The organism is Kocuria sp. GQ42 (assembly GCF_059758435.1).
This window is the reverse complement of sequence record NZ_JCAXEN010000009.1, coordinates 1-56,766: the sequence shown is the minus strand read 5'-3', so window position 1 is coordinate 56,766 and position 56,766 is coordinate 1. Positions and strand designations below refer to the sequence as shown.

Genomic DNA, 56,766 nt, shown 5'->3' with positions numbered 1-56,766 from the left:
GGTGCTGCGGTGCTTCTCCGCGGCCGAACCCACGCTCGGGGTGACCGAGATCGCGGCGCGCGTGGGCCTGCACAAGAGCACCGTCTCCCGGCTCCTGACCACCCTGGAGCGGGAGGACGTGGTGGAGCGGGACCCGCAGACGCGGCGCTACCGCCTGGGCCTCGGCCTGATCTCCGTGGCCGGCCCGCTGCTCGCGGAACTGGACGAGCGGCGGGTGGCGTACCCCGTGCTGCTCGAGCTCACCGAGCAGACCCAGGAGACCAGCGCGCTGCTGGTCTGGAACGGCGACCAGGCCGTGTGCGTGGAGCAGATCCCCAGCCCGCGGCAGATCAAGCACACCACCCCGCTGGGCACCCGGTACGACACGGCCCTGAGCGCCTCGGTGCAGATCTTCCTCGCCGAGCAGCCGCCGGAGCGGGTCCGGGCGCTGCTGCTGTCCGGGATCGTCGAGCTGCCCGATCCCACCGAGGCGGGCATCGAGCTCTACCTGGAGTCCCTGCGGCAGGTCGCCGAGGACGGGGTGGCCCTCAACTACGGCAAGACCTCCGTGGAGGAGGTCGGGGTCGCCGCCGCCGTCCGCGACCACCGGGACCAGCTGGTCGCGGCCGTCATGGTCGCCGCGCCCCGCTACCGGGTCACGCCGGAGCAGGCCGAGCTGCTCGCGGCCGCCGCCGTGGCGGCGGCCCGGGAGGTGTCCCAGCGGCTCGGCGCGGCACCGGCGGCCCGCCGGACCGGGCGGGCGTCCCTGGACGTGCGCTGACCGGGGCGCTCCTCACGCCTCGTCGGCCACGGCCCGCCCGATGGTCTCCCGCAGGATCTCGCTGGTGCCCCCGAAGATCGTCAGCAGCCGGGACGCGAGATAGGCCTGCGCCACCGGGTAGTCGAGGATGTACCCGTAGCCGCCGTGCAGCTGGAGGCACCGGTCCGTCACGGACCGCGCCCGCTCGCCGGCCCAGTACTTGGCCTTGGACGCCCCCACCACGTCGAGGGTCCCCGCGTTGAACGCGTGCACCGCCCGCTGCACGTAGGCCTCGACGACCTCCACCTCGACCGTCAGCTCCGCGAGCTCGAACCGGGTGTGCTGGAAGTCCAGCACCCGGGAGCCGAAGGCCGTGCGCTCGCCGGTGTACCGGAGGGTGTCCGCCAGGGTCGAGCGGGCGACGGCGCTCGCGGCCACGGCGACCGCCAGCCGCCCCTGCGGCAGCACCTGCTGGATCTGCCGCAGCCCGCCGCCCTCGGCGCCGACGAGGTTCGCCGCCGGGACCCGGACGTCCTCGAAGAACAGCTCGGCGGTGTCCGAGGCCCTGACCCCCATCTTGTCGAGCTGCTTGCCGGTCTCGTAGCCGGGGGAGTCCGCCTTGTGCACCAGGAACAGGCTGAGACCGTCCTCCCCGGCGCGCCCGGTCCCCCCGTCCGTGCGCGCCAGGACGAGGGCGGCGTCCCCGCTGATCCCGTTGCCGATGAACGTCTTCTGACCGGTGAGCACCCACTCCTCGCCGTCGCGCACGGCCCGGGTGCGCACCCCGCGCAGGTCGGAGCCCGCGCCCGGCTCGGTCCAGGCCACGGAGGTGACGAGCTCTCCCGTGAGCATGCGCGGCAGCCACCGTCGCTTCTGCTCGTCGGTGCCGTGGGCGAGCAGGTGGGGCAGCACCCAGTCGTCGTGCAGGTGCAGGGCCAGGGCCACGCCGAGGGCGCCCTGCCGGACCAGCTCCTCGTCGAGCACGGCGCGGAACCGGTAGTCCGTCAGGCCCATGCCGCCGAACTCCTCTGGCACGGCGAGGCCGAGCAGGCCCGCCCCGCCGGCGGCCGTCCACAGGCTGCGGGGCATCATGTGCTGGGCGTCCCACGCGGCGTAGTGCGGGGCCACCTCGCGGGTCGTGAACTCGCGGGCCACCTCGCGGAACTCCTGGTGCTCCTCCTCGTAGAACGCCGGGGTCTCGGTCACGGGGTGCCTCCTGTGCTGGTGGGGGTCGGGGCGAACGCGGTGCGCAGCGCGGCCCAGGTCATCTCCTCGAGGGCGGCCCGGGCCGCGTCGAGCCGCCCCGCGTCCTGCGGGGCGCGCAGCCGGTGGGTCGTGCGCAAGGAGTGGGGGGTCGAGTTGATGAGCCCGAAGGCGGCCTGGGCGCGCAGGGTGAGCTCGGCGACGTCGCGCGCCGGGGCCAGCTCCTGCAGGGCGTCCACCCACAGCGTCACGTAGCCGCGCTGCAGGACGCGGACCGCGCGGCGGTCCTCCTCGGTCAGGTTCGGCAGCTCCCGGTCCTGCACCACGATCACGGCGGGACGGTGCAGCGCGAACTCCACCTGGAAGGAGATCAGCGCCCGCAGCCGCCGGGCCGGATCGGGGGAACGGGCCACCACCTCACGGCCCCGGTCGAGCAGGTCGTGGCTGACCTCGAGCAGGACCGCGCCCAGGACCGCCTGCTTGCTCGGGAAGTGCCGGTAGACCGCGGGCCCGCTGACCCCCGCGGCGGCGCCGATGTCGTCGATCGAGACGCCGGCGAAGCCGCGCTCGGCGAAGAGCGTGGCGGAGGCGGCCAGGAGGTCCTGGCGCCGCCGGGCCTTGGCCTGCCCGCGCACGGTGGTGGACGGGCCGGGGCCGCGCTGGGTCTGGGTCACGGGTCCTGCTCTCGGGGTCGGATTCCTGGACATTCTAGTGAGCCACCACTAACCTGAAGCCCAAGTTAGTCGGGATTAACCGAAATGGCATCCCCGGACGGCCGGCCCGGAGCGGAGGGAACCCATGCGCGTGCTGAGCACCCAGGTCGATCCGGGCGGCGGGGAGTTCGCCGCCAACGCGGCCGCCCAGCAGGGGCTCGCCGAGGAGCTGAACCGGCGCCTGGAGCGGGCGGCGCAGGGCGGGCCCGAGGCCTCCCGGCGGCGGCACGTGGCGCGCGGCAAGCTGCTGCCCCGCGAGCGGGTGGATCACCTGCTGGACGAGGGCAGCCCCTTCCTGGAGCTCGGCGCCCTGGCCGCGGAGGGGATGTACGACGACGAGTGCCCGGGGGCCGGCGTGATCGCCGGGATCGGCCTGGTCCACGGCCGACAGGTGATGGTCGTGTGCAACGACGCCACGGTCAAGGGCGGCACCTACTACCCCGTGACGGTCAAGAAGCACCTGCGCGCCCAGGAGATCGCCCTGGAGAACCGGCTGCCCTGCGTCTACCTCGTCGACTCGGGCGGGGCGTACCTGCCGCTGCAGGACGAGGTCTTCCCGGACCGGGAGCACTTCGGGCGGATCTTCTTCAACCAGGCCCACCTCTCGGCGGCGGGCATCGCGCAGATCGCGGCCGTGCTCGGCTCCTGCACCGCGGGCGGGGCCTACGTCCCGGCGATGAGCGACGAGACCGTGATCGTGCGCGACCAGGGCACGATCTTCCTGGGCGGCCCGCCGCTGGTGAAGGCCGCCACCGGCGAGGAGGTCACCGCGGAGGAGCTCGGCGGCGGGGAGCTGCACGCCCGGACGTCCGGGGTGGTCGACCACCTCGCGGAGAACGACGCCCACGCCCTGCAGATCGTCCGGGACATCGTGGCGACCCTGCCGCCGCCGGGCCCGCGGGCCTGGCCGGTGGGGGAGCCCGCGCCCCCGGCCGTGGCCGAGGACGAGCTCCCCGGGGCGGTGCCGGTCGACCCCAACTCCGGCTACGACGTGCACGAGGTCATCGCCCGGCTCGTGGACGGCAGCCGCTTCTCCGAGTTCAAGGCCGAGTACGGCACCACGCTGGTCACCGGCTTCGCCCACGTCCACGGCCACCCCGTGGGCATCGTGGCCAACAACGGGGTGCTCTTCGCGGAGTCGGCGCTGAAGGGCGCCCACTTCGTCGAGCTGTGCGACCAGCGCGGGATCCCCCTGCTGTTCCTGCAGAACATCACCGGCTTCATGGTGGGCCGCGACTACGAGGCCGGCGGCATCGCCAAGCACGGCGCCAAGATGGTCACGGCCGTGGCCACCACCCGGGTGCCCAAGCTCACCGTGGTGATCGGCGGCTCCTTCGGGGCCGGCAACTACTCGATGTGCGGGCGGGCCTACTCCCCGCGCTTCCTGTTCCTCTGGCCCCAGGCGCGGATCTCGGTGATGGGCGGGGCCCAGGCCGCCTCGGTGCTGGCCACCGTGAAGGCCGACCAGCTGGCCGCCCGCGGACAGGAGTGGGACCCGGCCGAGCGCGAAACGTTCATGGCGCCCATCCGGGCCCGGTACGAGGCCCAGGGCAGCCCCTGGTACTCCACCGCCCGGCTCTGGGACGACGGCGTGATCGCACCCACCGACACCCGGGAGGTGCTCGGGCTGGCCCTCGAGGTCTGCTCCCGGACCCCGCTGCCCGAGCCGGCCTTCGGCCTCTTCAGGATGTGATCCCCGTGACCGCCGGCACGCCGCCGCGCCGCTTCGACGTCGTCCTCGTGGCCAACCGCGGGGAGATCGCCCGCCGGGTCCTGCGCACGCTCCGGGCGCTGGGGATCCGCTCGGTCGCGGTCTACAGCGAGGCCGACCGGGACGCGGTGCACGTGCGGGAGGCCGACGTGGCCGTGTGCGTGGGCCCGGCGGCCCCGGCCGAGAGCTATCTGCGCATCGACGCCGTGATCGGGGCGGCGCGGGCCACCGGCGCGCAGGCGATCCACCCCGGCTACGGGTTCCTGTCCGAGAACGCCGCCTTCGCCCGGGCGTGCGCCGACGCGGGGATCGTGTTCATCGGCCCCGGCGTGGAGGCCCTCGAGACGATGGGCGACAAGATCCGCGCCAAGCGGCACGTGTCCGCCGCCGGGGTGTCCACGGTCCCCGGGGTCTCCGAGCCCGGTCTCGACGACGACGCCCTGGCGGCCGCGGCCGCCGGGATGACGTACCCGATCCTGATCAAGCCCTCGGCCGGGGGCGGCGGCAAGGGCATGCACGTGGTGGCGGCCCCGGACGAGCTGCCGGAGTCCCTGGCCACGGCCCGCCGGGTGGCCGCGGCCGCCTTCGGGGACGACACCCTGCTCCTCGAGCAGCTCGTCGAGTCCCCCCGGCACATCGAGGTGCAGGTCCTCGCCGACGCCCACGGGGCCGTGGTCCACCTCGGGGAGCGGGAGTGCTCCCTGCAGCGGCGGCACCAGAAGGTCATCGAGGAGGCGCCCTCGCCGCTGCTGGACCCCGCCGCCCGGGAGCGGATCGGGGAGGCCGCCTGCCGGGTGGCCCGCTCCGTGGGCTACACCGGTGCGGGCACCGTGGAGTTCCTGGTGCCCGCCGCGCAGCCCGGGACCTTCTACTTCATGGAGATGAACACCCGCCTGCAGGTGGAGCACCCCGTCACCGAGCTGGTCACCGGCACGGACCTCGTGGCGCAGCAGATCCGCGTCGCCGCGGGGGAGCCGCTGGACCTGGCGCAGGAGGACGTGGTGCTCACCGGCCACGCGGTCGAGGCCCGGCTCTACGCCGAGGACCCCGCCCGCGGCTTCCTGCCCACCGCCGGCACCGTGCTGGCCCTGGAGGAGGCCTCCGGCCCGGGGATCCGCGTGGACTCCGCGCTGGCACCGGGGTTGACCGTGGGCTCGGACTACGACCCGCTGCTCGCCAAGGTCGTCGCCTGGGGCGCCGACCGGGCCCAGGCCCTCGACCGGCTCGACCTGGCGCTGGCGGACACCGTGGTGCTCGGGGTGGGCACCAACACCGAGTACCTGCGCGCCCTGCTGGCCGATCCCGGGGTGCGCGCCGGGGTCATGGACACGACCCTCATCGAGCGGCGCCTGCCGGAGCTGGAGTTCACGGCCCCCGACGAGAGCCACTTCGCCGCCGCGGCCGCCCACCTCGCCCGGCACCGGCCCGCCGACCCGCGCCCCGCCGGGGACACGGGCCCCTGGTCCCGCCCGGACGGCTGGCGGGCCGCCGGCCGCGCCCGGCCCGCGGTGGTGCTGGCCCACGGGCTCGAGGAGCCCCGGCGGACCGCCGTGGACCCCGCCGTGCGCCTGACCCCGCTGCCGGGCCGCCCGGCCGCGCACCTGCTCGAGAGCGGCGGGACGGCCCGGGTGGTCCACGTGGCCGCGGGCGCGGACAGCGTCTGGGTGGGCGAGGGCGGCTGCGCCTACGAGCTCCGGGTGCTGACCCGCGAGGCCCGGCTCGAGCGGTCGCTGGCCGCCCTCGAGCGCACGGCCGGGCCCGCCGCCCCGGAGCTGCACTCGCCCATGCCCGGCACCGTGGTCGCCGTCCCGGCCGCCACCGGGGACAGGGTCGCCGAGGGGCAGACCGTGGTGGTGGTCGAGGCCATGAAGATGGAGCACCGCCTGACCGCCCCCACCGCCGGCACCGCCGAGCTCTCCGTGCGGGCCGGTGACCGCGTGGCGCTGCACCAGCTGCTCGCCCGCGTGGTCCCCGACGTCGTCCCCGAGGGCGTGCCCGCACCGGTCCCCGGGGACGCCCGCGGCGACGTGCCGGACGGCGCTCCCGCAGGGACACCCGACGGGACGCCCGGCGGCGCCCCGGAGGACCCCGGCACCCGCCCGCAGACCGACCCCCGTCCGATCGACCAGGAGCGCACCCCATGAACTTCGAGCTCGACGAGGAGTACCAGGACCTCTCCGACACCGTCCGCGACTTCGCCGACGAGGTGATCGCCCCGGTCTCCGCGCGGTACGACGCCGCGCACGAGTTCCCCTACGACATCGTGGCGCAGATGGGGGAGATGGGCCTGTTCGGCCTGCCCTTCCCCGAGGAGTACGGGGGGATGGGCGGGGACTACTTCGCCCTGTGCCTGGCGCTGGAGCAGATCGCCCGCGTCGACCAGTCCGTGGCCATCACCCTCGAGGCCGGGGTGTCGCTGGGCGCCATGCCGATCTTCCGCTTCGGCACCGAGGAGCAGAAGCAGCGCTGGCTCCCCGACCTCGCCGCGGGCAAGGCGCTCGCCGGGTTCGGTCTCACCGAGCCGGAGGCCGGCTCGGACGCCGGCGGCACCCGCACCACCGCGAAGCGGGAGGACGGGCAGTGGGTGCTCAACGGCGCCAAGGAGTTCATCACCAACTCCGGCACGGACATCACCCGCCTGGTGAACGTCACCGCGGTCACCGGCACCACGGAACTGCCGGACGGGCGGGTGCGCAAGGAGATCTCCACGATCATCGTCCCCACGGACACCCCCGGCTTCCGCGCCGAGAAGGCCTACGACAAGGTCGGCTGGAACGCCTCGGACACCCACCCGCTGTCCCTCCAGGACGTCCGCGTCCCCGAGGAGAACCTGCTGGGGGAGGAGGGCCGCGGCTACGCCAACTTCCTGTCCATCCTCGACGAGGGCCGCATCGCCATCGCGGCCCTGGCCACGGGCGCGGCCCAGGGCTGCGTCGAGGAGTCCGTGCGCTACGCGCGCGAGCGGCAGTCCTTCGGCCGCCCCATCGGGGACAACCAGGCCGTCTCCTTCAAGATCGCCCGGATGCAGGCCCGCGCCCACACCGCCCGGCTGGCCTACTACGACGCCGCGTCCCGGATGCTCGCCGGGCGGCCGTTCAAGACGCAGGCCGCGATCGCCAAGCTCGTGGCCGGGGAGGCCGCGATGGACAACGCCCGGGACGCCACCCAGGTCTTCGGCGGCTACGGGTTCATCAACGAGTTCCGGGTGGCCCGCCACTACCGGGACGCCAAGATCCTCGAGGTCGGCGAGGGCACCACCGAGGTGCAGCTCATGCTCATCGCCCGCGAGCTCGGACTCTGAGGGGGCCGCCGTGACCGAGGAGCGCCGGGTGGTCCGCCAGCGCGGGCTGTGGTTCGAGGAGTTCGAGGTCGGCACCGTCTACGAGCACGCCCCGGGCCGGACCGTGACCGAGGCGGACAACGTGCTGTTCACGACCCTCACCATGAACACCCAGTCCCTGCACCTGGACGCCGCGTGGTCCGAGCGCCAGCCCTTCGGCCGGCGGCTCGTGAACTCCATGTTCACCCTCTCGACCATCGTGGGGGCGTCCGTGGCCCAGCTGACCCAGGGCACCATCGTGGCGAACCTGGGCTTCGAGGAGGTCGCCTTCCCGCACCCGCTCTTCCACGGGGACACCCTGTACTCGTCCTCCGAGGTCCTCGGCGCCCGCCCCTCGGCCTCCCGGCCCGGGCAGGGCATCGTCCGCGTGAAGCACGTGGGCCGCAACCAGGAGGGCGTCGTGGTGGCCGAGTGCACCCGCTCGGTGCTCGTGTGGTCCCGCGACGCCGCCCCGCAGTGACAGCACACCGTGACATCCCACCGCGACACCCCGGCGAAGGAGCCCCGATGACCGACCCGTTCACCCTCGGACCCGCCCTGCTCTTCTGCCCGGCCGACCGCCCCGAGCGCTACGCCAAGGCGGCCGAGCGCGCCGACGCCGTGATCCTCGACCTCGAGGACGCCGTGGCGCCCTCCGCCAAGCCCGCCGCCCGGGACGCCCTCGTGGCCACGCCCCTGGACCCCGCCCGCACGATCGTGCGGATCAACGCCGAGGACACCGAGGACTTCGCCCACGACCTCGTCGCGCTGCGGCACACCGGGTACACCACCGTGATGCTGCCCAAGACCGCCTCCGCGGAACGGCTCGCCGTCGCCGCCGAGCTGGGCCTGCACCGCGTCGTCGCGCTGTGCGAGACCGCGCAGGGCGTGGTCAACGCGGCCGAGATCGCACGGGCCCCCAACGTGGTCGCGCTGATGTGGGGCGCCGAGGACCTCGTGGCCTCGCTCGGCGGCAGCTCGTCCCGGCGCCGGGACGGCGCCTACCGGGACGTGGCCCGCCACGCCCGCTCCGCCGTCCTGCTCGCGGCCGGCGCCGCCGGCCGGCCCGCGATCGACGCGGTGCACGTCGACCTCGCCGACCACGACGGCCTGCGCGAGGAGGCCCTCGACGCGGTGGCCTCCGGCTTCGCGGCCACCGCCTGCCTCCACCCCGGTCAGGTCGGGACCGTCCGCGCCGCCTACCGGCCCGATGCCGAGGAGGTCGAGGCCGCCCGGGAGCTGCTCGCGGCCGCCCGCCGCACCCCCGGCGTCTTCGCGTTCCGCGGGCGGATGGTCGACGAACCCCTGATCCGCCACGCCGAGCGCCTCGTGCGCCGCGCGGACGCCTGAGACCCGGTCCGGCCGCACGGACCGCCCGTTCCCGCCCCGTCCCGTCCATCCCCGTCCCGTCCATCCCCGTCCCGTCCGGAGGAGACCATGAGCCAGCCCCTGACGATCGTCGTCCCCGTCAAGCACGTCCCCGACGCCGCGGGGGACCGCGTCCTCGCCGGGAGCCCGCCCCTGCTCGAGCGCGCGTCCGGGATCCTCTCCGAGCTCGACGAGTACGCCCTCGAGGCCGCCGTGCAGATCGTCGAGACGCACGGCGACGCGGCGGCCGGGCACCGCGTGCTCGCCCTCACCCTGGGCCCCGCGGGCGCGACGGACGCGCTCAAGCGCGCCCTCCAGCTGGGTGCCGACGCCGGGTTCCACGTGCTCGACGACGCCCTCGCCGGCTCCGACGCCTGGGTCACCGCCCGGGTGCTCGCCGCGGCGGTGCAGCGGATCGCCGCGGCGGAGGACCGGGCCGTGGACCTCGTGCTCACCGGCATGGCCTCCACCGACGGCGAGACGTCCCTGGTCCCCGGTCAGCTCGCCGAGCGGCTCGGTCTCGCCCACGTCGGCTTCGCGAGCTCCCTGGCGCTGGCCGAGGACGGCGCCTCGCTCACGGCCGTCCGGCACACCGAGACCGAGGCCCTCCGGGTCGCCGCGGAGCTGCCGGCGCTCGTGGCCGTGACGGACCAGGTCAACACCCCGCGCTACCCCAACTTCAAGGCGATCATGGCGGCCAAGAAGAAGCCCGTGCAGACGTGGTCCGTCGCCGACCTCGGCCTGGACGCCGGGGACGTGGGCCTCGCAGGCTCGCTCACCGAGGTGCTCGACGCCGTGCCGCGCCCGCCCCGGACGGCCGGAGAGGTCGTGGCCGACGACGGCGAGGGCGGCATCCGCCTCGCCGAGTTCCTCGTGGCCCGGAAGCTCGTCTGAGCACCCGGCCGACCCCGCCGGACCCCCATCGCACGCGCCCGCCCGCCGGGCAGGAGGAGGACGACCATGACCACGACCACGACCGTCGCACTGGTGGTGCTGGCCACCACGGACCGGCTGCGCCGCGCCGACCGGGAGCTGCTCGTGCTCGCCGGCACGCTGGGGGAGACGCACGTCGTCGTGCCGGACGCGCCCGGCGACGCCCTGCTCGGCGAGCTCGCCGCCCACGGGGTGGGCACCGTGCACGCCCCGGAGGGCGGGCCCGGCGACCGGCTCACCACGCCGGCCGTCGCGCTCGCGGAGGCCGCCGCCCGGGAGACCGGCGCCACGGCGCTGCTGCTCGCCGCCACCCCCGAGGCCAAGGACGTCGCCGCGCGCCTGGGCGTGCGGCTCGGGGCCGGGGTGGTCACCGACGTGGTCGCCCTCGACGCAGACCTCGTCGCCACCAAGTCCGTCCTCGCCGGGGGGTGGACCACCCGGTGCCGGGCCACGAGCCCGGTGCTGATCGCGACCGTCCGCCCCAACTCGGTCGTGCTCCCCGCCGACCCCGCGGCCGACGCCGCCGCGGGCGCCCCCGGCGCGGGGCCGGCCGGGGCGCAGTGCCCGCGGGTGCGCACGCACGTGCTCGAGGACACCGTGCCCGCGGCCCGGGTGGTGGGCCGGTCCGCGCTGCCGGCCTCCGGGCGCCCGGCGCTGGGCGAGGCGCGCGTGGTCGTGGCCGGCGGCCGCGGCACGGGCGGGGACTTCGGGCCGCTCGAGGCGCTCGCCGACGTCCTCGGCGGGGCGATCGGGGCCTCCCGCGCGGCGGTGGACGCCGGGTGGATCGGCCCCGAGGCGCAGGTGGGCCAGACCGGGCGCACCGTCTCCCCGCAGCTCTACGTCTCGTGCGGGATCTCCGGGGCCGTCCAGCAGCGCGCCGGGATGCAGACGGCGGGCACGATCGTGGCCGTGAACAAGGACGAGCAGGCGCCGGTCTTCGAGATCGCCGACCTCGGCATCGTGGGCGACCTGCAGAAGGTGCTGCCCCAGGCGGTCGAGCACCTCAGGGCGCTGCGCGGATAGGAACCGGGCGGCGGGGCCCGTCCCGGGCCGTGGGCTCAGCGCGCCACGGTCCGGTGGCCGGCGTCCAGCCGCCGGGTCCAGCCGCGGGCGTCGAGGTGCTCGAGCAGCGGGATCGCGACGCGCCGGGAGGTGCCCAGCGCCTGGCGCGCCTGGCTCGTGGTGAAGGGCTGCGGCAGCCGGGCGAGCTCGCGCATCGCCAGGGCGGGGGCGGTGGGGAGCAGCACGACGCCGTCCCCCAGCCGGAGCAGCCGGCCGGTGCGCTCGGCCGCGGCGAGCTCGCGGGCACCGAGCCGCAGCGCCGTCAGGTCGTCGGCCTCCGGGCTCCGGAAGGGCTCGGCCCCGAGCCGCCGCTCCAGCTCGAGCACCGCGGTCTCGTGGGCGCCGAGGCCGCCGCGGTGGTGCGGGGACCGGATGTGCCCGCCGTCCTGCTCCAGGCCGGCGTCGCGGACCACGGGGTCGACCAGCGCGGCGTCGGGCAGCGCGAGCAGGTCGCGGGCGGCGCCCCGCGAGAGCCCCGCGGCCAGGGGATCCCGGGCGTGCAGCTCCTCCACGGCGGTGCGCAGCCGCTGCGTCCAGGACTCGAGCACGGGGGCGTGCACCCACCAGCCGCCGAGCGCGCGCACGTCGCCGGGCGGGGTGGCATCCGCGGTGGGCACCAGCCCGAGGCGGTGCAGGTGCTGCGCCGGCACCGCGCCGCGGCGGGCCACCTCCGCGCCGACGTCCCCGCGCAGGTCCGTGCCGGCGAGCCGGACGGCGCGGCGCGCCCGGTCGCCGCGCCGCCGCAGCGCGGGCGGGTCGGCGTCGAGGACCTGGGCGCCGCCGAGCACCGAGCGGCTGCCGGGGTCGCGGAGCACCAGGCGGTCCCCGAGGACCAGGGGCAGGGGCCGGTCCAGGACCAGCCGGGCGTGGTCGTCGTCGAACGGGCTCAGCCGGGCGGGCACCGCCGCGGTGCCGGCGTGGACCACGAGGTGCTCGGCCGTGTCCGTGAGGGCGGGGCCGGTGGCCCGGCGGACGTCGAGGACGTCGGTGAGCGGCCACGTGCCGGGGGTGACCAGGGCGTCGCCGCGGTGCACGTCGGAGGCGGAGACCCCCCGCAGGTTGAGCGCCACGCGGGTGCACGGCTCCAGCGCGGTGTGCGGCACGTTCCGGCTGTGCATGCCCCGGACCACGACCGGCACGGCCCCGCCGTGCCCGAGCAGGTGCAGCCGGTCGCCCTGCCGGAGCGATCCCGCGGCCAGCGTGCCGGTCACCACCGTGCCGGAACCGGTGATCGTGAAGGACCGGTCCACCCACAGCCGCAGCCGCCCCTGGGCCGGGGCTGGCGCCCGCGCCAGGACGTCGTCGAGGACGGCGCGCAGCTCGTCGAGGCCCGTGCCCTCGAGGGCCGAGACGGTGACCACGGGCGCGTCGTGCAGACCGGTCCCGGCCAGCTCCGCGCGGACCTGGGCGAGGACCTCGCCGGTGCGCCCGGGGGCCCGGTCGGCGCGGGTGAGCACCACCACGCCGTGCTCGATGCCGAGGGCCGCGACGGCGTCGCGGTGGTCGCCGGACTGGGCCTGCCAGCCCTCGTCGACGGCGACCACGAAGCAGACCACGGGAGCCGGTCCGAGACCGGCGAGCATGTTGCCGAGGAAGCGCTCGTGGCCGGGGACGTCCACGAAGGCCACGTCGCGCCCGGACGGCAGCGTGGTCCAGGCGTAGCCCAGGTCGATGGTCAGCCCGCGGCGGCGCTCCTCCTCCCACCGGTCGGGCTCCATCCCGGTGAGGGCCCGCACCAGGGTGCTCTTGCCGTGGTCGACGTGCCCGGCCGTGGCGACGACGTGCACGCTCACCGGGCCCCTCCCGGGCCGCCGTCCGCCCCGGTCAGGGCGGTCAGGGCCGCCTGCACCGCCGCGCGCAGGCGCTCGTCGTCGGACTCGGGCACGCAGCGCAGGTCGAGCAGGCACGCGCGGTCGTGGACCCGGGGGAGCACGGCGGGGCGGCCGGTGCGCAGCAGCGGGGCCGCCGCCTCGGGCAGCCGCACCGCCCACCCCGGCAGGGGAACGCCGGGCGCGCCGCCGCCGCCGACACGGCCGTCGTGGGCGACCACCGGTGCGCCGACGGCCGCGCCGAGCCGTTCGGCCCGGTCGCGGAGCCGGTCCGGGTCCGCGTGCAGCGCGGTCGTGACCGGGGCGGGCCCCCCGGTGAGCGTGGCCTCCAGGGCGGCGAGCGCGAGCTTGTCGGCGCGGACCGCCCGGGCGAGGGGGTGGGCGGCCAGCCGGGCGACGGCGTCCGAGCCGCCGAGCAGCAGCCCGGCCTGCGGGCCGCCGAGCAGCTTGTCGCCGCTGGCGATGACGAGGTCGGCGCCGCCCTCGAGGGCCGAGGCGGCGTCGGGCTCGGACGGCAGCTGCGGGTCCGGGGTGAGGAGCCCGCTGCCGAGGTCCGCCACGAGGGGCAGGCCGTGGGCCCGGGCCAGCGGCCGCAGCTCGCCGACCTCGACGCCCGAGGTGAACCCCTCCAGCCGGAAGTTGCTCGGGTGCACCTTGAGCAGGCAGCCGGTCTCCGGGCCGATCGCCTCGGCGTAGTCGCGCAGGTGGGTCCGGTTGGTCGTGCCCACCTCGCGCAGCCGGGCGCCGGTCGACTCGATCAGCTCCGGCAGCCGGAAGCCGGCCCCGATCTCGACGAGCTCGCCGCGGCTGATCACCACCTCGCGGCCGGCGGCCAGGGCCGTGGTGGCCAGCACCAGTGCGGCCGCGCCGTTGTTGACGACCAGGGCGTCCTCGGCGGGTGGGCAGGCGGCGAGCAGGGCCGCCCGGGCGGCGGCGCCGCGGCGGGAGCGGGTGCCGCTCACCAGGTCGAGCTCCACGTCGACGTACCCGCCGGCCGTGACCAGCGCGTCGAGCGCCGCCGCGGACAGCGGGGCGCGGCCGAGGTTGGTGTGCACCACCACGCCGGTGGCGTTGAGCACCGGCGTCAGGCTCGAGGCGGAGCGGGCCCCGAGCGCGGCGAGCACCGCCGGCTCGACCTCGCCGGGGGCGATCTCGCCGCGCCGCGCCCGGTCCTGGGTCTCGCGCACCAGCGCGCGGACGACGTCCTCGCTCAGCCGCTCGAGCGCCCGGCGGACGGGCGGCAGGGCCAGGAGCTGGTCGGTGCGCGGGATCAGGCGGCGCGGGTCGTCCAGGGCCACAGTCCCTCCTCGTCGGGCGGCACGCGGTGCGGGTGGTCGGTGCGCGGGTGGGCGGCGCAAGGGTTTGGCGGAGGCGGACGGGAATCGAACCCGCCAGGCCGAGGTGCTCGGCCTCACCGGTTTTGAAGACCGGGGGGCCCACCAGGACCCGGACGCCTCCGCCACCCAACCTAGCACCGCCGTCACCAGTAGGCTGACGGCATGGAACAGACCCGGACGCCGACCCCGCCCCTGCCCGCGCCCGGGACGGTCCGCCTGACCGGCTTCGCCCACGGCGGCGGATGCGCGTGCAAGATCCCGCCCGGCGAGCTCGAGGACGCGGTCCGGGGCCTCACCGGCCAGGCGGGGGACGGCGTGCTGGTCGGTCTCGACGACGGCGACGACGCCGCGGCCGTCCTGGTGCGCGAGGACCTCGCGGTGCTGTCCACCGCCGACTTCTTCACCCCGGTGGTCGACGATGCCTACGACTGGGGCCGGATCGCCGCCGCGAACGCGCTCTCGGACGTCTACGCCATGGGCGGGCGCCCGGTCATGGCCATCAACCTCGTGGGGTGGCCCCGCGACGTGCTGCCCATGGAGCTGATGACCGAGGTGCTCCGCGGCGGCCTGGCAGTCGCCTCCGAGGCGGGGTGCCCGGTGATCGGGGGGCACTCCATCGACGATCCCGAGCCGAAGTACGGCATGGCCGTGACCGGAGTGGCCCACCCGGACCGGCTGCTGCGCAACGACGCCGCCGCACCGGGGCTGCCCCTGACCCTCACCAAGCCGATCGGCGTGGGACTGCTCAACAACCGGCACAAGGCGACCGGCGAGGTCTTCGCCGAGGCGCTCGCCACGATGACCCGGCTCAACCGGGACGCGGCCGAGGCGGCGCTGGCGGCCGGGGCCCGGGCGGCCACGGACGTCACCGGCTTCGGCCTGCTCGGGCACCTGCACAAGATGTGCCGTGCCTCCGGGGTGGGCGCCGTGCTCGACCGGAGCGCCGTGCCCCTCGTCGAGGGCGCGGCCGAGGCGCTGCGGGACGGCTACGTCTCCGGCGGGACCCGCCGCAACCTGGACTGGGTGCGCCCGCACCTGCGGGCGGGGACCGGTGTCACCGAGGACGACCTGCTCCTGCTGGCCGACGCGCAGACATCGGGCGGCCTGCTCGTGGTCGGCGAGGTGCCGGGGTGCCCCGTGGTGGGCCACACCGTGGCCGGGTCCGGCCTCCAGGTGCGCTGAGCCCCGCCGGGGCACGGCGCCGGGCGCTCAGCCGACGGTCGTGATCGAGTCGTCGGTGATCCCGGCGGCACGCCGGGCGGCCAGCCGGGCCTTCTGCGGCTCGATCGTGTAGCGGGGGTCCACGGCCGAGTGCAGACCGGCCTCCATCACGCCGAACCGGGTGAGGGCCGAGGACGCCAGCAGCGCCAGCCCCGAGACCGCGGCGACGGCCCGGTGCCGCCCGCCCAGCAGCGTGCCGAGACCGCCGGCGACCGCCAGCCGCTCGCTCCACGCCAGCATGGTCCCGGCCTGGCCGTGGTGCAGCGGCTCGGCCGCCACCGGGTCCATCCGGCGCTCCATCAGCTTCGTGGCGATCAGCTCACCGGCCACGCCCAGCACGGCCAGCCGCCGGGCGGGGCCGGCCTCGCCGACCGAGGTGGTGACCATCGCCAGACCGCCCGAGGCGAGGCTCGCCGAGCTCACGAAGACGAACGCCAGGTCCTCGCGGGCGGCGTTCCAGGTGGGCGTCGCCGTGTCGGAGAGCAGCGCCGCGGTGTACGCGGCGAGCGGGCCGGCGAAGACCGCGGCCTCGACGCCGGCCGGGCCCTCCACGGCGCGCAGCACCGGGCGCAGCGGGCCCAGCGGAAGACGGGAGCCGGTCATCCGGTCCACCTCGGCCGCGACCGCGGTCCCCATGCCGGCCCCGAACGCGCTGAGGATCCACGTGCCCATGCTCATCGGCGAGGTCGGCTTGAACGTGCGCAGCATGTGCAGGAAACGCTCCGGGCGGCCGAGATCCGCGACCAGCGCCGCGCCGCCGAGACCGAGCGCGGTCACCGACCCCAGCCGGGCGTTGCGGCGCAGCTCGGCACGGCCCGTGAGCTGACCGCCGAGCGCGAGCAGCGCGGAGCCGCCCGCCACTCCGCCGAGGAACAGGTACGCGGCGACCTCGTGGCCCCAGGGCGCCGGCTTGACCACCGGGCGGCCGTAGTAGGAGCCGAACTCCGGCTCCGGGACCATCGGCATCTCCCGGGAGCCGTCGCCGCCGCCCTGCCCGGCGCCCCGGCGGCGCGGGCCGTCCCGCCGCCGGCGGCGCGGCGGCTCGGGCGGACGGTAGCCGTCGAACTCGGACAGGCTCACGAGCGGCCCCCCGCGAAGGCCAGGGCGGCGGCGGCGAGCATGCCCGCCGCGGCCAGCCCGGCCCGCTGGTACATCCGGGGCAGGTCCGCGGTCGGCACCCGCGGGTCGGGCGGAAGCCCGTAGACCTCCGGCTCGTCGAGCAGCAGGAACACCGAGCCGGTGCCGCCCACGCCGTCCAGCTCGTTGGCGCCGTAGAGCCGCGCCTCGGTGCGCCCCTCGGCGTGCAGCTCGGCGACCCGGTGCCGGGCCGACTCGACCATGTCGTCGTGCTCGCCGTACTTGATGGACGTCGTGGGGCACGTCTGCGCGCACGCGGGCGTCTGGTCGTCCACCATGCGGTCGTAGCACAGGGTGCACTTCTGGGCGACGCCCACGTTCTTCACCGCAGGCTTGTCCGGCTTGCCCGGCTGCCCGTCCCGCTCCGTGCGCGGGGCGGCCGTGCCGTCGGTGCGCCGCTCGATCACGCCGAACGGGCAGCCCGCCACGCAGGTGCCGCACCCGTTGCACACGTCGTCCTGGACCACCACGGTGCCGTGCTCGGTGCGGAACAGCGCCCCGGTGGGGCACACGTCGAGGCACCCGGCGTGCGTGCAGTGCTTGCAGACGTCCGAGGACATCAGCCAGCGGAACTCCGGGGTGTCCGGCGGGGTGGTGTCCCCGGCGGCCGGCTGCGGGCGCGCCTCGGGCGGGCCGACCCGCGGCATGCCCAGGCTCACGAGCTTGCGCCCGGACTCGCGGGCCTCCTCGATCCGCTCGTTGTCCTGCTCGACGAACGCCACGTGCCGCCAGGTGCTGGCGCCGAGGGCGCCGGTGTTGTCGTAGGAGGACTCGAGCAGCTCGAGGTCCCCGTCCTGGGGGTTCTGGTTCCACTCCTTGCAGGCCACCTCGCAGGCCTTGCACCCGATGCAGATCGAGGTGTCCGTGAAGAAGCCCTTCCGCGCGTGCGCGTGCTCCCAGTGCGCGTCGGCCGTGGGATCGGTCGGTCCGGCCAGCTGGCCCATCAGTGCTCCCTCATCGGGTCGGTGGTCGGGTCGGTGCCCGGATCGGTGCTCCGGTCGGTGCCGGGGACGTCGATCCGGGTGTTGCCGGTCTCCACGGTGGCGCCCGCGCGCTGCTGGTACTCCAGGACCAGGTCGAGCAGCTCGGGACCCCGCGGCCGGCGGCCCGGGCGGATGTGGCACGAGCCCACCTTGGAGTCCTGGATCTGCACGTTGGGCTCGAGGGTCAGGCCCAGCAGGTCGTTGGCGGAGTCGCCGCTGACCACGGCGTCGTCGCCCACGCCCCAGTGGTACGGGAGTCCGATCTGGTGCACGGTGTGCCCGCGCACCACGAGCGGGGTCATCCGCTCGGTGACGAGCACCCGCACCTCGATCGCCGCGCGGGGCGAGACGATCGTGGCCCAGCCGTACGGCTCCAGCCCGCACTCGGCGGCCAGCTCGGGGGAGACCTCGCAGAACATCTCCGGCTGCAGCTCCGAGAGGTACGGCAGCCACCGGCTCATGCCGCCGGCGGTGTGGTGCTCGGTGAGCCGGTACGTGGTGAACACGTAGGGGTACACGTCCGCCCCCGGCTCCCCGGCGCTCGGGGCGGTGAGGTTGTCCTGGCGGGCGAACAGCACCCGCGAGGGGTTGCGCTGCTGGCTGTACAGGGCGTTGGCGACCGGCGACTCCTGCGGCTCGTAGTGCGTGGGCAGCGGCCCGTCCAGCACGCCCTTGGGCGCGTACAGCCAGCCCTTGCCGTCGGCCTGCATGATGAACGGGTCGTCGCCGGCGAGCGCGGCCGCGCCCCCGGCGTCGGGGTCGGGGCGGGTGCCCGGGGCGAGGTGGAGCGGGAAGTCGGGCACGTCGTCCCCGGCCCACTGGTCCTGCTCCTCGTCCCACCACACGAGCTTCTTGCGCTCGCTCCAGGGCCGGCCCTCCGGGTCCGCCGAGGCGCGGTTGTAGAGCAGCCGACGGTTGGCCGGCCACGCCCAGCCCCACTCGAGCGCGGCGGGGCCCTGTTCCCCGCCGGGCCTGCGGGCGGCGGCACGGTTGACGCCGTCGGCGTAGACCCCGGTGTAGATCCAGCAGCCGCCGGAGGTCGAGCCGTCGGCCCGCATCTCGGTGTACGAGGACAGCGGCTTCCCGGCGTCCGGGCCGGTGAGGTGCCGGCCGTTGATCTCGGCGAGCACCGCCTCGGGGTCCGGCTCGCCGTGCTCGTCGACGGGGTAGTCCCAGGTGAGGTCGAGCAGCGGGCGGTCGCGCTCGTCCCCGGACCCGGCCAGCCGCTCCCGGATCCGCCGGCCCAGCTCGAAGAAGAACTGCAGCTCGCTCTGGCACTCGCCCGGCGGGGCCACGGCCTGGTGGCGCCACTGCAGCAGCCGTTGGGTCTGGGTGAAGGTGCCCGACTTCTCCACGTGCGTGGCCGCGGGCAGGAAGAACACCTCGGTCTCGATGTCCTCGGTGCGCAGCTCGCCCGAGGCGATCTCCGGGCCGTCCTTCCACCAGGTCGCCGACTCGATGAGGTTGAGGTCCCGCACCACCAGCCACTTGAGGTGGGACATGGCCATCCGCTGCATCCGGCCGTTGGAGGAGCCCACCGCGGGGTTCTGGCCGAGCAGGAAGTAGCCCTCCACCTCGTCGTCGAGCATCTTCGTCAGTGTCTGGAAGGTGCCGTGCGCGCCGGTGAGGCGCGGGAGGTAGTCGTAGGCCCAGTCGTTGTCCGCGGTGGCGGCGTCCCCCCACCAGGCCTTGAGCAGGCTCGTCGTGTAGGCGTCGGCCTCGGCCCAGTAGCCCTTCTGCTTCTTCGACGCGATCGCGGCCAGGTAGTCGTCGAACGTGTCGTGGGTGCCGGCGACCGGCATGGGCAGGTAGCCGGGCAGCAGGTTGAACAGCGTGGGGATGTCGGTCGAGCCCTGGATGCTGGCGTGCCCGCGCAGGGCCATGATCCCGCCGCCGGGGCGGCCCATGTTGCCCAGCAGCAGCTGCAGGATGGACGCGGTGCGGATGTACTGCGCGCCCAGGCTGTGCTGGGTCCAGCCCACGGCGTAGGCGAAGCACGTGGTCCGCTCCCGCCCGGAGTTCTCCGTGATGGAGCGGGCCAGGTACGCGAAGTCCTCGGGGGAGACGCCGCACACCTCCTGCACCATCTCGGGGGTGTAGCGCGCGTAGTGCCGCTTGAGGATCTGGAACACCGTCCGGGGGTCCTGCAGGGTCTCGTCGCGCTGCATGCGGGCGTGCTCCATCGGGGCGCCGCCGCTGCCGAGCTGCTGGCCGGCGGCCTCGTCCACGGCCTCCGCCCCCTCCTCGGCCCCGTCGTCGGGGTCGCCCGCGGGCGCGTCCACCTTGCCGTCGTGGTCCCCGGCGCCGTTCTCGTTCTCGGCGTAGGCCCAGGTGGACATGTCGTACTGGCCGGTCTCCGGGTCGAACCCGGAGAACAGCCCGTCGAGGTCCTCGGCGTCGCGGTAGTCCTCGTTCACCAGCGTGGCGGCGTTGGTGTAGGCGCGCACGTACTCCTCGAACCACAGGTCGTGGGTGAGCACGTGGTTGACCAGGGCGCCGAGCAGGACGATGTCCGAGCCGGCCCGGATCGGGACGTGCTTGTCAGCGACCGCCGAGGTGCGGGTGAAGCGCGGGTCGACGTGGATGACCCGGGCGCCGCGGGCCTTGGCCTCCGTCACCCACTGGTAGCCCACGGGGTGGCACTCGGCCATGTTGGAGCCCTGGATGACGATGCAGTCGGCGTTGGCCATGTCCTGCAGGGACTGCGTGGCACCGCCACGTCCGAACGAGGCTCCCAGACCGGGAACCGTGGCGGAGTGTCAAATACGGGCCTGGTTCTCGATCTGGATCGCTCCCGCGGCGGTGAAGAGCTTCTTGATGAGGTAGTTCTCCTCGTTGTCCAGCGTGGCGCCGCCCAGGGCGGCGAAGCCCATCGTGCGGCGCAGCGGACGGCCCTGCTCGTCGGCGTCCTGCCAGCCGTTGCGGCGGGCCTCGAGGACGCGGTCGGCCACCATCTCGAGGGCGGTGCCGAGGTCCAGCCGCTGCCACTCGGTGGCCCGGGGTGCGCGGTAGAGCACCTCGGTCTGCCGGCCGGGCGCGTTGACCAGCTGCTCGCTGGCCGCGCCCTTGGGGCACAGGCGGCCGCGGGAGATCGGCGAGTCCGGGTCGCCCTCGATCTGGACGACCTTCTCGTCCTTGACGTACACCCGCTGGCCGCAGCCGACCGCGCAGTACGGGCAGACGCTCTGCACGACCCGGTCCGCGGTGGTCGTGCGCGGGCTCGTCGTCCGGGTGCGCTCCGAGGTCACCGCCGGGCCGCGACCGAGCAGGTCGCCCGAACGGATCTGCCGGAGGACCGGCCACTCCAGGGGACTGAATCGTGACATGTCAGGAGCATAGCCCGCCGGTGTGTCAGGAGCCACACCGGCGGGCGGCGCGGGCGCGGACCCCGCCGGCGCGCGGGATCCGCTAGCCCCGCGGGGACTCCGCCGTCCGGGCGGGGGTGCCCAGGACCAGGCGGCGGGTGCCCCGGACGGCGGCCGCGACCACCCGCTCGAGCGGTCCCTGGCCGAACATCGACTGCCAGAGCACGGCGAAGCCGGCGGCCACGGCCACGTGCACGGCGAACCAGAGCGCGCGGTCCTCGTAGTGGAGCGTCGTGGCCAGGGCGAGCAGGTGGGCCGAGTACAGGGTCAGGGTGCGGGCCCCCATGGCGCCCAGGGTGGTCCACAGCCGGTTCGGGCGCGCGAGGAGCAGGAAGAGCCCCAGCACGGCCAGGCCGGTGCCCAGGTCCATGAGCAGCGTCACCGGGGTGTTGCTGTGCGGTCCGGGGGTGAGCAGCCACCACCACGTGGAGGTGGGCAGGTCCGGGCTCGGGCCCCAGACGAGGATCTCGTCGACCTGGTCCTCACTCAACCACGGGGTGTGCCGCAGCAGCTGGTCGTAGCCGCCGGCCTGCAGGACCAGCACCCAGTAGACGAACCAGGCCCCGAGCGCCAGGACCACGCCGGCCACGGCGATCCGGACCCGCACCACGACCTCGTGCAGGTCGGTCCGCCCGAGGAGCAGGCCGGCGCAGAGGTACGTCAGGTAGGGCACGGCCGGGTAGGTCCCGGTCAGCAGCACCTGGGCCAGGGTGGCGCCCGGGTCCGCGAGCGCGCTGCCGAGGGTGGGGTTCACGGCCCCGGCCTGGGGCAGGGCGGGGCCGAGGACGTGCACGAGCACGGGGCCCAGGACCGCGGCGAGCGCCGCGACGGCGGCCAGCGTGCGGCGCCGCAGGCCCAGCAGCGGGACGGCGAGCAGGAAGAACGCGCCGTAGTAGACGAGGATGCCGAGCGCGGGCGCCGGGGACGGCATGACCTGGTTGATCGCCAGCCCGGCGGCGGCGATGAGCAGGGCCCGCACCACCAGGCCGGCGCGGGTGGCCGTCAGCGCTCGGCCCCGGTGCGGGGTGCGCCCGCCCGAGGAGAACGCCAGGCTCAGCCCGGCCAGCAGGGCGAACAGCGCCGCGGCGCGCCCGCCGAACAGGGTCCACTGGAGGGTGGGCTCGAAGGTCTCGGGGTCGTGGGCGGGCAGGATGTGGACCGCGATCATGCCGATCAGCGCCAGGCCGCGGGCGGCGTCCACGGCGATGAGGCGGGGTCTGCGGGCGGGGGCCGCGGCGGTCGTGCGGGTGGTGCCGGTCGTGGGGGCTTCGGACGTTCGGCTCATGGGATCTCCGGGGGGCGGGGGCGCGCAGGGGATCGTGACCGCTGCCGGCGGGGACCGGTGCGGCCCGTGCGCGGGGGTGCGCAGGGGGTGCGCGCGGACGGGGCGGCTCGCGGGGATCCGGGCGGCCGGCCGGTGGGACGTCCGGCCGGTCCCGGGGGAGGGGCCGGTGCGGACGTCGGTGCGCCCGGGCGGGGGCCCGGTGCGGCGGCGGTCCCGAATCCCCCTCGGGCCGCCTCCGACCCTAGGAGCCGGACCCTCTCCTGTCCACTTGACGCGTTTGCATTGTCGCAGGTCACAACGTGTTTGTGACGTGTTCACCGGCGCCCCTCTGGAAGTCCGCCGGGGCCGCTGGTTCCATGGGAGCAGGCCTCTCCGGCCGGCGCCGGGCGCCGGGTGGGGGCGCGGTTGCAGGTCCTGAGGAAGGTTCGACGATGAGCAGTGCACTGTCCCCCCGGCCGGCGTTCCGGTCGGTCGACCCCGTCCACGTCCCGCTGCTCCCGGAGCGCCCCGACGGCGCTGCCCCCGACCGCCAGGACGACGGCCTCGGTCTGCACCCCGCCGGGCTCCTCCAGCGGGCCTTCACCGCGGCGGGAGAGGTGGAGGCCGCGGAGTGGGCGCTCGACCACGTGCTCGACGCCGTGGCCTCCGGCGAGGAGCTGGGCGTCGGTCTCGACGTCGCCCCCCTCGACGGCGCCCTCGAGTCGGCGCGCTGGGCACTGGACCGGGCGGTGAGCGCCCTGCACGCCGAGATCCGCTGGGCGGCGCGGCACGGCGTCCCGCTCTGCCTCCTCGCCGAGGCCTCCGCGACGGAGCTGGGCGAGGTGCGCTCCGTGCTGCGCTCCGCCGCTCCCGGGGCGGGGGTCAGGGGGCTGGCCGTCGCCGACTGAGCCGCCCATCGGTCCGGAAGCGGCCCGTCGCCCGACGCTGTTGTTACGAATGGGTAACTGATACCGGCGGTTCCTGTTTCTTCTGGCGTGTCTGCTGTCGTCCCCCGAACGGACCACATAGATTTCTTCTGGGTGCGGCGAACGGTGATCTCCGTCACGTCGGACCCGGAGCCCCGTGCTCCACGACGCGAGCCCCGTGCTCGCCCCGGCGTGGCCCCGTCCCCCTCGGACTGCGAACCCAGCACTCCTGGCGGGCCCGTATCGACCCATGGAGGAAACGATGAGAACGAAGCGGATCGCGGGCACGTCAGTGGCGCTCTCCGGAGCCCTGCTGCTCACCGCGTGCGGCGGGGGAGACGGCGGGGGCACCTCCGCCGAGGGCGGCGGCGACGGCACCTTCAGCGTGTACATCGGCGAGCCCGAGAACCCGCTGCTGCCCGGCAACACCGGCGAGACGGAGGGCGGTCAGGTCGTCGACGCGCTCTGGACCGGCCTGGTCGAGTACGACCGGGAGTCCAACGAGGCGGTCTACACCGGCGTCGCGGAGTCGATCGAGTCCGAGGACCAGACGACGTGGACGGTCAGCCTCAAGGACGGCTGGACCTTCCACGACGGGTCCCCGGTGACCGCCCAGAGCTACGTGGACTCGTGGAACTACGTGGCCAACAGCGAGAACGCGCAGGGCAACTCCTACTTCTTCTCCAACGTCGAGGGCTACGACGCCCTCCAGGGCGAGGAGGGCGCGAGCCCCACCGCCACCGAGATGTCCGGTCTGCGCGTCGTCGACGAGCAGACCTTCGAGGTCACCCTCAGCGAGCCCTACGCGCAGTGGCCGACCACCGTCGGCTACACCGCGTTCTTCCCGATGCCGGAGGCGTTCTTCGAGGACCCCGAGGGCTTCGGCGAGCAGCCGATCGGCAACGGCCCGTTCAAGGCGGACGAGGCCTTCCAGGAGGGCCAGGGCATCACGCTGACCCGCTACGACGAGTTCGGCGGCGACGAGCCGGCCAAGGCCGCCGCCGTGGAGTTCCGCGTCTACACCGAGATCAACACCGCCTACAACGACCTCCAGGCCGGCTCGCTCGACGTGGTCGACCAGATCCCGCCGGACGCCATCGCCTCCGCCGAGGACCAGTTCGGCGAGCGGTTCAAGACCACCCCGCGCGGCGACATCACCGCGCTCGGCTTCCCGACCTACGACGAGCGCTTCGCCGACCCGGAGGTCCGCCGGGCCTTCTCCATGGCCATCGACCGGCAGGCGATCACCGACGCGATCTTCCAGGGCTCCCGCACCCCGGCCGCGTCCTTCGTCTCGCCCGTGATCGACGGCCACCGCGAGGACGCCTGCGACGCGTGCGAGCTGAACGTCGAGGAGGCCAACCGGATGCTCGACGAGGCGGGCTTCGACAAGTCCGAGCCCGTGGACCTGTGGTTCAACGCCGGCGCCGGCCACGAGGAGTGGATGCAGGCCGTCGGCAACCAGCTCCGCGAGAACCTGGGCGTCGAGTACCAGCTGCGCGGCGACCTCCAGTTCGCCGAGTACCTGCCCAAGCAGGACGAGAAGGGCATGACCGGCCCGTTCCGCTCCGGCTGGATCATGGACTACCCGGTCATGGAGAACATGCTCGGCCCGACGTACTCCACGGCGGCCCTGCCGCCGGCCGGCTCGAACGTGACGTTCTACTCGAACGAGGAGTTCGACGCCAAGCTGCAGGAGGGCAACGCCGCCGACTCGATCGACACGGCGATCCAGGCCTACCAGGAGGCCGAGGACCTGCTCGTGGCCGACATGCCGGCCACGCCGCTGTTCTTCGGGCTCGTGCAGTACGCCCACTCGGAGAACGTGGGCGAGGTCTACGTCAACAGCTTCGGCCGCGTCGAGGTCGAGGACGTCGTCGTCACCTCGGAGTGATCCGACCCTGACCCGGGGCGCCCCGCACGGGGCGCCCCGGGCCCACCTGTCCGCGCAACACCTCCGCACACACAAGGAGACCCATGGGGCGGTACGTCCTCCGCCGTCTGCTGCTGACCGTCCCGGTGCTGCTGGGCGCGTCCCTGCTCATCTTCTCGATGGTCTACGCGCTGCCCGGCGATCCCATCCGGGCGCTGGCCGGCGACCGGCCGCTGTCCGAGGCCGTGCAGGCGCAGCTGCGCGCCGAGTACAACCTCGACGACCCGCTGCTGATCCAGTACGCCAAGTACCTGGGCGGCCTGGTGCAGGGCGACTTCGGCACCGACTTCTCGGGCCGTCCCGTCCTCGACACGATCGTGGACCGGCTGCCGGTGACGGCCCGGCTGGCCCTCGTGGCCGTGGCCTTCGAGATCCTCATCGGCATCCTCGCCGGCGTGCTGGCGGGCCTGCGGCGCGGGTCCTTCTTCGACAACCTCGTGCTGGTCTCGACCACGGTGGTCGTCTCCATCCCGGTGTTCGTGCTGGGCTTCCTCGCCCAGTACGTCTTCGGCGTGCGGCTCGGCTGGTTCCCCATCGCCGGCATCTCGGACGGCTGGTACAGCTACGTCCTGCCCGGCTTCGTGCTCGCGGCGCTCTCGCTCGCCTACGTGGCCCGGCTGACCCGCACGAGCCTCGCGGAGAACCTGCAGAGCGACTACGTGCGCACGGCGCGCGCCAAGGGTCTCAGCGAGGTGTCGGTGGTCGGCAAGCACACCCTGCGCAACAGCCTCATCCCGGTGGTCACCTTCATCGGCGCCGACCTCGGCGCCCTCATGGGCGGGGCCATCGTCACCGAGTCCGTGTTCAACATCCCCGGTCTCGGCCGGGCGGTCTACGACGCGGTGCTGCGGCAGGAGGGCGCCGTCGTCGTCGGCATCGTCACCCTGTTCGTCTTCTTCTACATCTTCTTCAACCTGGTGGTCGATGTCCTCTACGCCGCCCTCGACCCGAGGATCCGCTATGAATGAGCCGCGTCCGGAGAGCGTCCGCGAGGAGCGGGACGCCCACCACGAGACCTTCTCCGACCGCGTGGACGACCGCGCCGACGAGATCGCCTCGGCGGCGGCCGCCGGGGACATCGAGCAGGTCAGCCTGTGGCGGGACGCCTGGAAGGGCCTGCTCCGCAACCCCTTCTTCCTGGTGGGGGCCCTGCTCTTCGTCGTGTTCGCGGTGATGGCCCTCGCCCCGCAGGTGTTCACCTCGGTGGACCCGCGGGCCTGCAGCCTCGGCCGCTCGGGGGAGGGCCCGCAGCCCGGGGCGCCGTTCGGCTACGACGTCCAGGGCTGCGACTACTACTCGAACGTGGTGCACGGCGCGCGCATCTCCCTGGCCATCGGCTTCCTCGCCGTCCTGGGCACCCTGGCCATCGGCGTGGTGGTGGGCGCGCTCGCCGGCTACTACGGCGGTTGGCTCGACTCGCTGCTCGCCCGGATCACCGACATCTTCTACGGCCTGCCGCTCATCCTGGGCGCCATCATCCTGCTCTCCGTGCTGCCCGAGCGCGGGGTGCTCGAGGTCTCCCTCGCGCTGATCGCGTTCGGCTGGATGACGGCCATGCGCCTGGTCCGCTCCAACGTGATCGGGGTCAAGGAGGCCGACTACGTCCAGGCGGCCCGGGCGCTGGGCGCGCGGACCGGCCGGATCCTCACCAAGCACATCCTGCCCAACGCCGTGGCGCCCGTCCTGGTCTACTCCACCATCGCGGTCGGCACGATCATCGCCTCCGAGGCGACGCTCACCTTCCTGGGCGTGGGCCTGCAGCTGCCCGAGATCTCCTGGGGCCTGCAGATCAACGCGGCGCAGAACAGGCTGCGCGACGCCCCGCACCTGATCCTGTTCCCGTCGCTGTTCCTGTCCCTGACCGTGCTCTCGTTCATCCTCATGGGCGACGCGCTGCGCGACGCCCTCGACCCGAAGTTGCGCCGATGACACCCTCCTCCGTCCCCGCCCCCACCCCCGCCCCCGTGCCGCCGGGCGGCGCGGCGGACCCCGTGCTCGAGGTCGACGACCTCGCGGTGGAGTTCCGCTCCCGCCGGCGCACCGTCCGGGCCGTCAACGGGATCAGCTACACCGTCCGGGCCGGCGAGACCCTCGCGATCGTCGGGGAGTCCGGCTCCGGCAAGAGCGTCAGCGCCCAGGCCGTCATGGGCATCCTCGACATCCCGCCCGCCCGCATCACGCACGGCGAGATCCGCTTCCACGGCGAGGACCTGCTGGGCATGAGCCGCCGGGACCAGCGGGCGGTGCGGGGGCCGGGCATCGCCATGGTCTTCCAGGACGCCCTCTCCGCGCTGAACCCGGTCTTCTCCGTGGGCCACCAGATCGGCGAGCTGTTCCGCGCCCACCGGGGCGCCTCCCGGCAGGAGGCGAAGGCCCGGGCGATCGAGCTCATGGAGCGCGTGGGGATCCCCGCGGCCCGGGAGCGCGTGGGCGACTTCCCGCACCAGTTCTCCGGCGGCATGCGCCAGCGCGTGATGATCGCGATGGCCATCGCCCTGGACCCGGACATCCTGATCGCCGACGAGCCGACCACCGCCCTCGACGTCACCGTCCAGGCCCAGATCATGGACCTGCTCACCGAGCTCCGCACGCAGACCGGGATGGGCGTCATCCTCATCACCCACGACCTGGGGGTGGTCAACGAGGTCGCCGACCGGGTCGCGGTGATGTACGCGGGCAGCATCGTGGAGAACGGCACGGTCGACGAGGTGCTCTCGGCGCCCCTGCACCCCTACACCCGGGGGCTGATGTCCTCGATGCCCAGCCTCGAGTCCCAGGGCGAGCGGCTCCTGCCCATCGCCGGGACCCCGCCGGACCTCTCCGCCATTCCCGCCGGCTGCGCGTTCCATCCGCGCTGCCCCATGGCGCGGTTCGGGCGGACGGCGGCGCCGGGCAAGGACTGCGCCGCGGACGTCCCGGTGCTGCGCGAGGTCGTGCCGGGCCGGACGGCCGCGTGCCACTACAGCGAGGAGCTCCAGCATGAGTGACACCCGGCCGACGACGACGGCGGACGCGCCCCTCCTGGAGCTGCGCGGGCTCACCAAGCACTTCCCCCTCACCCAGGGGGTGCTGCTGCGGCGGACCGTGGGCCAGGTCCAGGCGGTGGACGGCGTGAGCATGACCCTCGGCCCGGGGGAGACCCTGGGGCTCGTGGGCGAGTCCGGCTCCGGCAAGTCCACCGTGGCGAAGCTCATCATGGCGCTGCAGCAGCCCACCGCGGGCCAGGTCCTGTACAAGGGCCGGGACGTGGCCGCGATGTCCTCGCGGCAGCTGCGGGAGTACCGCCGCAACGTGCAGATCATCTTCCAGGACCCCTACTCGTCCCTCAACCCGCGGATGACGGTGGGGGACATCGTGGCCGAGGCCTGGGAGGTGCACCCCAACGCGGTGGCGCGGCAGGACCGCGCGGCCACGGTCCGGGAGCTGCTGGAGCGGGTGGGGCTGCGGCCCGACTACGCCAACCGGTACCCGCACCAGTTCTCCGGGGGCCAGCGGCAGCGCATCGGGATCGCGCGGGCCCTGGCCCTGCGCCCTGAGGTGATCATCTGCGACGAGCCGGTCTCGGCCCTGGACGTCTCCGTCCAGGCGCAGGTCATCAATCTGCTGCAGGACCTGCAGGACGAGTTCGGCCTGTCCTTCCTCTTCATCGCCCACGACCTCTCGGTGGTGCGCCACCTCAGCGACCGGGTCGCGGTGATGTACCTGGGCAAGGTGGTGGAGACGGGCGACCGGGACGCGATCTACCACCGGGCCGCCCACCCGTACACGCAGGCCCTGCTCTCCGCGGTGCCGGTCCACGAGCCCGCCCTGCGCGGGGGGCGCGAGCGGATCATGCTCAGCGGCGACCTGCCCAGTCCCGCGAACCCGCCCTCCGGGTGCCGGTTCCGGACGCGGTGCTGGAAGGCGCAGGACGTGTGCGCCGAGCAGGAGCCGGAGCTCGTGGACCGTGGCCAGGGCCACCCGGCGGCCTGCCACTTCGCCGAGAGCCGGGACCTCGTGCCCGGCTCGGCGTAGCAGCCGGCCCGCGCGGCAGGCCCGCGCCGCCGGCCGGGCTCAGCGGGCCCCGGACCCTCCGGGGCCCGCGGTGGGGCCGGGGTCGCCCGGCGCTGCGCGGTCCCCGCCGGCGGGCAGGGCGGCCGAGTCCGGGAACGCCGCGCGGGCCCACAGCCGCATCACGGCGTAGCTGCGCCAGGGGCTCCAGGCGGACGCGGTCGCCGCGGCGGCGGCCGCCCCGGCCGCCCCGAGCGCGCGGCGCAGGACCAGGTCCTGGGGCAGGAAGACGTCGGGGTCGCCCAGGACGCGCAGCGAGATCGACCCGGCCGTCCACGGGCCGATGCCGGGCAGGGCCAGCAGGCGCTCGCGCAGCACGGCGGCGTCCTCCCCGGCCGGCGCGCCGGCACGTCCCGGCGGGGCGTCGAGGACGAGTCCGTCGCGGACCGCCACGGCGAGCGAGTGCACGGTCGCGGCCCGGCGGGTGGTGACGCCCACGTCCCGCTGCAGCCGGGCCGGGTCCGTCCCGGCGATCCGGCGGGCCGTCGGGAAGGCGGTGGCGCCGCCGGTCACGGGCGTGCCGTGGTGGCGGACCAGGCGACCGGCGAAGGTGCGGGCCGCGGCGAGGGAGACCTGTTGCCCCAGTACGGTCAGGACCGCCGTCTCGAAGCCGTCCGGTGCACCGGGCAGCCGGATCAGGGGCCAGGCGCGCACGTCCGCGGCGAGCACGGGGTCGGCCGCCAGGGCACGGTCCGCCGCGGGGGACTCCGTGCCCTCGCCGAGCCAGCGGCGCACCCGCTCCAGCACGGGCTCCAGGGTCTCCGCCGCCCCGGGCCCGACGCGCACCGGCAGACCGGCCGGCGTGAGGCCCCTCCAGTCGACCGTCACCGTGCGGACCGCTCCGTCCACCACCACGGGGCGCCGGTGGGCGCCGCCCGCGAGGTCGTCGCACCCGGGCACGGCCTGGGAGGCCAGGAAGTCCCGGAGGAACCCGGGGGACGCCGGCGCCGGGAGCAGGACGTCCACGGCACCCTCGGACCCGTCGTCGTGCATGCGCTGCTCCCGGTCGTCGAGGGTCGGGGATCCGGACCCAGCCTGTCCCGGGGGCCGCCGCGTGTCCAGGCGGAGAAGCGGCGGAGGCCCTGTTCAGATTGTTCAACAATCACTACACTGGCACGAAAGTGACCGCGGCCACGTCCAGGGTGGCCGGCGTCGTGCCCCGGCGCAGGTCGCCCCGTCCCGAGGAGGCCGCATGTCCAGCTCCGCCCCCGTCCCGCCCGTCCCGGAGGGTCGCGGCTCCGTCAGCAGCCCCGCGGCGATGCGGGCCGTGAACCGCTCCGCCCTGCTCGGGGCCCTCTTCCTGATGGCCACCAGCGCCATCGGCCCCGGGTTCATCACCCAGACCGCGAACTTCACGGTGCAGCTGGGCGCCGCCTTCGCGTTCGCCATCGTCATCTCCATCGTCGTCGACATCGCGGTGCAGCTGAACGTGTGGCGGATCATCGGCGTCTCCGGGCTCAAGGCGCACGAGCTCGGCAACCGCGTGCTGCCGGGCCTCGGCTGGTTCATCGCCGCGCTCGTGGCCACCGGCGGGCTCGTCTTCAACATCGGCAACACCGCCGGCGGCGGGCTCGGCCTGGACGCGCTGCTCGGCCTCGACCCCACGTGGGGAGGCATCATCACGGCGCTGATCGCGGTGGGCGTGTTCGTCAGCAAGCGCGCGGGCGTGGCCCTGGACCGGATCGTGGTGGTCCTCGGCGTGCTCATGATCCTCGTGACGAGCTACGTCGCGTTCGTCTCGCGGCCCCCGGTGGGGGAGGCGCTGCGCAACGTGGTGCTGCCCGAGAACGTGGACTTCCTGATCATCACGACCCTCATCGGCGGGACCGTGGGCGGGTACATCACCTACGCGGGCGCCCACCGCATCGTCGACGCGGGGATCACCGGCGTGGAGAGCGTCAAGCAGATCTCCCGCAGCTCCGTGGTGAGCATCGTGCTCACCGGGGTCATGCGCTTCCTGCTGTTCCTGGCGATCCTCGGGGTGGTCGCCGGCGGCGCCCAGCTCACGGGCGAGAACCTCGCAGCCCAGGCGTTCCGCTCCGCCGCCGGGGAGGTCGGCCTGCGCCTGTTCGGGGTCATCCTGTGGGCCGCGTCCATCTCCTCGGTCATCGGCGCCGCCTACACCTCGGTGTCCTTCCTCACCACCTCCCGGACGAAGCCGCGCACCCGGAACCTGATGACCATCGCCTTCATCCTGGTCTCGGCCACCGTGTTCGCCCTGCTCGGCCAGGCGCCGTCCACGCTGCTCATCGTGGCGGGCGCCGTCAACGGGCTCATCCTGCCGCTGGGCTTCGCGGTGCTGCTGTGGGTGGCCTGGCGCCGGCGGGACCTGCTGGGCGGCTACGAGTACCCGAAGTGGCTCGCGCTGATCGGCACCGTGGTGTGGCTGCTCACCATCTTCCTGGGCTACCAGTCCCTCAGCGGCATCGCCGCGCTGTGGGCGTGATCGCCGTGGGACCGGACAGCACGCAGGCCCGGCGGGACCGGGCCGCCCTGGCCCCGGGCGCCGCCCGGGCGATGTTCCGCAGCGGCCTGGTCACGCCCACGTCGGGCTGGTGCGACGGCTTCGCGCAGGCCAACCTGATCGTCGTCCCGGCGGACTGGGCCTTCGACGTCCTGCTCTTCGCCCAGCGCAACCCCAAGCCGTGCCCTGTGCTCGGCGTGCTCGAGGCCGGTGAGGTGACCGGGCCGCTGCTGGGCGGCGGCGACGTCCGCACCGACGTCCCGCTCTACACCGTCTACCGGGACGGCGAGGCGGCGGGCACCCGCACCGACCTGCTGGACGTGTGGCGCGAGGACCTCGTGACCTTCGCTCTCGGCTGCAGCTTCACCTTCGAGGCGGCCCTGCAGGAGGCCGGGATCCCGATCGCCCACATCGACCAGGGCGTCAACGTCCCGATGTACCGCACGAACGTCCCGTGCGCGCCCGCCGGGCGGCTGTCCGGCCCGCTGGTCGTGTCCATGCGGGCGATCCCCGCCTCCCGGGTGGCCGACGCGGTGCGCATCACCTCCCGCTATCCCGCCGTGCACGGCGCCCCGGTGCACGTCGGCGCCCCGCAGGAGCTGGGCATCCGGGACCTCGGGGCCCCCGACTACGGGGATGCGGTGGAGATCCCGGACGGCCACGTCCCCGTGTTCTGGGCCTGCGGGGTGACGCCCCAGGCGGCGGTGCTCGAGTCCGGGGTGCCGTTCGCCCTCGGGCACGCCCCGGGCCACATGCTGGTCACCGACCTGCCGGACTGGCAGTACCAGGTCCCCTGAGCGCGGCCGGTGCGGGGCCCTCCAGGACGTCCAGCAGCTGCTGCCGGGAGGCCTCCAGGTAGTCGTGCATCTGCACGGCGGCCTCCTCGCGCCGGCCCTGCTCGAAGAGCTCGAGGATCCGGGCGTTGCGCTCGATCCAGGGCGCGTGGAAGGACGGGTCCTGGCGCATGGAGTAGAACACCAGCCGCATCTCCGCGAGGGTCCGGGACATCAGCTCGTCCTGCCGCGGCGAGCCGGCCAGCTCCACCACGCCGCGGTGGAACCGCTGGTTCGCGTCGGCCATGCCGGTGACGTCCCGGCGGTCGCGGGCGGCGCGGCCGTCCTCGACGGCGGCGTGCAGTCCCGGCTGCGGGACCGGGTCCGACCAGCGCAGCGCCGAGGTCTCCAGCGCGAGCCGCACCCGGTGGATCTCCCGCACGTCGTCCGCGCCGGGCCGGGCCACCGAGACGCCGCGGTTGGGCACCCGCACCAGCAGGTTCTCCCCGACCAGGATCGTGAACGCCTCGCGCAGGGTGTTGCGGGAGACCCGCAGCGCCTCGCTGACCCGGGCCTCCGAGAGCCGGGTCCCGGGCGGCAGCCGGCCGGCCACGACGCCCTGGCGCAGCACGTCCACCGCCCACGGGATGGCCTCGCCCTGCGGGGCGGGCCCGGCCTGGGCGACGGCCGTCGTCAGGAACTCGTTCTCCACGGTGTTCATCGGTCCCCATCCTGACATCCCGGGGGCGCCCGGCCGTGCGGCGGCACCCTGGTGGCGGACCAGGCCGTCCTCTACGCTGTCAGGACGTCCGACCCACTCCCTGGAGGCTTCGATGCAGAAGACCGGTGCAGCACTCGCCACGGCGGCCGTCCTGACGGTGACCGCGTGCGGGGGAGGGGAGTCCGGCGGCGGAGCGGCCGGGGACGGCGAGCTGACCAGGGTCGGCGTGGGCGTCATCGCGAGCACCGACGTGGCGCCCCTCTACCTCGGGATCGAGCAGGGCTTCTTCGAGGAGGAGGGCCTGGAGCTCGACATCACCCAGGCCCAGGGCGGTGCGGCCATCGTCCCGTCCGTGGTCAGCGGGGAGATGGACTTCGGCTTCAGCAACGTGACGTCGCTGATCGTCGCCCGGTCCCAGGGGCTGCCGCTGCAGATCATCGCCAACGCCAACAACTCCACCGGGGTGCAGGGCGAGGACTTCGCCGACGTCCTGGTGCGCGAGGACAGCGACATCCAGGACGCCGCGGACCTGCAGGGCAGGACCGTCGGGGTGAACACCCTGAACAACATCAGCGACACCACCATCCGCGCGGCCATCGAGGCGCAGGGCGGGGACCCCGGGGACGTCGAGTTCGTCGAGGTCCCGCTCCCCGACATGCCGGCGGCCCTGGAGCGGGGCGAGGTGGACGCGATCGGCTCGATCGAGCCGTTCCGGACCATCGCCATGCAGGACGGGGCGCGCTCGGCGGTCTCCAACTACGCGTTCCCGATCGAGGACCTGACGGTGGCCGTGTACTTCACCACCGAGGACGTGCTGGCCCAGGAGCCCGAGACCGTCGAGGCGTTCCGGGCCGCCATCGAGAAGTCGCTGCAGTTCGCGCAGGACAACCCCGACGAGGTCCGGGCCGTGCTGCCCAGCTACACGCAGCTCGACGAGGAGCTGATCGACCAGCTCGTCCTGCCCGCCTACCCCGCCGAGGTGAACCGGCAGTCCGTGCAGGAGCTCGCGGACCTCGCCGTCCAGCACGGGCTCATCGAGGAGGCCCCGCCCCTCGAGGAGCTGCTCCCCGAGTGAGCCCCCGGGGAGGCCCGGCCGCCCCGGGGCGGAGCCCGTTCAGGAGAGGCGGGCCAGCACCTGGTCGGCGGTCACGGCGTCCCCCGGTCCCACCGCGAGCTCCCGGATCCTGCCGGCCCGCGGCGCGGACACCCGGGTCTCGGTCTTCATGGCCTCCAGCACGGCGACGTCCTGGCCCGCGGCCACGTCCTCCTGCTCGGACACCAGCCAGGAGACGAGCGTGCCCGCGAAGGGCGCGGTGACGGCGCCGTCGTCGGCGGGCTGCGCCCCCGCGGGGGCGGCCTCCGACGCCGCGGGGGCGGAGCCCAGGGCCGCGGCGAGGGCGTCGGGGATCCCGATGCTCACGCGCCGCCCGTCCACGTCCACGGTGAAGCGGGTGCGGCCCGGCTCGTCCGCGCGGGCGTACTCGGCGTCCGGGGCGAGCCGGCCGGCGAACTCGTCCTCGATCCACGTGGTCCACACCCCGAGCCCCTCGCCCCCGGCGAAGGCGGGGGCGTCCAGCACGGCGCGGTGGAACGGGACCGTGGTGGCCACGCCGTGCACCCGCAGCTCGCGCAGGGCGGTGCGGGCCCGCACGAGGGCCTGCTCGCGGGTGGGCGCGCTGACGACGAGCTTGAGCAGCAGCGAGTCGAAGGTCGTGGCCACCCGGGTGCCGCGGTGCACCCCGGAGTCCACGCGCACGCCCGGGCCGGTCGGGGTGTCGACGGCCTCGACCGTGCCCCCGGAGGGCAGGAAGCCGCGGCCGGGGTCCTCGGCGTTGATCCGGAACTCGAACGCGTGCCCGCGCGGGACCGGGGTCTCGAGCACCGGCAGCGGGTCCCCGGCGGCCACGGTCAGCTGGGTCCGGACCAGGTCCACGCCGTAGACCTCCTCGGTGATCGGGTGCTCCACCTGCAGCCGGGTGTTGACCTCCAGGAAGGAGATCAGCCCGTCCGGGGCCACGAGGAACTCGGCGGTGCCCACCCCCACGTACCCGGCCTCCCGGAAGATGCCCTCGGCGGCGGCGGCGATCCGCTCGCGCTGGTCGTCCGAGAGGAACGGCGCGGGGGCCTCCTCGACGAGCTTCTGGTGGCGGCGCTGCAGGGAGCAGTCCCGGGTCCCGAGCACGACGACGTGGCCGTGGGCGTCGGCCACGACCTGCGCCTCCACGTGCCGCGGGCGGTCCAGGAAGCGCTCCACGAAGCACTCGCCGCGGCCGAACGCGCTCTGCGCCTCGCGGGCGGCCGAGCGGAAGGCGTCCTCGACCTCGTCGAGCTCCCGGACCACGCGCATGCCGCGGCCCCCGCCGCCGTGGGCGGCCTTCACGATCACCGGCAGGCCGTGCTCCTGCGCGAAGGCCCGGGCGTCCTCCGGCGACTCGACCGGGCCGTCGCTGCCCGGCACGAGCGGGGCGCCGGCGCGCCGGGCGATCTCGCGGGCGGCGACCTTGTCCCCCAGCAGCACGATCGTCTCCGGGGAGGGGCCGATCCAGGTGAGGCCGGCCTCGATCACCGCCCGGGCGAACCCGGCGTTCTCGGAGAGGAACCCGTAGCCCGGGTGCACGGCGTCGGCGCCGCACCGGCGCGCGATCGCGAGCACCTCGTCCCCGTCCAGATAGGTCTCGGCGGCCGAGGTGCCCTCCAGGGCGTACGCCTCGTCGGCCAGCAGGACGTGCGGGGCGTCGGCGTCGGGGTCGGCGTAGACGGCCACGGACTCGAGGCCGGCCTCGGCGCAGGCGTGGACGACGCGGACGGCGATCTCCCCGCGGTTGGCGATCAGGATCTTGCGCACGGTGCTACTCCCGGGAGGTGTCGGTGGACGGGTCGGTGGCGGTGCTGACGGGTTCGGCCCGCGCGGTGGCGGGCTCGGGGTCCTCCGCGGGCGGCGGGCCGAGATCGGGCGCCGGCAGCCGGGTGAAGCGCAGGCGGCCGCCGGGGCGCAGCTGGGCGAGCACGGCGAGGTCCTCCGGGTGCACCACCCCGATGACGGGGTAGCCGCCGGTGGTGGGCGCGTCCTGCAGCAGGACGACCGGCAGGCCCGCGGGCGGGACCTGGACGCAGCCGGGCACGGTCCCCTCGCTGGGCAGCTCGTCCGTGCGCACCCGCTCCAGCGGCTCGCCGGAGAGCCGGGCGCCCACGCGGTCGGAGGACGCGGTCAGCTCCCACTCCTGCGCGAAGAAGGAGGTCACGGCGGCGGGGGTGAACCAGTCGTCGCGGGGGCCCGGGACCACGCGGACCGTGGGCACCGCGGCCGGGGCGGGCGCCGGCTCGGGGGGCCGGACGGCGGTGCCCGGGTCCGGTCCGACCGGCAGGGCGTCGCCGGCGGCCAGGGGGGCCGGGCCCAGCCCCGCGAGCGTGTCCGCGGAGCGGCTGCCCAGCACCGGCGGGACCGCGATCCCGCCGCGGACGCCCACGTAGACCCGCGCCCCGGCCGTCACGGTGCCGACGGCCAGACGTTCGCCGTCGCGCAGGGCGAAGGGGGTGCCGGGCGGGGGCCGCCACGGGGCCGGGCCCGTGACCGTCAGCGCCGCCCGCGCACCGGTGACCGCCAGGACGTGCTCCCCGTGGGCGGTCAGCTCGAGCCCGCCGAGCAGGTGCTCCAGCACCGCCGCCCCCGGGCCGTTGCCCACGAGCCGGTTGGCCGACCCGGCGGCGGCGGCGTCGAGCGCGCCCGAGGGGGACACGCCCAGCGCGGCGGAGCCCGCCCGGCCGCCGTCCTGGACGAGGGTCTGCAGCCCGGGGGCGCCGACCGTCAGGTGGGGCCCCCGCACCGGGGCGGTCCGGGCGGGGGCCGCGGCGACCTCCACGAGCTCGCGCACGGGCCGGTAGCGCACCCGGTCCCCGGGACGCAGCAGGGCGGGGTCCTCGCGGTCGAGGTCGAACATCCGGGCCGCGGAGCGGCCGATGAGCTGCCAGCCGCCGGGGGAGCTGCGGGGATAGACGGCGGAGAACCGTCCGGCCAGGGCCACCGAGCCGGCGGGGACGGCGGTGCGCGGCGTGCCCCGGCGCGGGACGTCGGGACCGTCCTCGCCCACGCAGTAGAAGAAGCCGGGCGCGAAGCCGGCGAAGGCGGCCGTCCACGCCTGCTCGGTGTGGAACCTGACCACCCCGTCCGCGCCGAGGCCCGTGAGCTCGCCGACCGCCTCGAGGTCCTCGCCGTCGTAGACGACGTCGATGGTCACGGTGCGGGCCCCGCCGGCCCCGGCGCTCCCGCGGGGGACGGCGCGGGCGGCGCGGACGACTCCCCGCAGCGCATCGGTGGTGCTCGTGCGCACCACCACGGTCTCCGCGCCGGCCACGCAGTCCACGAGCCCGGGCAGGTCCGCGGCGGCGAGCCGGGCGTGCACCGCCACGGCGTCGTGCAGATCGGCGCACTCGACCAGCGCCGCCCGCGGGCCGAGCGGCCGGACCGGGCGGGGTCCTGCGGGGGCCGGCCCGCTCACAGGAAGCTCCCGACCCGCAGGCCGGCCTCCTCGAGGGCGCGGCGCACGCGCTCGGCGATGGCCAGCGCCCCGGGGGTGTCCCCGTGCACGCAGATGCTCTGGGCGTCCACCGCCACGAGGGAGCCGTCGACGGCCTCGACCACGCCCTCGACGGCCATCCGCACCACGCGGGCGGCGATCTCGTCGGCGTCGTGCAGGACGGCGCCGGCCTCGGTGCGGGGCACGAGCGTGGCCTGCGGCGTGTAGCCGCGGTCGGCGAAGGCCTCGCGGACCGTGCGCAGCCCGGCCGCCCGCGCCTGGCGCTCGATCTCGGAGCCGGGCAGCACCAGCAGGGGCAGGGCGTCGTCGACGTCGCGCACGGCGTCCACCACGGCTCCCGCGTGCTCCTCGTGGTGGACGATCGCGTTGTACAGGGCGCCGTGCGGCTTGACGTAGCTCACCCCGGTGCCCGAGGCGCGGGCCAGGGCCTGGAGGGCGCCGATCTGGTACACCAGCTGGTCGGTCAGCTCCGCCCGGGGCACGGCGATGAAGCGGCGGCCGAAGCCCTTGAGGTCGTCGTAGGAGACCTGCGCGCCCACGGCCACGCCCTGCTCGGCGGCCACGGTGCAGGTCCGGCGGGCGACCGTCGGGTCCCCCGCGTGGAAGCCGCAGGCTACGTTGGCGCTGGTGACCACGTGCAGGACGGCCTCGTCGCCGGCCATGGCCCAGGCGCTGAGCGACTCGCCGCAGTCCGCGTTGAGGTCGATGTCGGAGGGGGGCATGCTGTGCTCCTTGTCACGTCGGTCCCTCCAGCATGCCCTGTCCCCCAGGATTGTTCAACAATATTTGCCGTCGGGATCGGAATCCGCGCGGACCGGTGGACGCCGGGGCCCGGCCGCCGTAGGTTGGCCCGCACGAGGGCGCAGCGGTGCCGCGGGCAGTGCGGTGGGACCGCGCCGCCCGTCCACCTTCACCGATGGGACAGCACATGAGCGACAGGACCTCCCGCACCGCGGACGACTCCCCGGGGCGCTCCGGCTCCGTCCTGGCCCACCTGAGCGAGTCGACCGTGCTCCTGGACGTCGACGGAACGGACCGGGACGGCGTCATCCGGCAGCTCGCCGAGCTCGGCGCGCACACGGGACGGGCGTACGACGCCGACAGCACCGTCGCGGCGGCCCTGGCCCGGGAGGAGGAGGGATCCACCGGGGTGGGCAACGGCGTGGCCCTGCCGCACGCCAAGTCCGCCGGTGCCGAGCGGCCGATGATCGCGTTCGCCCGCAGCCGGGACGGCGTGGAGTGGAACGCGCTGGACGGCGAACCGGTCCACCTGGTCTTCCTGATTTCCCTCCCGGAGGAGCGCTCCGGGGAGGAGCACCTGGAGCTGCTGGCCGAGCTCTCCGAGGCCCTGGCCGGGGAGTCCTGCCGGCGGGCCCTCCTCGACGCCGGGAGCGCGTCCGAGGTGCTGGCCGCGCTGGAGGACGCGCTGGGCTGACCGGTCCGGCCGGGCAGGTGCGGGGCCCGGACCGCGGCGCCGAGGTCGAGCAGGCGACGGCTCAGACCGACCGGGGCGCCTGGGGTGTGGACGGTGGTCTCCCGCCCGTCGGGCGGCGCCCCGGAGGACCGTGGGGCGGTCTCACCGCTCGGGGTGGGCGCCGGCCGGGGGCCGGGACCAGCCGGCGGTCCGGTCGCGCAGCGTGCGGTAGGCCTCCAGGACCTCGGGCGTCGGCTCCGCCTCGTACTGCCGGGCGCCGGCGAGCGCCCAGGCCGGGGGCTCGTCCTCGCCCGAGAGGGCCCAGGCGGCCTGCCGGGCGGCCCCGAGGGCCACGTACTCCGCCGGGGCGGGGACGAGCACGGGCCGGCCGAGCACGGCCGGGGCGAGCCGGCGCACCGCCTCGGACTGCGCGCCGCCGCCGATCAGGAGGATCCGCTCCGCGGCGGTGCCGGTGGCCCGCTCGAGCGCGGCCACGCCGTCGGCGAGGGAGCAGAGCAGGCCCTCCACGCAGGCCCGGGCGATGTCCTCCCGGCCGGTGTGCGAGGACATCCCGTGCAGGGTGGCGCGGGCCTCGGGCCGGTCGGGCGTGCGCTCCCCGTCGAGGTAGGGGAGCAGGGTGACGCCGCCCGCCCCGGGGCGGCCCGCGAGGGCGAGCTCGGCGAGGCCCGCGTGGTCGACGCCCAGCACCCGGGCCCCGAACTCCAGGATCCGGGCGGCGTTGAGGGTCGTGGCCATGGGCAGGTACCGGCCGGTGGCGTCGGCGAAGCCGGTCACCAGGCCGCTGGGGTCCGCGGTGCGGGTCTCCGAGACCATGGCGGCGACCCCGGAGGTGCCGATCGACAGGGACACGTCGCCGGGGCCGAGCGTGACGCCCAGCGCGGCGGCCATGTTGTCGCCCGTGCCGGCCGCGAGCACCGCCCCCGCGGCCGTGCGGCCCATGACCGCGTTCGGGGCGGCGGCCACCTGGGGGAGCTCGAGGTCGTGGCTGAGCGCCTGCTCCACGAGGGCGTGGTCCCAGGCGCCGGTGCGCGTGGAGAAGTAGCCGGTCCCGGAGGCGTCGCCGCGGTCGGTGAAGAAGGACGACCGGTCGGCGTCGAGGTGGTGGGACAGGTAGTCGTGGGGCAGCAGCACCCGGTGGGTGCGGGCGGCGTGCTCGGGCTCGTGCTCCGCCATCCAGCGCAGCTTGGTGGACGTCATGGACGCGACCAGCACGCTGCCGAGCTCCTCGGCGCAGGCGGCCGCACCGCCCATCTCCTCGACGAGCCGCCGGGCTTGCGGCGCCGAGCGGGTGTCGTTCCACAGCAGGGCGTCCCGCACCACGGCGTCGTGCTCGTCGAGGGCGACCATCCCGTGCTGCTGGCCCCCGACGGAGACCGCGGCGGCCTCCGTGAGGAAGGGTCCGGCGGCGTCGTCGAGCGCGGCGAGCCAGGCCCGGGGGTCCACCTCGGTGCCGTCCGGGTGGGGGGCGCGGCGCTGCGCGAGGACCTCGCCGGTGCCGGCGTCGATGAGGAGCGCCTTGGTGGACTGGGTGGAGGAGTCGATGCCCAGGACGGTGGTGCGTGCCATGAAGAACCTCGGTGCGGGGTCGGGACGGAGCGGCGAGGGCGCCGCGGGACGGGACGCGCAGTGCCCGGCCCGGCGCAGGGGGGACGTGCGCCGGACCGGGCCGGGACGGGGCCGGCACCCCGGAGGGGGGTGGGTGCCGGCCCCGGGTGTCTCAGCCCCGGGCGCCCATGAGGTGCTCGACGGCGAGCTGGTGCAGGCGCACGAAGCCGTAGTTGCGCTCCGAGGGGCCCGTCAGGTCGAGGTCCTCGTAGGCGCTGCGGTCGGCGAGGAAGGCCTCGAGGTCCTCGCCCTCGGCGAGGGTCGGCTCGCCGAGCTCGAGGATGCCGGACTGCTCCATGGCCTCCTGGACGTCGGGGTCCTGGCGGAAGGCGACCGCGCGCTGCTTCAGGAGCAGGTACATCCGCATGTTCGCCGCGGCCGAGTCCCAGACGCCGTCGAGGTGCTCGGTGCGGGAGGGCTTGTAGTCGAAGTGGCGGGCCCCCTGGTAGGCGCCCGGCAGGGACGGGAACCCGTTCTCCAGCAGGTCCACCGTGAAGAAGGCGCTGATCAGGTTGCCGTGGCCGAACACCAGGTCCTGGTCGTACATCGGGCCGTTCTGGCCGTTGAGGTCGATGTGGAACAGCTTCTCGCACCACAGCGCCTCGGCGAGGCCGTGCGTGTAGTTGAGCGTGGCCATCTGCTCGTGCCCGGTCTCCGGGTTCACGCCCACGACGTCCCCGTTCTCGAGCCGGTCGATGAACGCGAGGGCGTGCCCGATGGTGGGCAGGAAGATGTTGCCGCGGGGCTCGTTGGGCTTCGGCTCGAGGCCGATGCGCATGTCGTAGCCCTGGGACTTGATGTACCCGGCCACGGTGTCGATGCCCTCGGCGTAGCGGTCCAGGGCGGCGTAGAGGTCCTTGGAGGAGTCGTACTCGGTGCCCTCGCGCCCGCCCCACATCACGAAGGTCGTGGCGCCGAGCTCGGCGGCGAGGTCCACGTTGCGGAGCACCTTGCGCAGGCCGTAGCGCCGGACCCGCCGGTCGTTGGACGTGAACGCGCCGTCCTTGAAGATCGGCTCCGCGAAGGTGTCCGTGGTGACCATCTCGCAGACCATGCCGGTCTCGTCCATGGTCTGCTTCAGCTGCCCGATCAGCTTCTCGCGCTGGGCCTCGGTGGCGTCGAAGGGGATCAGGTCGTTGTCGTGGAAGGTGAAGCCCCAGGCGCCGAGCTCCTGGAGCCTGCGCACGGACTCGAGGGGGTCGAGCTCGGGCCGGGAGGCGGTGCCGAACTGGTCGCGGGCAGCCCAGCCCACGGTCCACAGGCCGAAGGAGAACTTGTCCGCGGGTGACGGGGTGAGTGAGGAGGCGAGGGAGGTCGCGGGGGAGGCGGTGGGCATCGGAGGTCCTTTCCCAGTTGGTTAGTTTCCGTTACTTACTATAGGAGCTGGGATACCGTGGGGGAAGACCGCCGGCGGATTTTCTGCCGCCCGGTCGGCCGGGATCCGCACCGGACCCGGTCCCCTCGGCACCAGAGGAGAGCCGTCCGTGCAGTCGAGCCACCTGCGGGAGCACAACCTCTCCACCGTGCTGCGCGCCGTCGCCGGGGCGGACGCGCCGGTCTCGCGCGCCGCGCTCGCCAAGCTCACCGGGCTCACGAAGCCCACCGTGTCCAAGCTGGTGCAGGAGCTGCTCGAGGCGGGCCTGCTCGTCGAGGGCCGGCAGACGGCCGCGCGGGTGTCCGGGCGGCCGACGATCCCCCTGACCGTGGCCCGGGGGACCGTGCTGGGCGTGGGCCTGGAGATCGCCGCCGACCATCTCGCGTGCCTCGTCACGGATCTCGGCGGCCGCGTCCTGCACGAGGAGTCCCGGTTCGGGGCCTTCGCCGGGGCGTCCGTGGACGAGGTCGCCTCCGTGCTGGCCGGTCTGCTGGACACCGCCCTGGCGCCGCGCCGGGACGTGCCCGTGGCCGGGATCTGCGTCTCGGTCCCCGGGCGGCTCTCCACGGATCGTGCCACCGTGCTCTCCGCCCCCAACCTCGCCTGGCAGGACGTCCCGCTGGTCGAGCGGCTCCGGGAGCACCCGGCGTTCCGGGGCCCGGCGCTCACCGCCGGCAACGACAGCATGCTCGCCGCGCGCACCGAGGTCCTGCACCGGCCCGGCGCGTCCTTCCTCTTCCTGCACGGCCAGACCGGCATCGGCGGCGCCGTGGTCCTGGAGGGGCGCATCCACCGCGGTGAGCACGGCTGGGCGGGGGAACTGGGCCACGTCACGATCACCCCCGGCGGGGAGCTGTGCCGGTGCGGGCGGCGCGGCTGCCTCGAGGCCTACGCCAGCTACCACGCGCTGCGGGGCCGGACCGGCCTGCCGGAGGACGTCCGGATCGAGGACCTCGTGGCGGCCACGGCGGAGCGGCTGCAGAGCCGGGAGGCGGTCATGGAGATGATCGGGCGTCCCCTGGGCGTGGTGCTCGCGAACTCGATGAACGTCCTGGACCTGTCGACGGTCGTGCTCTCCGGGTACTTCGCCCCGATCGCCCCGGAGCTGGAGCCCGTGCTGCGCGAGGTCCTGGAGGCGCACGCGCTCACGGCGGAGGTGGGGCCCGTCGAGATCCAGCGCTCCGCCGCGGACGCCCATCCCGCCCTGACCGGCGCGGCCGCCACGGCCCTCGAGCCCATCCACGACTCGCCGGCCCGCTGGATCGACCGGCGCTGACCCGCCCCCGTCCGGGGACGACGACGGGGCCCGCTCGCACGAGCGGGCCCCGTCGCGCTCCGGCCGGGGCCGGGCGACCGGCTCAGCGGAACGCGGGGTGGTGCTCCCACTTCGCGTCGCCGCCGGGCTGCGAGCGGACCAGGGTCTCCTGGAGGGCGTCGTAGGCCGGCTTGCGCTCGTAGTCGCCCTCCATGGTCAGGGCGTCCCCGTAGCCGGGGAAGGTGTTCGGCACCCAGGAGTGCTCGTCGAGCACGCCCCACACGGTGAAGGAGTTGCAGTCCTCCACGGCCAGGCACGCCTCGAGGGCCATGCGGTACCAGTCGGCCTGCTGCCGGCGCAGCTCGTCGGTCATCCGGTCGTCGCCGTCGACCGGTCCGCGGACGTCGATCTCGGTGACGGCCGTCTCCAGCCCCAGGTCGTCGAAGCGCTGGAGGTTCTGCTGCATGCGCCCGTCGAAGCCGTACTGGAGGCCGAGGTGGGTCTGCATCCCGAAGCCGTGGACCGGCACGCCCTGCGCGAGCAGGTCCTGGATCAGCGCGTAGTAGGCGTCGGACTTCGCGTTGAGGCCCTCCACGTTGTAGTCGTTGAAGAACAGGCGGGCGTTCGGGTCGGCCTCGTGGGCCCAGCGGAAGATGTCGGCGATGATCCCCGGGCCCAGCTCCCGCAGCCAGATGTTCTCCTGCAGGCGCAGGTTCCCGCTGTCGTCGAAGATCTCGTTGGCGACCTCCCACTGCTGGATGCGCCCCTCGTAGTGGCCGACCACCGTCTGGATGTGCTCCTTGAGGATGGCGCGCAGCTCCTCCGGGGTGTGGTCGCCGTTCTCGAGCCAGTCGGGGTTCTGGCTGTGCCAGAACAGGGTGTGGCCGCGCACGACCTGCCCGTTGGCCTCGGCGAAGTCGACGATGTCGTCCGCGGGGCCGAACTCGTAGACCCCCTCCTCGGGGTGGACGAACTCCCACTTCATCTGGTTCTCGGGGGTCAGGGAGCTGAACTCCCGCGCCAGGACGGAGCGGTACTCGGGGTCGGAGGGGAAGGGCTCCGGGTAGTCGGCGCTGGTGTGGTGGCCTCCGCCGGCCACGGCGCTGCCGATGTGGAAGTCCTGGGGCGTGTTCCAGCGCAGGGTGTCCTGCTGGGCCAGGCCGGGAGGCCGGGTCCCGGGGGCGGCGCTCGCGGCCTGGGGGACCGCGGTGAGGCACAGGGCGGCGACGGCGGTGGCCGCTCCGGCGCGGAGGAGGGGGGCTCGTCTGCTCATGTCGGGGGTTCCTTCGTCGGGGGGGTGGGGGGATTCGCAGGGACGGGTGGGACGGGGCGCGGGCCGCACGGCGGCCCGCGCCCCGGGCTCAGGAAGCGTCGGCGGACGCGGCGAGCGCGCGGTCGGCGACGCGGACCTCGACGGGGGTCGTGAGGACGCGGTCGGTGTCCTCCACGTCCCGGACCGTGCCGGTGACCGTGAACCGGCCCTCGAGGGGCAGGTCCTCGCTGGAGGTGCCGGCGCGCAGGACGAACTCGCCCGGCTCCACGATCCGGCGCACGGCCCGGCCCGTGAACGAGGTGCGGTCGGCGTGGACGGAGAAGACCACGCGGGCGCTCTGCCCGGCCTCCAGCGCGATCTTGGCGAAGCCGACGAGCATCTTCAGCGGCCGGACGACCTGGGCGACGGGGTCGCTCAGGTACAGCTGGACGACCTCCTGGCCGGCCCGGGCGGAGGTGTTGGTCACGGTGACCGCGGCCTCCACGGTGCCCTCGGTGCCGATCTCGGCCGCGGACAGCTCGAGCGCGTCGTAGGAGAAGCTCGAGTAGCCGATGCCGTGGCCGAACGGGTACAGCGGCCGGGGGTCCAGGTTGGAGACGCCCTCCGAGTACCCGCCCAGGGCGGGGGTCAGGTAGGTGCCGGGCTGCCCGCCCACGTGCCGGGGGATCCCCACGGGCAGCCGCCCGGAGGGGTTCACCCGCCCGGAGAGCACCCCGGCGACGGCGTGCCCGCCCTCCTCGCCCGGCATGAAGGCCTGCACCACGGCCGCGCAGCGGTCGTCGAACGCGCCGAGGCTGTAGGGGCGGCCCGTCACGAGCACGAGGACCACCGGGGTGCCCGTGGCGAGCACGGCCTCGACGAGCTCGGCCTGCCGGCCGGGCAGGGACAGGTCCACGACGTCGCAGCCCTCGCCGGAGGTGCCCGTGCCGAAGAGCCCGGCCAGGTCGCCCACGGTGACGACCGCGAGGTCGGCCTCCTCGGCCGCGGCCACGGCCTCGGCGATGCCGCTGGTGTCGGGGTCGGTGAAGTCGACGCCGCGGGCGTGCCGGAAGGTGGTCCCCCCGTCCGCGAACTCCTCGGCGAGGGCGTCGACGATCGAGGTGATCTCGATGCCGGTGCCGGACTCCCCGAAGCGGGACAGGACGTGGTTGGTGAAGCTGTAGCAGCCGAGGAACGCGCGGGGCTGCCCGGCGCTGGGGCCGATGACCGCGACCTTCCGGGCGGTGTCGCGGGCCAGCGGCAGGACGCCCTCGTTCTTGAGCAGGACGACGGACTCCTCGGCCATGCGGCGGGCGAGCCGCCGGTTGGCGGGGGAGTCGAGGTCGACGGCCCCGCCGGCGGTGCCGGGGTCGAAGCCCGGATCCAGCAGGCCCAGCTCGACCTTCTGCGTCAGCACCCGCCGCACCGCGCGGTCGAGCAGGGACTCGTCGAGCGCGCCGTCGCGCACGGCGCCGGCGAGGTCCGCGAAGCAGCCGGTCTCGGGCAGCTCCACGTCCATCCCGGCCGCGAGCGACTGCACGCCGGCGTCGCGGGGGTCGGCGGCGACGTGGTGCATGGACTCCAGGAAGCTCACGGCCCAGTAGTCGGAGACGACCGTGCCCTCGAAGCCCCAGGTGTCCCGCAGGAGCGTGGTGAGCAGCTCGGGGTCGGCGACGGGCGGGACGCCGTCGACGTCCGCGTAGGAGTTCATCACCGCGCCGGCCTGCCCGAGCTTGACGGCCATCTCGAAGGGCACGAGCACGACGTCGCGGAACTCGCGCGGTCCGATCGAGACGGGGGCGTGGTTGCGCCCGGCGCGGGAGGTGGAGTAGCCCGCGAAGTGCTTCAGGGTGGCGATCACGCCGGCCTCCTGCAGCCCCCGGACGTACTCGGTGGTCAGGGTGCCCACGAGGTAGGGGTCCTCGCCGACGGTCTCCTCGACGCGGCCCCAGCGGTAGTCGCGGACGACGTCGAGCACGGGGGACAGGCCGAGGTGGACGCCCACGCCCTTCATGTCGGCGCCGATGTGCCGGGCCATGGTGCGGACCAGCTCGGGGTCGAAGGCGGCGCCCCAGGCGATCGCGGCCGGGTAGCAGGTGGCCCCCAGGGTGGTGAACCCGGTGAGGCACTCCTCGTGGGCGATGGCCGGGATCCCGAGCCGGGAGGTCTCCACGACCTGGCGCTGCAGGGTGCGCAGGTGCTCCACCCCGTCCGCGGCGGAGATCGGCGCGCTGCCGAAGGCCCGGGTGATGTGGCCGAGACCGTGCGCGATCGCGGCCTCGAAGGTGGAGCGGTCGTCGGCGAAGGCGGACTCCATGGGGGCCGCACCGCCCGTGGCCTCCTCCGGGTCGGGGCGCAGCCAGTAGCTGCCGAGCTGACCGGCCTTCTCCTCGAGGCTCAGCTCCTGCAGCAGGGCGTCGACGCGCTCGGCGACGGGGCGGGCAGGGTCGTTCCAGGGTGCTGTCATGGGGGGCTGCTTTCTGCTCGGTGGGCGCGTCACTTGCCGAAGCCGGCGGTGAGCCCGGCGACGAGGTGCCGGCGCCCGAAGACGTAGAGGACGAGGATCGGCAGCGCCGAGAGGACGACGGCGGCCAGGACGGCGGGGATGTCGGCCTGGAACTCCCCCTGGTAGGTCCACAGGGACAGGGGCAGCGTGCGCTTCTCGGAGCTCTGCGTGAGGATCAGCGGGAACAGGAAGTTGTTCCAGCTGTTGAGGGCGTTGTAGACGCCCACGGTGGTGATGGCGGGCAGGCTCAGCGGCAGCACGAGCGTGCGGAAGACCTTCCAGTCGCCGGCGCCGTCGAGGGTCATGGACTCGTAGAGCTCGTTGGGGATGTCCCGCATGAAGTTCGTCAGGATCAGGACCGTGATCGGGATCCCGGACGCGATCCCGGGCAGGATCAGGGCGGCCAGGGTGTCGTACAGGCCCAGCTGGACGATGATCAGGTAGATCGGGATGATCGTCGCCTGGATCGGGATGGCGATGCCCAGCAGGAACAGCCGGTTCGAGAACACGGCCAGCCCGCTCCGGCTGCGCACGATCACGTAGGACGCGAGCAGGGACAGGAACACGATCCCGGCCACCGTGAAGACGACCACGACCACGCTGTTGAGGAAGTACTGGACGAACTGGTTCTGCAGGACCGTGGCGTACGGCGCGAACGTCGGGGACGAGGGCAGCAGCGGGTTCGTGGAGTAGTAGTCCTCGCGGGGCTTCAGGCTCGTGATGGCGATGTAGTAGATCGGGATGATGATCGCGCCCAGCCACAGCCAGCCGCCGACGGCCGCCGGGATGTTCGGGAGCCCCCGGCGCCGTCGGGCGGGGCGGGCGGCCGCCGGCCGGGGGTCCGGGCGGGACGCGCCCTCGGGTCGCGTGCGCACGGGACGGGTGTCCGCGGGTCGTGTGCTCATGGGACTACGCACCTTCCGCCTGGCTCTCCATCTTTTCGGCCCCGGTGAGCCGTTGCAGGCCGAGGGCGAGGGTGAGCCCCACGGCGACGAGGATGACCGCCAGGACACTGGCCTCGCCCATCTGGTTGCTGCGGAATCCGGTCAGGTACATGTCCAGGGGCAGGATCCGGGTCGCGGTGCCGGGCCCGCCGCCGGTGAGGGCGAAGACGAGGTCGAAGTAGGTCAGGGAGCCGACCAGCATCAGCGTGGAGGACGTCACGACGGTGTACTTCAGCTGCGGCAGCGTGATCGAGAAGAACTGCCGCACCGTGCCCGCGCCGTCGATGGTGGCGGCCTCGTACATGGTCCGCGGGATCTGCCGCACCCCCGCCTGGTAGAGCAGCGAGTGGAAGGGGATGAAGGACCACGAGATGACGACGACGACGACGTAGAACGCCAGGCTCCCGTTGCCCAGCCAGTCTTGCCGCAGCAGCGCCGCGTCGAACGCCCGCGAGAGCCCGAAGTTCGGGTCGAGCAGGGCCTTGAAGGCGATGCCGATCGCCGCGGCCGAGAAGAGCATCGGCAGGAAGTACAGGACGGAGAGGAACTCCCGGTACCGCTGGCGGCCGGCCATGAACACGCCGAGCAGCAGGCTCAGCGGGAACTGCACGGCGTAGCTCAGCAGCGTGAGCTGGACGGTCAGCACCATCGCCTGCCGGGAGACCGGGTTCTCGAGCACGGACGCCCAGTTCTCGCCCCCGGTCCACTGCGGGGTGCCCAGCCCGTCCCACTTCATGAAGGACAGCACCAGGACGCCCAGCAGCGGACCGATCGCGAAGATGCCGAAGAAGACCAGGGCGGGCGCCAGCATCCAGTTGCTGGGGCCGGCGCCCGCCCGGGCCCTCCGCCGCGCGGGGGTGCGCACGAGCATCAGAGCGTCCCGTTCATCGCGGTCTGGAACTCCTCGGGGCTCATCTCGCCGGCGAAGACCTGGCTGAGGTTGGTCAGCAGGGCCTGCCCCTGGTCGGCCGGGAGCGCCTGGTCCCAGGAGAGCTGGAAGTTCGGCGCGTCCTGGACCATCGAGTAGGCGAAGTCGAGGTACTCCGGGTGCTCGGTCTCGGTGATCCTGTCCTCCACGCCGTCCACGGCGGGGATCAGCCCGGCGTCGAAGAGCGTGTCGACCGCGGCGTCGTCGAGGTTCATGCCGTTGAGGTACTCGAGGGCCGTGGCCTGCTCCTCCTCGGAGGCGTCCGCGGACACGGCCCAGAAGTTCGCGGGGTTGCCCACGATGTTCTGCGGGTCGCCCTGTCCGCCCTCGATCTCGGGGAACGTGGTGTAGCCCAGGTTGCCCTCGGCGGTCCACTCGGGGGCGTCGGTGAGGAAGCTGGAGTAGACCCAGCTGCCGTGCAGCATCATGGCCGCCTGGTCGGTGTGCACGAGCGCCACGTCGGCGCCCGCGTCGGCCACCACGGATCCGTAGGCGTCGCCGAAGCCGCCGGCCTCGACGAGCTCCTGGATCTTCTCCAGGGCCTCGGTGATCGCCGGCTGCGACCACGCGTCCTCCTCGCCGTCCACGACGGCCTGGAACACCTCGGGCCCGCCGATCCGGTCGGTGAGGTACTGGATCCACATCAGGTACGGCCACTGGCTGGAGCCGGCCACGGAGATCGGCGTGACACCCTCGGCCTGGAAGGCCTCCACGGCGTCCAGCATCTCCGCCCACGTGGTGGGGACCTCGACGCCGGCCTCCTCGAAGAGCTTGGTGTTGTAGTACAGGATGACGGGCTGGGTGTTGTTGTTCGGGACGGCGTAGAGCTTCCCGTCCACCTTGCCGGTCTCCAGCACGGAGTCGAGGGCGCGCTCCTCCATCTCGGGGATCTCCCCGGTCAGCTCCACCACGCTGCCGTTCTCGACGTAGCTCTCCAGGGTGTCGCCGCCCCAGTTGTAGATCAGGGTCGGCGCGTTGCCGGAGCCGACGCTGGTGCGGATCTTCTCCTTGAAGGCGTCGTTCGCGAAGTACTCGGCGGTGATGGGGGTGTCGCCGTTGGCGTCGTTCCACGCCTGGAAGGAGCTGCGGAACGTCTCCTCGGCGCCGCCGGTCAGCGTCCAGGCGCTGGCGCCGCCCGCGCCGCCGGGCTGGGCCCCGGCGCTGCACCCGGCCAGGGTCAGGGCCGCGGCGCCCACGAGCGCGATGCGGCACAGCGACCGTCGGGAGAAGGTGCCCCGGTGCGCGCCGGCGGGCGCGGGGCGGAGGCTGCGGTGGGTGGTCATGGCGTTCTCCTCGTCGTTGAGCAATACGTTGCGCCTACGAAACTTTTCGTATAGCGTTTCGTTGCGAGAAGAGTAAGTGGCCTGTTTCACACCCGTCAACCCCCTGGTGTGACCGGCGCCACCGTGGCGAAGTGCGTCGAAACGTTTCGCCGTGCGCCCGTGACCCGTCCGCGTCCGAGGAGATCGTCCCGCATGAAGAGAACCACGCTGAGCCAGGTGGCCGCCCAGGCCGGCGTCTCCAAGGGCACGGTCTCCAAGGTGCTCAACGGCCGCCCCGACGTGGGGGAGGACACGCGGGAGCGGGTCCGGGCCGCGGTCGCCGACCTCGGCTACACGGGCTCGGCCGTCCGTCGGCCCCGGACGGCCATCGTGCTCGTCTTCGACACCCTCGAGAGCAACTACTCCCTCCAGGTGATGGCCGGCGCCGTGGACGCCTGCGGCCGCGCCGAGGCCGACCTCATGCTGAGCACGCTGCCGAGCCTGGAGCAGGGCGACGTCCCCCCGTTCTCCGAGGACTGGTTCGCCCGCTGCGGCCGCACGGGCGAGACCGCGGTCATCGCCGTGACCACCCCGCTGACCGCGGACCAGGTGGCCGCCGCGGCCCACGCCCAGGTCCCGCTCGTGGCCATCGACCCCGTGAACAGCCTGCCGTCCACGGTGCCCAGCATCGGCTCCACCAACTGGGCCGGCGGGCACGAGGCCACCACCCACCTCCTGGGGCTCGGGCACCGCCGGATCGGCCACCTCAGCGGCGCCGGGGGCTCGGTCCCGGCGCGCGAGCGCCTGGCCGGCTACCGCAGCGCCCTGGAGGACGCCGGGGTGGCGCACGACCCCGGGCTCGTGACGGGCGGCGGGTTCAGCTACGAGGCGGGCTTCGCCGGCGCCCAGGAGCTGCTCGAGCTCGAGGACCCGCCCACGGCCCTGTTCGCGGCCTCCGACGAGGCCGCCCTCGGCGCCTTCGAGGCCGCCCGGCAGGCGGGGCTGCGGGTGCCCGAGGACCTCAGCGTGGTCGGCTTCGACGACACGCTGCTCGCGCGCTGGGCCTCGCCCAAGCTGACCACCGTGCGCCAGCCCCTGCACGCCATGGGCGAGATGGCCGTCGAGCGCGCGATCACCCTGCTGGCCGGCGGGTCCCGCCGGGTCCACCCGCTCCAGCTGCAGACCTCGCTCGTCGAGCGCTCTTCCACCGCCCCGCCCCGGGGCGCGGTGGACAGGGCGGTCACTCCCGGATGAGGCGGGCCCGGCCGGCCTGCCAGCCGAAGACCGCCGCGAGCGTGCCGACCGCCGCGAACATGACGCCCGCCGCGGCGAAGCCCCCGGTCCAGTGCAGCAGCTGCCCCACCAGGAAGGTGCCCGAGGAGCCCACGCCGTAGCCGACGCCCTGCATCATGCCCGAGAGCCGCACCGCCATGTGGCTGCTGCGGGTCCGCAGCGCGATCATCGTCAGGGCCACGGCGGTGAGGCTGCCCTGGCCCAGCCCCAGCAGCCCGGTCCAGACCCAGATCAGCTGGAGGGGCCCGAAGATCGAGAGCACGAAGCCGCCGCCGGCCATGAGGGCCACCGCGGCGTTGAGCACCCGCTGGTCGGCCATCCGTGCGGCCAGCACCGGGGCGAAGAGCGAGCCCGTCATCTGGAGCAGGATGGACACGGCCACGACCAGCCCGGCGGTGGCGCCGTCGATCCCGCGGTCCCGCAGGATGGGGGCGAGCCACGCGAAGACGCTGAAGGACATCATCGCCTGGAAGACCATGAACAGGGTGATCTGCCAGGCCACCGGCGAGCGCCAGGGGCTGGGCCCGTCGGTCCCGGGCGGCGGGGGCCCGGGCGCCCGGCGGCGGAGCGCCACCGGCACGAGCAGGGCCACCACCACGGCCGCGGGCACCGCCCACACCGCCAGGGAGCCCCGCCAGGAGCCCGTGGCCTGGAACACCGGATAGGTGAGGCCCGCGCCGAGGGCGGCGGACGCGCAGATCGCGGTGGTGTAGAGCCCGCTCATCAGGCCGATCCGGTGGGCGAAGTCCCGCTTGACGATGGACGGCAGCAGCACGTTGCCCAGGGCGATCGCGGCGCCGCACGCGACCGTCCCCGCGAGCAGCAGCGGCAGGGCGCTCGCCCCGGGCAGGGGCAGACCGCGGGCCACCAGGCCCAGGGTCAGGACCACCATCGCGCCCAGCAGCACGTTCTCGGCCCCGAACCTGCGGGCCAGGCGCGGCGCGAACGGCGCGAAGACGCCGAGCAGCGTCACCGGGGCGGTGGTCAGCACGGTGACCGCCCACCCGGGGAGGCCGGCGGCCGCGGTGATCTCCGGGAGGATCGCGGAGAAGCTGGAGAAGACCGTGCGCAGGTTCAGGCCCACCAGGACCACGCACACGGCGAGGTAGACGAGCGCCCGGCGGGACGTGGGGGCGCTCGGCGGATCGGCGCGCGGGCTCGGCACGGGGAGGTCTCCTCGGGGCTGGCGGGCAGGCCGGCCCCGCGAGGGGCGGCCCGGACAGGCTCCACGGTACTGCGACAGCGCTGCGACCCCGTGCAGCGCCGGCGCCGTGCACGCGGGGTGCCCCGGGTCAGTGCAGGAGCAGGCCGGCGAGGAGGACGGCCGGGAAGGAGAGGAACGAGCTGAGGAGGATGATGTCGCGGGCGGCGTTGGCCGGCATCCGGAACTGGGACGAGAACAGGAACACGTTCTGGGCCGTGGGCAGGGCCGCCATGACGACCACGCCCAGCAGCTCGGTGCCGCCCAGGCCGAACCCGAACCTGCCGATCGCCCACGCCAGCACGGGCATTGCGACCACCTTGACCAGCGTCCCGCCGAGCACGTCCGGCACGAGCGCGCGGTTCCGGAACGGACGCTGCCCGTGCAGTCCCATCCCGAACAGCAGGAGCAGCAGGGGGACGGACGCCTGGCCGAGCATCTCGAGGGGGACCCACAGCACCTCGGGCACCTCCAGGCCGGTCGCGGAGAGCAGCACTCCGGCCGCGGTGCCGACCGTGACGGGGTTCGCCACCGACCGCACGATCGTGCGGCCGGTCGAGGTGCTCGTCCGCCCGGGGGCCGCCGTCCGGATCGCCGCTCCCGGACCGGCACGGCGCGACGGGCGGGTGGCCCAGGAGAACACGAGCAGATAGAGCGGGGCGATCACCAGCAGCTGGGCCAGCAGCACGGAGACCACGGGCGCGGCGCTGCCCACCGCGTAGAGCGCGATGGGCAGCCCGATGTTCCCGGCGTTCACGTAGGAGGAGGCCATGGCGCCGACCGCCGTGCGGGCCGCTCCCCGGCGCAGCACCAGGCCGCTGTACAGGGCGAAGAGCGCACCCGCCACCGCGGCGGTGGCGAGGGCGATCGGGGTGTAGACCCCGAGCACGGCCCCCAGGTCGGTGCCCGCCACGAGCACCACCATCAGCGCCGGATTGGTGAGGTAGTAGATGACGGGGGTGAGGCCCGCACGCATGGTGCGGGCCTCACCGGGCAGCAGCGCGGCGGTGGCGAAACCGACGGCCGTGAGCACGGCCACCACGCCGAAGCCCAGCAGCACCCCCGTCATCCGGCCGCTCCCCTCCGGCTCAGCGGACCAGGCAGGGGCGCTTCGGGTCGAAGCTCCAGCCCTCGATCAGGTGCTGCATGGCCGCGGCGTCGTCGCGGGCGCCCAACCCGTGCTCGAGGTAGAGCTCGTGGGCCTCCGCCAGGCGCTCGCGGTCCAGCTCCACGCCGAGGCCCGGGCTCGCGGGCACCCGGATCTCGCCGTCGCGGATGCGCAGCGGCTCCCGGGTGAGGCCCTGGCCGTCCTGCCAGATCCAGTGCGTGTCCAGCGCGGTGATCTCGCCCGGTGCCGCCGCACCCACGTGGGTGAACATGGCCAGGGAGATGTCGAAGTGGTTGTTGGAGTGGGAGCCCCACGTCAGCCCGAACTCGTGGCACAGCTGGGCCACGCGCACGGAGCCGGCCATCGTCCAGAAGTGCGGGTCCGCCAGCGGGATGTCCACGGCGCCGGCGCGCACCGCGTGGGACATCTCGCGCCAGTCGGTCGCGATCATGTTCGTCGCCGTCGGCAGGCCGGTCGCCCGCCGGAACTCCGCCATCACCTCGCGGCCGGAGAACCGGCCCTCGGCACCGCACGGGTCCTCGGCGTAGGCGACCACGCCCTGCATCCGCCGGCCCAGCCGGACGGCCTCCTCGAGCAGCCAGCCGCCGTTGGGGTCGAGGGTGACCCGGGCCTCGGGGAACCGCTCCTTGATCGCCGTGACGGCGTCGACCTCGAGGTCGCCGGCCTGGACGCCGCCCTTGAGCTTGAAGTCCTGGAAGCCGTACCGCTCCCGGGAGGCCTCGGCCAGCCGCACGATGCCCTCGGGGGTCATCGCCTCCTCCCGGCGCACCCGCTCCCACTCGTCCGCGCCGCGGGGCTCGCGCAGGTACGGCAGGCCGGTGCTGTCCGGGTCGCCCACGAAGAACAGGTAGCCCAGCATGGGCACCGAGGCGCGCTGCTGCCCTTCACCGAGCAGCTCGGCCACCGGCACGCCCAGGAACTGCCCGTGCAGGTCCAGGAGGGCGGACTCGATGCCGGTCACGGCGTGCACGGCGGTGCGCAGGTCGAAGGTCTGCAGGCCGCGCCCGCCGGCGTCCCGGTCCGCGAAGGCCGCGGCGATCCGGCGCAGCAGGGTGCGGAACAGCGCCACGGGCTGCCCCGCCAGCAGCTCGGCCGCCTCCTCGATCGTGGCGCGGATCGCCTCCCCGCCCGGGACCTCGCCCAGGCCGGTCCGGCCGTCGGAGTCCGTCACGATCACCACGTTGCGGGTGAAGAACGGCCCGTGGGCACCGGAGAGGTTGAGCAGCATGGAGTCGTGCCCCGCGACGGGCACGACCTCGAGCCGTGCGACGGTGGGCTGGGTGCTCATGCGCGGTCTCCTTCCCTGGGGCCGGCCAGCTGGATGCGGCCGTCGACCCGGCGGTTCAGGTGCCACGGGTTGTCGTCCTGCACCGGCGCGGGCAGCAGGGCGGCGGGGATGTTCTGGTAGGCCACGGGGCGGAGGAACCGCTCGATCGCGAGCGTGCCCACCGAGGTGGTCCGCGAGTCGGAGGTCGCCGGGAACGGGCCGCCGTGGACCATCGCCTCGCCCACGTCCACGCCGGTCGGCCAGCCGTTGGCGAGGATCCGGCCCACCTTGCGCTCCAGCACCGGCAGCAGCGGGGCCGCGGTGGGGACGTCCTCCTCGGACAGGAACAGGCTCGCCGTCAGCTGGCCCTCCATCCGGGCCGCCGCGGCCACCAGCTCCTCCGCGGAGCCGTAGCGGATCGCCAGGGACGAGGCGCCGAAGATCTCCTCCTGCAGCACCGGGTTGGTGAGGAAGGTGGGGACCCGGGCGCCGAAGACCACGGGGGCGGGGGCGTTCTCCGTGGAGCCCTCCTTGCCGCGGGCCACGATCTCGACGTCCTCCTGGGAGCCCAGGGCGTCGATGCCCTCCCGGCAGGAGCGGGCGATGCCCGGGGTGAGCATGGTCGCGCCCTCGGCGTCGGCCAGCACGAGCCCGACGGCGGCCAGGAACGCGTCGCCGGCCTCCCCCTGGGGCACGAACAGCAGACCCGGGTTGGTGCACAGCTGCCCGGAGGAGCCCGTCAGGGAGGTGACGTAGGCGCGGGCGAACTCCTCGGCGTCACCGCGCAGGGCGGAGTCGAAGAGGAAGACGGGGTTGATGGAGCTCATCTCCGCGTAGACGGGGATCGGCTCCGGGCGGGCGGCGGCCGTGGCCATCAGCGCCGTGCCGGCGCCGCGGGACCCGGTGAAACCCACGGCCTTGATGGCCGGGTCCCTGACCAGGGCCTGGCCGATGCTCGCGCCGGGACCGTAGATCAGCGAGAACACCCCCGGGTGCAGGCCGCTCTCGCGGACCGCGTCCGTGAGGGCGCGGCCCACGATCTCTCCCGTGCCGGGGTGGGCGTTGTGCGCCTTGAAGACCACCGGGCAGCCGGCTGCCAGCGCGGAGGCGGTGTCGCCGCCGGCGGTGGAGAAGGCGAACGGGAAGTTGCTGGCCCCGAACACGGCCACCGGGCCCAGCGGGACCTTGCGCTGGCGCAGGTCCGGGCGGGGCAGGGGAGTGCGCTCCGGCAGGGGCGGCTCGATGCGCACGCCGCGGTGGTCGCCCTGCCGCACCACACGGGCGAACAGCCGCAGCTGCCCGGTGGTGCGTGCCAGCTCGCCCTGCAGGCGGGGCTTCGGCAGCCCGGTCTCGGTCGAGGCGCGGTCCACCAGCTCGGGGCCGGCGGCCTCGATGTTGGCGGCGATCTTCTCGAGGAAGCCCGCGTGGGTCTCGGGGTCGAGGCTGCTGAAGGACTCGAAGGCCGCTTCGGCGGCCGCGGTGGCCTCGGCGAGCTGGGCCTCGTCGACCAGGGAGTACGCGGGCTCGAGCTCGGCGTTGGTCGCCGGGTCGATGCCGCGGGTGGTGCCGCCGGTGCCGACGACCTGGCGGCCGGCGATGATCGAGTGGCCGGAGAGGGTGGTGGTCTGGGTGCTCACGGACATGGGTTTCCTTCGCTGTCTGTGCGTGCGGTCTCTTGGGGAGAGGGGGGTGTCAGGCCCGCTGCAGGGTGTCCGCCGGGGTTCCGGC

Annotated in this window: 45 protein-coding genes and 1 tRNA gene (1 of these 46 only partly in view); 21 read left to right on the top strand and 25 right to left on the bottom strand. The window is 74.5% G+C overall.

Annotated features, from left to right (window positions below; translation table 11 throughout):
- Positions 1–760, top strand: the 3' portion of a protein-coding gene (locus AC6CH6_RS16800) for an IclR family transcriptional regulator (protein ID WP_133409862.1). Its footprint begins 71 nt before the window's first position; the window shows 760 of its 831 coding nt (coding positions 72–831); its start codon lies beyond the left edge, outside the window; it ends in the stop codon at positions 758–760.
- A gap of 12 nt (positions 761–772) precedes the next feature.
- On the opposite strand, the gene AC6CH6_RS16795 is transcribed toward AC6CH6_RS16800, so the two are convergent.
- Together AC6CH6_RS16795 and AC6CH6_RS16790 are read right to left on the bottom strand one after the other, a co-directional pair.
- Entirely contained in the window at positions 773–1,945 is a 1,173-nt protein-coding gene (locus AC6CH6_RS16795) for an acyl-CoA dehydrogenase family protein (protein WP_498255987.1), read from the bottom strand.
- On the bottom strand, positions 1,942–2,616 hold the full coding sequence (locus tag AC6CH6_RS16790; RefSeq protein ID WP_498255986.1) for a TetR/AcrR family transcriptional regulator: 675 nt from the start codon (positions 2,614–2,616) through the stop codon (positions 1,942–1,944). The genes AC6CH6_RS16795 and AC6CH6_RS16790 overlap by 4 nt, the downstream gene beginning before the upstream one ends.
- A 124-nt stretch (positions 2,617–2,740) precedes the next feature.
- On the opposite strand from AC6CH6_RS16790, the gene AC6CH6_RS16785 reads away from it, so the two are divergent.
- The 7 genes from AC6CH6_RS16785 to AC6CH6_RS16755 all read left to right on the top strand — a co-directional run bounded on the left by AC6CH6_RS16785 (position 2,741) and on the right by AC6CH6_RS16755 (position 11,009).
- Positions 2,741–4,348, top strand: coding sequence for a carboxyl transferase domain-containing protein (locus AC6CH6_RS16785; RefSeq protein WP_498255985.1), 1,608 nt, complete (start codon positions 2,741–2,743; stop codon positions 4,346–4,348).
- A complete protein-coding gene (locus AC6CH6_RS16780) occupies positions 4,345–6,510 on the top strand; it encodes an acetyl/propionyl/methylcrotonyl-CoA carboxylase subunit alpha (protein WP_498255984.1) in 2,166 nt (721 codons plus the stop codon). Before AC6CH6_RS16785 ends, AC6CH6_RS16780 begins: the two co-directional genes overlap by 4 nt.
- On the top strand, positions 6,507–7,667 hold the full coding sequence (locus AC6CH6_RS16775) for an acyl-CoA dehydrogenase family protein (RefSeq protein WP_498255983.1): 1,161 nt from the start codon (positions 6,507–6,509) through the stop codon (positions 7,665–7,667). The genes AC6CH6_RS16780 and AC6CH6_RS16775 overlap by 4 nt, the downstream gene beginning before the upstream one ends.
- 10 nt (positions 7,668–7,677) lie before the next feature.
- Positions 7,678–8,166, top strand: coding sequence for a MaoC family dehydratase (locus tag AC6CH6_RS16770; RefSeq protein WP_498255982.1), 489 nt, complete (start codon positions 7,678–7,680; stop codon positions 8,164–8,166).
- A 47-nt stretch (positions 8,167–8,213) separates the two neighbouring features.
- A complete protein-coding gene (locus AC6CH6_RS16765) occupies positions 8,214–9,035 on the top strand; it encodes an HpcH/HpaI aldolase/citrate lyase family protein (RefSeq protein ID WP_498255981.1) in 822 nt (273 codons plus the stop codon).
- 87 nt (positions 9,036–9,122) lie between these two features.
- On the top strand, positions 9,123–9,947 hold the full coding sequence (locus AC6CH6_RS16760) for an electron transfer flavoprotein subunit beta/FixA family protein (RefSeq protein WP_498255980.1): 825 nt from the start codon (positions 9,123–9,125) through the stop codon (positions 9,945–9,947).
- A 66-nt stretch (positions 9,948–10,013) separates the two neighbouring features.
- Positions 10,014–11,009: an electron transfer flavoprotein subunit alpha/FixB family protein gene (locus AC6CH6_RS16755; protein ID WP_498255979.1), complete on the top strand. Its 996-nt coding sequence runs from the start codon at positions 10,014–10,016 to the stop codon at positions 11,007–11,009.
- Between the two features lie 35 nt (positions 11,010–11,044).
- Here the strand turns inward: AC6CH6_RS16755 and selB are convergent, their stop codons facing one another.
- The 3 genes from selB to AC6CH6_RS16740 form a co-directional block, all read right to left on the bottom strand.
- Positions 11,045–12,835, bottom strand: a complete 1,791-nt coding sequence (gene selB, locus AC6CH6_RS16750) for a selenocysteine-specific translation elongation factor (RefSeq protein WP_498256056.1) — start codon at positions 12,833–12,835, stop codon at positions 11,045–11,047.
- 2 nt (positions 12,836–12,837) lie between these two features.
- Positions 12,838–14,175: an L-seryl-tRNA(Sec) selenium transferase gene (gene selA, locus AC6CH6_RS16745; protein WP_498255978.1), complete on the bottom strand. Its 1,338-nt coding sequence runs from the start codon at positions 14,173–14,175 to the stop codon at positions 12,838–12,840.
- Positions 14,176–14,240: 65 nt separating this feature from the next.
- A tRNA-Sec gene (locus tag AC6CH6_RS16740) sits at positions 14,241–14,335 on the bottom strand.
- Positions 14,336–14,406: 71 nt separating this feature from the next.
- On the opposite strand from AC6CH6_RS16740, the gene selD reads away from it, so the two are divergent.
- Positions 14,407–15,396: a selenide, water dikinase SelD gene (selD, locus tag AC6CH6_RS16735; RefSeq protein WP_498256055.1), complete on the top strand. Its 990-nt coding sequence runs from the start codon at positions 14,407–14,409 to the stop codon at positions 15,394–15,396.
- Between the two features lie 27 nt (positions 15,397–15,423).
- Here selD and nrfD read toward each other — a convergent pair whose 3' ends face one another.
- The 4 genes from nrfD to AC6CH6_RS16715 form a co-directional block, all read right to left on the bottom strand.
- A complete protein-coding gene (gene nrfD, locus AC6CH6_RS16730) occupies positions 15,424–16,515 on the bottom strand; it encodes an NrfD/PsrC family molybdoenzyme membrane anchor subunit (protein WP_368797455.1) in 1,092 nt (363 codons plus the stop codon).
- Positions 16,512–17,516: a 4Fe-4S dicluster domain-containing protein gene (locus AC6CH6_RS16725; protein ID WP_498255977.1), complete on the bottom strand. Its 1,005-nt coding sequence runs from the start codon at positions 17,514–17,516 to the stop codon at positions 16,512–16,514. The genes nrfD and AC6CH6_RS16725 overlap by 4 nt, the downstream gene beginning before the upstream one ends.
- On the bottom strand, positions 17,516–20,881 hold the full coding sequence (gene fdh, locus AC6CH6_RS16720; RefSeq protein WP_498255976.1) for a formate dehydrogenase: 3,366 nt from the start codon (positions 20,879–20,881) through the stop codon (positions 17,516–17,518). Before fdh ends, AC6CH6_RS16725 begins: the two co-directional genes overlap by 1 nt.
- Positions 20,882–20,963: 82 nt before the next feature.
- Positions 20,964–22,205, bottom strand: coding sequence for a heparan-alpha-glucosaminide N-acetyltransferase domain-containing protein (locus AC6CH6_RS16715; RefSeq protein ID WP_498255975.1), 1,242 nt, complete (start codon positions 22,203–22,205; stop codon positions 20,964–20,966).
- A 431-nt stretch (positions 22,206–22,636) separates the two neighbouring features.
- Between AC6CH6_RS16715 and AC6CH6_RS16710 the strand changes: the two genes are divergently transcribed.
- The 6 genes from AC6CH6_RS16710 to AC6CH6_RS16685 all read left to right on the top strand — a co-directional run bounded on the left by AC6CH6_RS16710 (position 22,637) and on the right by AC6CH6_RS16685 (position 29,057).
- Positions 22,637–23,092, top strand: coding sequence for a hypothetical protein (locus AC6CH6_RS16710; protein ID WP_498255974.1), 456 nt, complete (start codon positions 22,637–22,639; stop codon positions 23,090–23,092).
- A 280-nt stretch (positions 23,093–23,372) separates the two neighbouring features.
- Positions 23,373–25,004 (top strand): peptide ABC transporter substrate-binding protein, encoded by a 1,632-nt coding sequence (locus AC6CH6_RS16705; protein WP_498255973.1) that lies wholly within the window; start codon positions 23,373–23,375, stop codon positions 25,002–25,004.
- Positions 25,005–25,087: 83 nt separating this feature from the next.
- On the top strand, positions 25,088–26,011 hold the full coding sequence (locus AC6CH6_RS16700; protein WP_095650241.1) for an ABC transporter permease: 924 nt from the start codon (positions 25,088–25,090) through the stop codon (positions 26,009–26,011).
- Positions 26,004–26,972 (top strand): ABC transporter permease, encoded by a 969-nt coding sequence (locus AC6CH6_RS16695; protein WP_109221407.1) that lies wholly within the window; start codon positions 26,004–26,006, stop codon positions 26,970–26,972. Before AC6CH6_RS16700 ends, AC6CH6_RS16695 begins: the two co-directional genes overlap by 8 nt.
- Complete coding sequence (locus tag AC6CH6_RS16690) at positions 26,969–28,030, top strand: ABC transporter ATP-binding protein (RefSeq protein ID WP_498255972.1); 1,062 nt, start codon at positions 26,969–26,971, stop codon at positions 28,028–28,030. The genes AC6CH6_RS16695 and AC6CH6_RS16690 overlap by 4 nt, the downstream gene beginning before the upstream one ends.
- Positions 28,023–29,057: an ABC transporter ATP-binding protein gene (locus AC6CH6_RS16685; RefSeq protein WP_133409879.1), complete on the top strand. Its 1,035-nt coding sequence runs from the start codon at positions 28,023–28,025 to the stop codon at positions 29,055–29,057. Before AC6CH6_RS16690 ends, AC6CH6_RS16685 begins: the two co-directional genes overlap by 8 nt.
- Before the next feature lie 39 nt (positions 29,058–29,096).
- Here AC6CH6_RS16685 and AC6CH6_RS16680 read toward each other — a convergent pair whose 3' ends face one another.
- Positions 29,097–30,086, bottom strand: coding sequence for a DNA-3-methyladenine glycosylase family protein (locus tag AC6CH6_RS16680; protein WP_498255971.1), 990 nt, complete (start codon positions 30,084–30,086; stop codon positions 29,097–29,099).
- A gap of 199 nt (positions 30,087–30,285) precedes the next feature.
- Between AC6CH6_RS16680 and AC6CH6_RS16675 the strand changes: the two genes are divergently transcribed.
- Positions 30,286–31,539, top strand: a complete 1,254-nt coding sequence (locus tag AC6CH6_RS16675; RefSeq protein ID WP_498255970.1) for an NRAMP family divalent metal transporter — start codon at positions 30,286–30,288, stop codon at positions 31,537–31,539.
- 71 nt (positions 31,540–31,610) lie between these two features.
- Positions 31,611–32,354, top strand: coding sequence for a putative hydro-lyase (locus AC6CH6_RS16670; protein WP_240722498.1), 744 nt, complete (start codon positions 31,611–31,613; stop codon positions 32,352–32,354).
- Here AC6CH6_RS16670 and AC6CH6_RS16665 read toward each other — a convergent pair.
- Positions 32,317–33,051 carry a GntR family transcriptional regulator gene (locus AC6CH6_RS16665; RefSeq protein WP_368812829.1) on the bottom strand — a complete coding sequence of 245 codons (735 nt, stop codon included), beginning with the start codon at positions 33,049–33,051 and terminating at the stop codon, positions 32,317–32,319. The genes AC6CH6_RS16670 and AC6CH6_RS16665 overlap by 38 nt on opposite strands.
- A gap of 112 nt (positions 33,052–33,163) precedes the next feature.
- On the opposite strand from AC6CH6_RS16665, the gene AC6CH6_RS16660 reads away from it, so the two are divergent.
- Positions 33,164–34,126: an ABC transporter substrate-binding protein gene (locus AC6CH6_RS16660; protein ID WP_498255969.1), complete on the top strand. Its 963-nt coding sequence runs from the start codon at positions 33,164–33,166 to the stop codon at positions 34,124–34,126.
- A gap of 39 nt (positions 34,127–34,165) precedes the next feature.
- On the opposite strand, the gene AC6CH6_RS16655 is transcribed toward AC6CH6_RS16660, so the two are convergent.
- The 3 genes from AC6CH6_RS16655 to AC6CH6_RS16645 are packed head-to-tail and all read right to left on the bottom strand — an operon-like array spanning position 34,166 to position 38,308.
- Positions 34,166–35,896, bottom strand: a complete 1,731-nt coding sequence (locus AC6CH6_RS16655; RefSeq protein WP_498255968.1) for an acetyl/propionyl/methylcrotonyl-CoA carboxylase subunit alpha — start codon at positions 35,894–35,896, stop codon at positions 34,166–34,168.
- Positions 35,897–35,900: 4 nt separating this feature from the next.
- Positions 35,901–37,547 carry a 5-oxoprolinase subunit B/C family protein gene (locus tag AC6CH6_RS16650; RefSeq protein WP_498255967.1) on the bottom strand — a complete coding sequence of 549 codons (1,647 nt, stop codon included), beginning with the start codon at positions 37,545–37,547 and terminating at the stop codon, positions 35,901–35,903.
- On the bottom strand, positions 37,544–38,308 hold the full coding sequence (locus AC6CH6_RS16645) for a LamB/YcsF family protein (RefSeq protein ID WP_035923428.1): 765 nt from the start codon (positions 38,306–38,308) through the stop codon (positions 37,544–37,546). The genes AC6CH6_RS16650 and AC6CH6_RS16645 overlap by 4 nt, the downstream gene beginning before the upstream one ends.
- Before the next feature lie 206 nt (positions 38,309–38,514).
- Here AC6CH6_RS16645 and AC6CH6_RS16640 point away from each other — a divergent pair, with 206 nt between their 5' ends.
- Complete coding sequence (locus tag AC6CH6_RS16640) at positions 38,515–39,021, top strand: PTS sugar transporter subunit IIA (RefSeq protein ID WP_498255966.1); 507 nt, start codon at positions 38,515–38,517, stop codon at positions 39,019–39,021.
- A gap of 141 nt (positions 39,022–39,162) precedes the next feature.
- Here the strand turns inward: AC6CH6_RS16640 and xylB are convergent, their stop codons facing one another.
- Both xylB and xylA read right to left on the bottom strand, forming a co-directional pair.
- Positions 39,163–40,587, bottom strand: a complete 1,425-nt coding sequence (gene xylB / locus AC6CH6_RS16635; RefSeq protein ID WP_498255965.1) for a xylulokinase — start codon at positions 40,585–40,587, stop codon at positions 39,163–39,165.
- A 151-nt stretch (positions 40,588–40,738) separates the two neighbouring features.
- A complete protein-coding gene (gene xylA, locus AC6CH6_RS16630) occupies positions 40,739–41,962 on the bottom strand; it encodes a xylose isomerase (protein WP_498255964.1) in 1,224 nt (407 codons plus the stop codon).
- A gap of 148 nt (positions 41,963–42,110) precedes the next feature.
- Between xylA and AC6CH6_RS16625 the strand changes: the two genes are divergently transcribed.
- Positions 42,111–43,277: an ROK family transcriptional regulator gene (locus AC6CH6_RS16625; RefSeq protein ID WP_498255963.1), complete on the top strand. Its 1,167-nt coding sequence runs from the start codon at positions 42,111–42,113 to the stop codon at positions 43,275–43,277.
- Positions 43,278–43,359: 82 nt separating this feature from the next.
- Here AC6CH6_RS16625 and AC6CH6_RS16620 read toward each other — a convergent pair whose 3' ends face one another.
- The 5 genes from AC6CH6_RS16620 to AC6CH6_RS16600 all read right to left on the bottom strand — a co-directional run bounded on the left by AC6CH6_RS16620 (position 43,360) and on the right by AC6CH6_RS16600 (position 50,169).
- The gene (locus tag AC6CH6_RS16620) at positions 43,360–44,529 is read right to left on the bottom strand and encodes an endo-1,4-beta-xylanase (protein ID WP_498255962.1); all 1,170 of its coding nucleotides are present in this window, start codon (positions 44,527–44,529) and stop codon (positions 43,360–43,362) included.
- A gap of 88 nt (positions 44,530–44,617) precedes the next feature.
- Positions 44,618–46,975: a glycoside hydrolase family 3 N-terminal domain-containing protein gene (locus AC6CH6_RS16615; RefSeq protein WP_498255961.1), complete on the bottom strand. Its 2,358-nt coding sequence runs from the start codon at positions 46,973–46,975 to the stop codon at positions 44,618–44,620.
- A gap of 29 nt (positions 46,976–47,004) precedes the next feature.
- A complete protein-coding gene (locus AC6CH6_RS16610) occupies positions 47,005–47,919 on the bottom strand; it encodes a carbohydrate ABC transporter permease (RefSeq protein WP_498255960.1) in 915 nt (304 codons plus the stop codon).
- 4 nt (positions 47,920–47,923) lie between these two features.
- Positions 47,924–48,829, bottom strand: coding sequence for a carbohydrate ABC transporter permease (locus tag AC6CH6_RS16605; protein WP_498255959.1), 906 nt, complete (start codon positions 48,827–48,829; stop codon positions 47,924–47,926).
- Complete coding sequence (locus tag AC6CH6_RS16600; RefSeq protein WP_498255958.1) at positions 48,829–50,169, bottom strand: extracellular solute-binding protein; 1,341 nt, start codon at positions 50,167–50,169, stop codon at positions 48,829–48,831. Before AC6CH6_RS16600 ends, AC6CH6_RS16605 begins: the two co-directional genes overlap by 1 nt.
- A gap of 192 nt (positions 50,170–50,361) precedes the next feature.
- Here AC6CH6_RS16600 and AC6CH6_RS16595 point away from each other — a divergent pair, with 192 nt between their 5' ends.
- Complete coding sequence (locus AC6CH6_RS16595; RefSeq protein ID WP_498255957.1) at positions 50,362–51,402, top strand: LacI family DNA-binding transcriptional regulator; 1,041 nt, start codon at positions 50,362–50,364, stop codon at positions 51,400–51,402.
- On the opposite strand, the gene AC6CH6_RS16590 is transcribed toward AC6CH6_RS16595, so the two are convergent.
- The 4 genes from AC6CH6_RS16590 to AC6CH6_RS16575 form a co-directional block, all read right to left on the bottom strand.
- The gene (locus tag AC6CH6_RS16590) at positions 51,389–52,606 is read right to left on the bottom strand and encodes an MFS transporter (protein ID WP_498255956.1); all 1,218 of its coding nucleotides are present in this window, start codon (positions 52,604–52,606) and stop codon (positions 51,389–51,391) included. The two genes, AC6CH6_RS16595 and AC6CH6_RS16590, sit on opposite strands and share 14 nt — an antisense overlap.
- A 127-nt stretch (positions 52,607–52,733) precedes the next feature.
- Positions 52,734–53,711: an AEC family transporter gene (locus AC6CH6_RS16585; protein WP_498255955.1), complete on the bottom strand. Its 978-nt coding sequence runs from the start codon at positions 53,709–53,711 to the stop codon at positions 52,734–52,736.
- A gap of 19 nt (positions 53,712–53,730) precedes the next feature.
- A complete protein-coding gene (locus tag AC6CH6_RS16580) occupies positions 53,731–55,059 on the bottom strand; it encodes an enolase C-terminal domain-like protein (protein ID WP_498255954.1) in 1,329 nt (442 codons plus the stop codon).
- The gene (locus tag AC6CH6_RS16575) at positions 55,056–56,681 is read right to left on the bottom strand and encodes an aldehyde dehydrogenase (NADP(+)) (RefSeq protein ID WP_498255953.1); all 1,626 of its coding nucleotides are present in this window, start codon (positions 56,679–56,681) and stop codon (positions 55,056–55,058) included. The genes AC6CH6_RS16580 and AC6CH6_RS16575 overlap by 4 nt, the downstream gene beginning before the upstream one ends.
- Positions 56,682–56,766 lie beyond the last annotated feature (85 nt).

What these genes read in the sequence shown, in the direction of transcription:
- AC6CH6_RS16785 (WP_498255985.1), top strand. Translation starts at nt 2,741, where the DNA reads ATGCGCGTGCTGAGCACCCAGGTCGATCCGGGCGGCGGGGAGTTCGCC.
- AC6CH6_RS16775 (WP_498255983.1), top strand. Translation starts at nt 6,507, where the DNA reads ATGAACTTCGAGCTCGACGAGGAGTACCAGGACCTCTCCGACACCGTC.
- AC6CH6_RS16765 (WP_498255981.1), top strand. Translation starts at nt 8,214, where the DNA reads ATGACCGACCCGTTCACCCTCGGACCCGCCCTGCTCTTCTGCCCGGCC.
- AC6CH6_RS16760 (WP_498255980.1), top strand. Translation starts at nt 9,123, where the DNA reads ATGAGCCAGCCCCTGACGATCGTCGTCCCCGTCAAGCACGTCCCCGAC.
- AC6CH6_RS16755 (WP_498255979.1), top strand. Translation starts at nt 10,014, where the DNA reads ATGACCACGACCACGACCGTCGCACTGGTGGTGCTGGCCACCACGGAC.
- AC6CH6_RS16725 (WP_498255977.1), bottom strand. Translation starts at nt 17,516, where the DNA reads ATGGGCCAGCTGGCCGGACCGACCGATCCCACGGCCGACGCGCACTGG.
- AC6CH6_RS16715 (WP_498255975.1), bottom strand. Translation starts at nt 22,205, where the DNA reads ATGAGCCGAACGTCCGAAGCCCCCACGACCGGCACCACCCGCACGACC.
- AC6CH6_RS16710 (WP_498255974.1), top strand. Translation starts at nt 22,637, where the DNA reads ATGAGCAGTGCACTGTCCCCCCGGCCGGCGTTCCGGTCGGTCGACCCC.
- AC6CH6_RS16705 (WP_498255973.1), top strand. Translation starts at nt 23,373, where the DNA reads ATGAGAACGAAGCGGATCGCGGGCACGTCAGTGGCGCTCTCCGGAGCC.
- AC6CH6_RS16700 (WP_095650241.1), top strand. Translation starts at nt 25,088, where the DNA reads ATGGGGCGGTACGTCCTCCGCCGTCTGCTGCTGACCGTCCCGGTGCTG.
- AC6CH6_RS16695 (WP_109221407.1), top strand. Translation starts at nt 26,004, where the DNA reads ATGAATGAGCCGCGTCCGGAGAGCGTCCGCGAGGAGCGGGACGCCCAC.
- AC6CH6_RS16690 (WP_498255972.1), top strand. Translation starts at nt 26,969, where the DNA reads ATGACACCCTCCTCCGTCCCCGCCCCCACCCCCGCCCCCGTGCCGCCG.
- AC6CH6_RS16685 (WP_133409879.1), top strand. Translation starts at nt 28,023, where the DNA reads ATGAGTGACACCCGGCCGACGACGACGGCGGACGCGCCCCTCCTGGAG.
- AC6CH6_RS16680 (WP_498255971.1), bottom strand. Translation starts at nt 30,086, where the DNA reads ATGCACGACGACGGGTCCGAGGGTGCCGTGGACGTCCTGCTCCCGGCG.
- AC6CH6_RS16675 (WP_498255970.1), top strand. Translation starts at nt 30,286, where the DNA reads ATGTCCAGCTCCGCCCCCGTCCCGCCCGTCCCGGAGGGTCGCGGCTCC.
- AC6CH6_RS16670 (WP_240722498.1), top strand. Translation starts at nt 31,611, where the DNA reads ATGTTCCGCAGCGGCCTGGTCACGCCCACGTCGGGCTGGTGCGACGGC.
- AC6CH6_RS16665 (WP_368812829.1), bottom strand. Translation starts at nt 33,051, where the DNA reads ATGAACACCGTGGAGAACGAGTTCCTGACGACGGCCGTCGCCCAGGCC.
- AC6CH6_RS16660 (WP_498255969.1), top strand. Translation starts at nt 33,164, where the DNA reads ATGCAGAAGACCGGTGCAGCACTCGCCACGGCGGCCGTCCTGACGGTG.
- AC6CH6_RS16645 (WP_035923428.1), bottom strand. Translation starts at nt 38,308, where the DNA reads ATGCCCCCCTCCGACATCGACCTCAACGCGGACTGCGGCGAGTCGCTC.
- AC6CH6_RS16640 (WP_498255966.1), top strand. Translation starts at nt 38,515, where the DNA reads ATGAGCGACAGGACCTCCCGCACCGCGGACGACTCCCCGGGGCGCTCC.
- xylB (WP_498255965.1), bottom strand. Translation starts at nt 40,587, where the DNA reads ATGGCACGCACCACCGTCCTGGGCATCGACTCCTCCACCCAGTCCACC.
- xylA (WP_498255964.1), bottom strand. Translation starts at nt 41,962, where the DNA reads ATGCCCACCGCCTCCCCCGCGACCTCCCTCGCCTCCTCACTCACCCCG.
- AC6CH6_RS16620 (WP_498255962.1), bottom strand. Translation starts at nt 44,529, where the DNA reads ATGAGCAGACGAGCCCCCCTCCTCCGCGCCGGAGCGGCCACCGCCGTC.
- AC6CH6_RS16615 (WP_498255961.1), bottom strand. Translation starts at nt 46,975, where the DNA reads ATGACAGCACCCTGGAACGACCCTGCCCGCCCCGTCGCCGAGCGCGTC.
- AC6CH6_RS16610 (WP_498255960.1), bottom strand. Translation starts at nt 47,919, where the DNA reads ATGAGCACACGACCCGCGGACACCCGTCCCGTGCGCACGCGACCCGAG.
- AC6CH6_RS16605 (WP_498255959.1), bottom strand. Translation starts at nt 48,829, where the DNA reads ATGCTCGTGCGCACCCCCGCGCGGCGGAGGGCCCGGGCGGGCGCCGGC.
- AC6CH6_RS16600 (WP_498255958.1), bottom strand. Translation starts at nt 50,169, where the DNA reads ATGACCACCCACCGCAGCCTCCGCCCCGCGCCCGCCGGCGCGCACCGG.
- AC6CH6_RS16595 (WP_498255957.1), top strand. Translation starts at nt 50,362, where the DNA reads ATGAAGAGAACCACGCTGAGCCAGGTGGCCGCCCAGGCCGGCGTCTCC.
- AC6CH6_RS16585 (WP_498255955.1), bottom strand. Translation starts at nt 53,711, where the DNA reads ATGACGGGGGTGCTGCTGGGCTTCGGCGTGGTGGCCGTGCTCACGGCC.
- AC6CH6_RS16580 (WP_498255954.1), bottom strand. Translation starts at nt 55,059, where the DNA reads ATGAGCACCCAGCCCACCGTCGCACGGCTCGAGGTCGTGCCCGTCGCG.
- AC6CH6_RS16575 (WP_498255953.1), bottom strand. Translation starts at nt 56,681, where the DNA reads ATGTCCGTGAGCACCCAGACCACCACCCTCTCCGGCCACTCGATCATC.